General features: G+C 43.1%; 52 protein-coding genes and 1 riboswitch (2 of these 53 only partly in view). Of the genes, 18 read left to right on the forward strand and 34 right to left on the reverse strand.

Translation table 11 applies throughout. The features are described from left to right. From ABDW02_RS07625 to ABDW02_RS07645, 5 genes are all read left to right on the forward strand, one after another. Positions 1-1,775 carry the 3' portion of a carboxypeptidase-like regulatory domain-containing protein gene (locus tag ABDW02_RS07625; protein ID WP_343633749.1) on the forward strand. It extends 619 nt beyond the left edge of the window, so the window shows 1,775 of its 2,394 coding nt (coding positions 620-2,394); the start codon falls outside the window, past its left edge; it ends in the stop codon at positions 1,773-1,775. Beyond that, positions 1,757-2,710, forward strand: a complete 954-nt coding sequence (locus tag ABDW02_RS07630; protein WP_343633751.1) for a DUF4249 domain-containing protein — start codon at positions 1,757-1,759, stop codon at positions 2,708-2,710. The genes ABDW02_RS07625 and ABDW02_RS07630 overlap by 19 nt, the downstream gene beginning before the upstream one ends. 135 nt (positions 2,711-2,845) lie before the next feature. After that, a complete protein-coding gene (locus tag ABDW02_RS07635; RefSeq protein ID WP_343633753.1) occupies positions 2,846-3,658 on the forward strand; it encodes a 1-acyl-sn-glycerol-3-phosphate acyltransferase in 813 nt (270 codons plus the stop codon). A 5-nt stretch (positions 3,659-3,663) separates the two neighbouring features. Continuing rightward, complete coding sequence (locus ABDW02_RS07640) at positions 3,664-4,578, forward strand: GNAT family N-acetyltransferase (RefSeq protein ID WP_343633755.1); 915 nt, start codon at positions 3,664-3,666, stop codon at positions 4,576-4,578. A 3-nt stretch (positions 4,579-4,581) separates the two neighbouring features. Then, positions 4,582-5,031, forward strand: a complete 450-nt coding sequence (locus ABDW02_RS07645; protein WP_343633757.1) for a DUF1572 family protein — start codon at positions 4,582-4,584, stop codon at positions 5,029-5,031. Between the two features lie 105 nt (positions 5,032-5,136). On the opposite strand, the gene ABDW02_RS07650 is transcribed toward ABDW02_RS07645, so the two are convergent. From ABDW02_RS07650 to ABDW02_RS07700, 11 genes are all read right to left on the reverse strand, one after another. Then, positions 5,137-6,048, reverse strand: coding sequence for a ribonuclease Z (locus ABDW02_RS07650; RefSeq protein WP_343633759.1), 912 nt, complete (start codon positions 6,046-6,048; stop codon positions 5,137-5,139). A gap of 4 nt (positions 6,049-6,052) precedes the next feature. Continuing rightward, entirely contained in the window at positions 6,053-6,391 is a 339-nt protein-coding gene (locus tag ABDW02_RS07655; RefSeq protein WP_343633761.1) for an STAS domain-containing protein, read from the reverse strand. 64 nt (positions 6,392-6,455) lie between these two features. After that, complete coding sequence (locus ABDW02_RS07660; protein ID WP_300354567.1) at positions 6,456-7,385, reverse strand: aspartate carbamoyltransferase catalytic subunit; 930 nt, start codon at positions 7,383-7,385, stop codon at positions 6,456-6,458. Beyond that, positions 7,385-7,924 (reverse strand): bifunctional pyr operon transcriptional regulator/uracil phosphoribosyltransferase PyrR, encoded by a 540-nt coding sequence (gene pyrR, locus ABDW02_RS07665; protein ID WP_343633766.1) that lies wholly within the window; start codon positions 7,922-7,924, stop codon positions 7,385-7,387. Before pyrR ends, ABDW02_RS07660 begins: the two co-directional genes overlap by 1 nt. A gap of 331 nt (positions 7,925-8,255) precedes the next feature. Continuing rightward, positions 8,256-8,603: a translation initiation factor gene (locus ABDW02_RS07670; RefSeq protein ID WP_343633768.1), complete on the reverse strand. Its 348-nt coding sequence runs from the start codon at positions 8,601-8,603 to the stop codon at positions 8,256-8,258. Further along, positions 8,600-9,400: a glycerophosphodiester phosphodiesterase family protein gene (locus tag ABDW02_RS07675; RefSeq protein WP_343633770.1), complete on the reverse strand. Its 801-nt coding sequence runs from the start codon at positions 9,398-9,400 to the stop codon at positions 8,600-8,602. The genes ABDW02_RS07670 and ABDW02_RS07675 overlap by 4 nt, the downstream gene beginning before the upstream one ends. Then, positions 9,390-9,902 carry a hypothetical protein gene (locus ABDW02_RS07680; RefSeq protein WP_343633772.1) on the reverse strand — a complete coding sequence of 171 codons (513 nt, stop codon included), beginning with the start codon at positions 9,900-9,902 and terminating at the stop codon, positions 9,390-9,392. Before ABDW02_RS07680 ends, ABDW02_RS07675 begins: the two co-directional genes overlap by 11 nt. Positions 9,903-10,277: 375 nt before the next feature. After that, positions 10,278-11,186, reverse strand: coding sequence for a histone deacetylase (locus tag ABDW02_RS07685; protein WP_343633774.1), 909 nt, complete (start codon positions 11,184-11,186; stop codon positions 10,278-10,280). Position 11,187: 1 nt separating this feature from the next. Continuing rightward, on the reverse strand, positions 11,188-11,724 hold the full coding sequence (locus ABDW02_RS07690; protein WP_343633776.1) for a DUF6272 family protein: 537 nt from the start codon (positions 11,722-11,724) through the stop codon (positions 11,188-11,190). Positions 11,725-11,810: 86 nt separating this feature from the next. Next, positions 11,811-16,832, reverse strand: coding sequence for a gliding motility-associated C-terminal domain-containing protein (locus ABDW02_RS07695; protein WP_343633778.1), 5,022 nt, complete (start codon positions 16,830-16,832; stop codon positions 11,811-11,813). Positions 16,833-16,899: 67 nt separating this feature from the next. Beyond that, positions 16,900-17,382, reverse strand: coding sequence for a YkgJ family cysteine cluster protein (locus ABDW02_RS07700; protein WP_343633780.1), 483 nt, complete (start codon positions 17,380-17,382; stop codon positions 16,900-16,902). A gap of 66 nt (positions 17,383-17,448) precedes the next feature. On the opposite strand from ABDW02_RS07700, the gene ABDW02_RS07705 reads away from it, so the two are divergent. Next, entirely contained in the window at positions 17,449-18,942 is a 1,494-nt protein-coding gene (locus ABDW02_RS07705; RefSeq protein ID WP_343633782.1) for an NAD(P)/FAD-dependent oxidoreductase, read from the forward strand. 50 nt (positions 18,943-18,992) lie between these two features. On the opposite strand, the gene ABDW02_RS07710 is transcribed toward ABDW02_RS07705, so the two are convergent. Further along, positions 18,993-19,871: a tetrahydrofolate dehydrogenase/cyclohydrolase catalytic domain-containing protein gene (locus ABDW02_RS07710; RefSeq protein ID WP_343633784.1), complete on the reverse strand. Its 879-nt coding sequence runs from the start codon at positions 19,869-19,871 to the stop codon at positions 18,993-18,995. A 239-nt stretch (positions 19,872-20,110) separates the two neighbouring features. Between ABDW02_RS07710 and ABDW02_RS07715 the strand changes: the two genes are divergently transcribed. Beyond that, positions 20,111-20,497: a hypothetical protein gene (locus tag ABDW02_RS07715; protein ID WP_343633786.1), complete on the forward strand. Its 387-nt coding sequence runs from the start codon at positions 20,111-20,113 to the stop codon at positions 20,495-20,497. 44 nt (positions 20,498-20,541) lie between these two features. Here the strand turns inward: ABDW02_RS07715 and ABDW02_RS07720 are convergent, their stop codons facing one another. Both ABDW02_RS07720 and ABDW02_RS07725 read right to left on the reverse strand, forming a co-directional pair. After that, positions 20,542-21,402 (reverse strand): hypothetical protein, encoded by an 861-nt coding sequence (locus tag ABDW02_RS07720; protein ID WP_343633788.1) that lies wholly within the window; start codon positions 21,400-21,402, stop codon positions 20,542-20,544. Between the two features lie 80 nt (positions 21,403-21,482). Beyond that, positions 21,483-24,002, reverse strand: a complete 2,520-nt coding sequence (locus tag ABDW02_RS07725; RefSeq protein WP_343633790.1) for an ATP-dependent Clp protease ATP-binding subunit — start codon at positions 24,000-24,002, stop codon at positions 21,483-21,485. 211 nt (positions 24,003-24,213) lie between these two features. Between ABDW02_RS07725 and gyrA the strand changes: the two genes are divergently transcribed. The 3 genes from gyrA (at position 24,214) to ABDW02_RS07740 (ending at position 29,029) form a co-directional block, all read left to right on the forward strand. Continuing rightward, a complete protein-coding gene (gyrA, locus tag ABDW02_RS07730) occupies positions 24,214-26,775 on the forward strand; it encodes a DNA gyrase subunit A (RefSeq protein ID WP_343633792.1) in 2,562 nt (853 codons plus the stop codon). A 59-nt stretch (positions 26,776-26,834) separates the two neighbouring features. Then, positions 26,835-27,968 carry a tetratricopeptide repeat protein gene (locus ABDW02_RS07735; protein ID WP_343633794.1) on the forward strand — a complete coding sequence of 378 codons (1,134 nt, stop codon included), beginning with the start codon at positions 26,835-26,837 and terminating at the stop codon, positions 27,966-27,968. 281 nt (positions 27,969-28,249) lie between these two features. Next, on the forward strand, positions 28,250-29,029 hold the full coding sequence (locus ABDW02_RS07740) for a prolyl oligopeptidase family serine peptidase (RefSeq protein ID WP_343633796.1): 780 nt from the start codon (positions 28,250-28,252) through the stop codon (positions 29,027-29,029). A 77-nt stretch (positions 29,030-29,106) separates the two neighbouring features. Here ABDW02_RS07740 and ABDW02_RS07745 read toward each other — a convergent pair whose 3' ends face one another. From ABDW02_RS07745 to ABDW02_RS07765, 5 genes are all read right to left on the reverse strand, one after another. Further along, entirely contained in the window at positions 29,107-30,420 is a 1,314-nt protein-coding gene (locus tag ABDW02_RS07745) for a retropepsin-like aspartic protease (protein ID WP_343633798.1), read from the reverse strand. A 124-nt stretch (positions 30,421-30,544) separates the two neighbouring features. Next, the gene (locus ABDW02_RS07750) at positions 30,545-31,714 is read right to left on the reverse strand and encodes a DoxX family protein (RefSeq protein WP_343633802.1); all 1,170 of its coding nucleotides are present in this window, start codon (positions 31,712-31,714) and stop codon (positions 30,545-30,547) included. Between the two features lie 197 nt (positions 31,715-31,911). Next, the gene (gene egtD, locus ABDW02_RS07755; protein ID WP_343633804.1) at positions 31,912-32,862 is read right to left on the reverse strand and encodes an L-histidine N(alpha)-methyltransferase; all 951 of its coding nucleotides are present in this window, start codon (positions 32,860-32,862) and stop codon (positions 31,912-31,914) included. A gap of 1 nt (position 32,863) precedes the next feature. Further along, on the reverse strand, positions 32,864-34,012 hold the full coding sequence (gene egtB, locus ABDW02_RS07760) for an ergothioneine biosynthesis protein EgtB (RefSeq protein WP_343633806.1): 1,149 nt from the start codon (positions 34,010-34,012) through the stop codon (positions 32,864-32,866). 9 nt (positions 34,013-34,021) lie between these two features. Further along, a complete protein-coding gene (locus ABDW02_RS07765) occupies positions 34,022-34,309 on the reverse strand; it encodes a DUF427 domain-containing protein (protein ID WP_343633808.1) in 288 nt (95 codons plus the stop codon). 247 nt (positions 34,310-34,556) lie between these two features. Between ABDW02_RS07765 and ABDW02_RS07770 the strand changes: the two genes are divergently transcribed. Next, positions 34,557-35,435 (forward strand): pirin family protein, encoded by an 879-nt coding sequence (locus ABDW02_RS07770; protein WP_343633810.1) that lies wholly within the window; start codon positions 34,557-34,559, stop codon positions 35,433-35,435. 68 nt (positions 35,436-35,503) lie between these two features. Beyond that, positions 35,504-35,785 carry a GNAT family N-acetyltransferase gene (locus ABDW02_RS07775; RefSeq protein WP_343633812.1) on the forward strand — a complete coding sequence of 94 codons (282 nt, stop codon included), beginning with the start codon at positions 35,504-35,506 and terminating at the stop codon, positions 35,783-35,785. A 71-nt stretch (positions 35,786-35,856) separates the two neighbouring features. Here the strand turns inward: ABDW02_RS07775 and ABDW02_RS07780 are convergent, their stop codons facing one another. The 4 genes from ABDW02_RS07780 to ABDW02_RS07795 all read right to left on the reverse strand — a co-directional run bounded on the left by ABDW02_RS07780 (position 35,857) and on the right by ABDW02_RS07795 (position 43,334). Continuing rightward, on the reverse strand, positions 35,857-36,423 hold the full coding sequence (locus tag ABDW02_RS07780; RefSeq protein ID WP_343633814.1) for a PhnA domain-containing protein: 567 nt from the start codon (positions 36,421-36,423) through the stop codon (positions 35,857-35,859). Positions 36,424-36,505: 82 nt separating this feature from the next. Beyond that, complete coding sequence (locus ABDW02_RS07785) at positions 36,506-40,063, reverse strand: GEVED domain-containing protein (RefSeq protein WP_343633816.1); 3,558 nt, start codon at positions 40,061-40,063, stop codon at positions 36,506-36,508. 355 nt (positions 40,064-40,418) lie between these two features. Then, positions 40,419-42,512, reverse strand: coding sequence for a T9SS type A sorting domain-containing protein (locus ABDW02_RS07790; RefSeq protein ID WP_343633818.1), 2,094 nt, complete (start codon positions 42,510-42,512; stop codon positions 40,419-40,421). A gap of 177 nt (positions 42,513-42,689) precedes the next feature. Next, on the reverse strand, positions 42,690-43,334 hold the full coding sequence (locus ABDW02_RS07795) for a hypothetical protein (protein WP_343633820.1): 645 nt from the start codon (positions 43,332-43,334) through the stop codon (positions 42,690-42,692). Positions 43,335-43,463: 129 nt separating this feature from the next. Here ABDW02_RS07795 and ABDW02_RS07800 point away from each other — a divergent pair, with 129 nt between their 5' ends. Further along, positions 43,464-44,921, forward strand: a complete 1,458-nt coding sequence (locus tag ABDW02_RS07800; protein WP_343633822.1) for a cellulase family glycosylhydrolase — start codon at positions 43,464-43,466, stop codon at positions 44,919-44,921. Here the strand turns inward: ABDW02_RS07800 and ABDW02_RS07805 are convergent. Beyond that, entirely contained in the window at positions 44,918-45,307 is a 390-nt protein-coding gene (locus tag ABDW02_RS07805) for an acyl-CoA thioesterase (protein ID WP_343633824.1), read from the reverse strand. The genes ABDW02_RS07800 and ABDW02_RS07805 overlap by 4 nt on opposite strands. A gap of 48 nt (positions 45,308-45,355) precedes the next feature. Then, a complete protein-coding gene (locus tag ABDW02_RS07810) occupies positions 45,356-45,604 on the reverse strand; it encodes a cysteine-rich CWC family protein (RefSeq protein ID WP_343633826.1) in 249 nt (82 codons plus the stop codon). Positions 45,605-45,738: 134 nt separating this feature from the next. Continuing rightward, positions 45,739-45,883, reverse strand: a riboswitch (cobalamin riboswitch). 152 nt (positions 45,884-46,035) lie between these two features. Between ABDW02_RS07810 and ABDW02_RS07815 the strand changes: the two genes are divergently transcribed. Both ABDW02_RS07815 and ABDW02_RS07820 read left to right on the forward strand, forming a co-directional pair. Next, positions 46,036-46,377: a hypothetical protein gene (locus tag ABDW02_RS07815; protein WP_343633828.1), complete on the forward strand. Its 342-nt coding sequence runs from the start codon at positions 46,036-46,038 to the stop codon at positions 46,375-46,377. 190 nt (positions 46,378-46,567) lie between these two features. After that, on the forward strand, positions 46,568-48,952 hold the full coding sequence (locus ABDW02_RS07820; protein ID WP_343633830.1) for a T9SS type A sorting domain-containing protein: 2,385 nt from the start codon (positions 46,568-46,570) through the stop codon (positions 48,950-48,952). Positions 48,953-49,011: 59 nt separating this feature from the next. Here the strand turns inward: ABDW02_RS07820 and ABDW02_RS07825 are convergent, their stop codons facing one another. The 7 genes from ABDW02_RS07825 to ABDW02_RS07855 form a co-directional block, all read right to left on the reverse strand. After that, entirely contained in the window at positions 49,012-50,055 is a 1,044-nt protein-coding gene (locus tag ABDW02_RS07825) for a hypothetical protein (protein ID WP_343633832.1), read from the reverse strand. A gap of 64 nt (positions 50,056-50,119) precedes the next feature. Beyond that, on the reverse strand, positions 50,120-51,256 hold the full coding sequence (locus ABDW02_RS07830) for a hypothetical protein (RefSeq protein ID WP_343633834.1): 1,137 nt from the start codon (positions 51,254-51,256) through the stop codon (positions 50,120-50,122). A 118-nt stretch (positions 51,257-51,374) separates the two neighbouring features. After that, positions 51,375-51,794 (reverse strand): SRPBCC family protein, encoded by a 420-nt coding sequence (locus ABDW02_RS07835; RefSeq protein ID WP_343633836.1) that lies wholly within the window; start codon positions 51,792-51,794, stop codon positions 51,375-51,377. A 120-nt stretch (positions 51,795-51,914) separates the two neighbouring features. Beyond that, entirely contained in the window at positions 51,915-52,292 is a 378-nt protein-coding gene (locus tag ABDW02_RS07840; protein WP_343633838.1) for a DoxX family protein, read from the reverse strand. A 4-nt stretch (positions 52,293-52,296) separates the two neighbouring features. Continuing rightward, complete coding sequence (locus ABDW02_RS07845; RefSeq protein ID WP_343633840.1) at positions 52,297-52,800, reverse strand: SRPBCC domain-containing protein; 504 nt, start codon at positions 52,798-52,800, stop codon at positions 52,297-52,299. Positions 52,801-52,937: 137 nt separating this feature from the next. After that, positions 52,938-53,903 (reverse strand): SRPBCC domain-containing protein, encoded by a 966-nt coding sequence (locus tag ABDW02_RS07850; RefSeq protein WP_343633842.1) that lies wholly within the window; start codon positions 53,901-53,903, stop codon positions 52,938-52,940. Beyond that, complete coding sequence (locus ABDW02_RS07855; RefSeq protein ID WP_343633844.1) at positions 53,900-54,217, reverse strand: metalloregulator ArsR/SmtB family transcription factor; 318 nt, start codon at positions 54,215-54,217, stop codon at positions 53,900-53,902. Before ABDW02_RS07855 ends, ABDW02_RS07850 begins: the two co-directional genes overlap by 4 nt. Positions 54,218-54,364: 147 nt before the next feature. Here ABDW02_RS07855 and ABDW02_RS07860 point away from each other — a divergent pair, with 147 nt between their 5' ends. Beyond that, positions 54,365-54,508 (forward strand): LPXTG cell wall anchor domain-containing protein, encoded by a 144-nt coding sequence (locus tag ABDW02_RS07860; protein WP_343633846.1) that lies wholly within the window; start codon positions 54,365-54,367, stop codon positions 54,506-54,508. A 17-nt stretch (positions 54,509-54,525) separates the two neighbouring features. Next, positions 54,526-54,711, forward strand: a complete 186-nt coding sequence (locus tag ABDW02_RS07865) for a hypothetical protein (RefSeq protein WP_343633848.1) — start codon at positions 54,526-54,528, stop codon at positions 54,709-54,711. A 78-nt stretch (positions 54,712-54,789) separates the two neighbouring features. On the opposite strand, the gene ABDW02_RS07870 is transcribed toward ABDW02_RS07865, so the two are convergent. Beyond that, positions 54,790-55,521, reverse strand: coding sequence for a hypothetical protein (locus ABDW02_RS07870; protein WP_343633849.1), 732 nt, complete (start codon positions 55,519-55,521; stop codon positions 54,790-54,792). Positions 55,522-55,677: 156 nt separating this feature from the next. Here ABDW02_RS07870 and ABDW02_RS07875 point away from each other — a divergent pair, with 156 nt between their 5' ends. Then, positions 55,678-56,994 carry a T9SS type A sorting domain-containing protein gene (locus ABDW02_RS07875; protein ID WP_343633851.1) on the forward strand — a complete coding sequence of 439 codons (1,317 nt, stop codon included), beginning with the start codon at positions 55,678-55,680 and terminating at the stop codon, positions 56,992-56,994. A 66-nt stretch (positions 56,995-57,060) separates the two neighbouring features. On the opposite strand, the gene ABDW02_RS07880 is transcribed toward ABDW02_RS07875, so the two are convergent. Further along, a protein-coding gene (locus tag ABDW02_RS07880) for an SDR family oxidoreductase (RefSeq protein ID WP_343633853.1) crosses the window boundary here: on the reverse strand, positions 57,061-57,671 show its 3' portion. It continues 151 nt past the right edge of the window; the window shows 611 of its 762 coding nt (coding positions 152-762); its start codon lies off the right edge, out of view; the stop codon is at positions 57,061-57,063.

Below are 57,671 nucleotides of genomic sequence, written 5' to 3' on the forward strand. Positions count from 1 at the left end.
AAGGAAGTATGCCCGCCAATTTCGGAGGAAGGCTTTCGTCTGTATTGGAGGTTAATATGAACGAAGGAAACAACAAGAAATTCAAGGTAACCGGTGGTTTGGGATTAATTTCTTCCCGCCTGACACTGGAAGGTCCGATTGTAAAAAACAAAGGTTCGTTCATTGTTTCTGCAAGAAGAACGTATGTCGATCTGTTCATGAAGGCATTCATCAAAAAATCCAGCGCATTTTACGGATCAAGCTACTTTTTCTACGATTTGAATGCCAAGCTGAACTACCGCCTCGGGCCAAAGGATAAAATTTACCTGAGCGGGTATTACGGAAAAGACCTCTTTAATTTCGGGAATAAAAAAGAAGATTTCAGCGTCAAAATGCCCTGGGGGAACGGAATTGCCGCTTTGAGATGGAACCACCAGTTCAGCAGTAAATTGTTCATGAACACCACGGCAACACTGACGGATTACCTTTTCAGTTTCGGTTCCGAACAGGACCAGTTCAAATTTGAATTAAAGTCCGGAATCCGCGATTATGGCGGCAAAGTGGAATTATCCTATTTCCCGAACACCCGTCATTCCATCAAAACGGGTGTCGATTATTTATACCACACTTTTACACCGACCAGTGTTTCTGCTTCCCAGGATGAAGTGGTTTTCGATACCGGGTTGGCGCAGAAATTATACAGCCACGAATCCGGAATTTATTTCCTGGACGAAGTGGACATTGCTTCCTGGCTGCGTGTAAATGCAGGAGTTCGCGTGAGCATGTACCAATTCACCGGTCCGTTTACGCGCTATTACAAAGGCGTGACCGGGCATACGGATTCCACCAAAACGTATGAAAAAGGAGATATTATCAAATCCTATTCCGGGTTCGAGCCTCGGATTTCTGCACGTTTCCTGCTGAAAGACAAAAGTTCGATCAAGGCAGGTTTCACATACAACAATCAATATGTGCATCTGGCAAGTCTGAGTGCGGTTTCGCTTCCTACCGATATTTGGTACCCGAGTACTGACAAGGCGCACCCTCAAAAAGGCTGGCAGGCAAGTTTGGGTTATTTCCGGAATTTCAACGACAACAAATGGGAAACTTCCGTAGAGGTTTACTACAAAAAAATGGAGAATGTCATCGAATTCAAACAAGGAGCTTTACCTTCAGACAACGTCAATGACAACACGGATAACTTATTGGTTTACGGAACCGGATGGAGTTACGGAGCCGAATTCTTCATCAAACGCACATTCGGAAAATTAACCGGATGGATCGGTTACACGCTGGCAAAATCAGACCGCTACTTCCCGGATATCCAGGCTGCGAAATATCCTGCAAAATACGACAGAAGACACGATTTGACTTTGGTAGGAACCTACGAATTGAACAAGCGCTGGACTTTCGGGTTTTCGTTCATTTATGCATCCGGAAATACTTTAACATTGCCAAACAGCTGGTATTTCAACAACCAGGATTTGTTGTTCAATTACGGCCCGAGAAACTCCACACGAATGGCACCGTACCATCGTCTGGACATTTCAGCAACCTGGTACGACAAACCGACCAAGACGAAGATCGACCGCAAAACCGGTGAAAAAATTGAAGTCGTGAAAAAGTTCAGGCAGAACGTCGCTTTCTCTGTCTACAATGTCTACAACCGTGCGAATCCTTATTTTTTGTATATTGATAACGATGGAAATATTCAATCGAACGATTTTAAAATATCGGTCAAACAAGTATCCTTATTTCCAATTTTACCGAGTGTCACATGGAATTTCGAGTTTTAATTGCCTTACTTAGCCTGATTGTATTTCTTGGCAGCTGTACCAAGGAAGTAAAGATCGATATCCCCGGTTTCGAAGAAAAAGTAGTCATCGACGGACGCATCGAAACAGGAATGCCCCCGATCGTTTTGATTTCCAAAACGCAGGACATTTATTCACCTACCACTTTGGAGGCTTTTCTGAATAGTTTCCAGTCAGGAGCAACTGTTACGGTTTCAGACGGAACGAACACGGTTGTCCTGGATGAGATCTGTTCGGATAATCTTCCTCCGGGAACTGAAACCATGGCAGCGGCATTATTCGGAATTCCGGAAGATGAGTTGGCCAATTATCATTTATGCGCTTATTCTACGTTCAATACTGCTATCTGGGGACAAGTCGGGAAAACCTATTCCCTGAAAGTAGAGCTGAATGGCGAAGTATTTACTTCCAGTACTCAAATCGTTACTCCCACACCGCTGGATTCCGTTTACTGGAAACAGGATCCGGGAGCCAATGCGGGATACGGTTATTCCTGGGCAAAACTAAGCGATCCGCCGGGATTTGACGCTTACATGTGGGAAGTAAAACGCATCAATATGGTCAATGGAAACACCAAAGATCCGGCGTTTAAAGCGACATTCAGCCCGGTAATCGATGACGAGTTCTTCAACGGGCAAACCTTCGACTTCTTCTATGAGAATCCGTTTACCTGGGACGATGAAACCGTTGCTGGCCCTGATAAAGGTTATTACAAACAGGGAGATTCCGTGGTGATCAAATTCTCCAAGATCGATGCAGCGGTTTATGAGTTTTTGGAAAAGAAATACATGCAACTGGGCACGGCCGGAAATCCGTTTGCTTCACCCACGACTATTCCTACCAATATACAGGGAGGAGCAATCGGTTTGTGGGGCGGCTATTCTCCTTCGTTTGATACGTTGTATTGCGTTCCTTAAAAGTTCAAAAGTTTAAGAAGTTGAAATGTTTAAAGCATTGAACCTTTTGAACCCTGTCGGGTTTTGAACCATCCGATGTTATTTCATTTTAACAATTTTAACGCTCAGCTAGCAGATACCTATTAACTTTGTGCCATGGAAGAACAGGAAGATTTCATTAACGTACGGAAATTGATCCAAAGCAAGAATCCACGACTGATCAAATGGATTCCCGGGTTTATTATCCGTTATTTGGAGCGGATTCTTCACCAAAAACGGATCAATCATTTTTTGCGTACACACCAAACTAAAAACCAGGATTTTTGTAAGGATGTTTTGGCAGAGATCGGGGTTTCCTACTCTATTAAAGGCATAGAGAACATTCCGAAAACCGGGAAATGTGTGATTGTTATGAATCACCCACTCGGCGGAATGGATGCAATGGCCCTGGTAGACGGATTGCGTCATCACCGCACGGATATCAAATTCATCGTAAATGATTTGCTGCTGAACCTGGAACCTTTAAGGGATATTTTCGTCGGAATCAACAAGCATGGAAAAACAAAAAGCAGTTCTTTGCTCCAGGTAAATACCCTTTTTTCGTCGGATCAATTGGTTTGCGTATTCCCGGCCGGTTTGGTGAGCCGCAAAAAAAACGGTGTTGTAAAAGACCTGGAATGGAAAAAAGCATTCGTGAAGCAGGCCCGGATCAATGATCAACTCATTGTTCCCGTTCATATTGACGGAGAATTGTCGAACTTTTTCTACCGTTTGGCAAATTTTCGTAAATTTCTCGGAATAAAGGCAAATATTGAAATGCTTTACCTGGCTGATGAAATGTTTCGTCAAAATGGAAAACACATCCAATTTACCGTGGGGAAACCCGTGGAAGCAAAAACGTTAGATACAAAGACATCAGACGTTGAATGGGCTGAATGGTTCCGCAATTACGTCTACACATTGAACTAAAACACATGAAACCAATTATACCTCCTGTTGATAAGGAAATTATCAAGAAAGAACTTGCTGAAGTCGGATTGGTAAGAACAACCCGAAAAGGTGATAACGAGATTTATTTCGTAAACTGCCACACTGCTCCCAACATCGTCCGGGAAATCGGTCGTTTGCGGGAAGTAACTTTCCGTTTTGCGGGAGGTGGAACCGGTGAAGAACTGGACCTGGATGAATACGATACGGACGAAATCTGCTACAACCAGCTGATTGTCTGGGATCCGGAAGACGAAGTGATCATCGGCGGATACCGTTTCATTTTGTGTAAAGACGCTATTGATGAGCACGGGGAAATCCATCTGTCGACCACACATTATTTCGATTTTTCGGAGCATTTCGTAAAAGATTACCTCCCAACGACCTGTGAATTAGGCCGAAGCTGGGTACAACCCGATTATCAGCCGGCTCAAAATCCGCGCAAAGGCTTGTTTGCACTGGATAATATCTGGGACGGGCTCGGTGCATTGGCAATCAATTATCCGTTCATCAAATACTTCTTCGGAAAAGTGACCATGTACCCGAATTACAACCGGGAAGCACGCGATTTCCTGTTGCATTTCATGCATCATTATTTCCCGGATACGGAAAACCTGATGGTCCCTTATCATCCGTTGAAAACAGAATACGACACGACTTTCGTGGAAGAGCAATTAAAAGGACTGGATTTCAAAGACGGTTTCAAGGTATTGAATTCCTTCGTGCGCAAACATGGAGAAAATGTTCCGCCCCTGGTGAATATTTACATGCACCTTTCACCGACCATGAAAACATTCGGAACAGCCGTAAACCCCGATTTCGGGAATGTGGAAGAAACCGGTATTTTGGTAACGATTGCTGATGTTTACCCGGATAAAAAGGAACGTCATTTAACTTATTAAGGCATGGATCACGAATTTGCAAGCTGTTTTACCAAAGACCTGGATTCTTTAGCAAAAGAAATAGCGCTTTGCGAGGAAGAAACTTTGTGGAAAGTCCTTCAGGGAGTTACAAACTCCATCGGAAACCTGACACAACACCTGATCGGGAACCTGAACCATTTCATCGGGGCAATTTTGGGAGAAACCGGATATGTGCGAAACCGGGATGCGGAGTTTTCGGAACGTTACCTGACTAAAGCAGAAATGATCACCCAATTGAATGCAACCGCTCAAATGCTTGAAAAAGTATTGGATGCATTGACAGAAGAAGATTTTAAAAAGAAATACCCGTTGGAGCCATACCATTACCCGATGACAACCCGTCACATGATCCTGAAGCTGGCAAGTCATTTGGGATATCATTTAGGGCAAGTGAATTATTTGCGCAGGATTGCGCAAGGTTCAGAAAGTTAAAAAAGGTTCAAAGGGTTCAACTAATTATCAAGTTATAGGCAAACTATTCAAATAGGATTTAAATTCAATTTGACTTTTGAACTTTTGAACTTTTGAACTTTTGAATTAAATCAAATACGTTTCCCCGTCTTCCACCACGCTCACATTTTCAAAAACCGCCGTTGCTTCTTCTAAATGCTTCAAGCCATTTTCATAACGCGCACTGAGATGTCCCAGCAATAACTTTCCGACTTCTGCTTGTCTGGCGATTGTAGCAGCTTGTTGAGCCGTTGTGTGGAATGTTTGCTGGGCGCGGTCCAGTTTATCCTGTAGAAAGGTTGCTTCGTGGTAAAGCACATTTACGTTTTTGACATATTCTACAATGCGTTCATCAAAAATCGTATCCGAACAATAAGCGTATGATTTACTCGGTTTTGCAGTATAAGTGTATTCTTCCGCATAAATCATTTCTCCTGATTCCAGCTGCACATCCAAGCCTTGTTTCAGTTTTGGAATGAGGGTCAGGGAAAGTCCGGCTTCTTCAAACCGTTCTGCATTCAGCTTTCGCTCTTTCGGCTTTTCTTTGATCAGGAAACCATTTGTTGGAATGCGGTGTTTCAAAGGAAAAGTCCAGATCTCGATGAGTTTATCCTCAAAGAGCAAGCGGTGTTCCTTTCCGTTTAAAGGCACAAAATGAAGATCAAAGCCCAGTTTTGCGCCTCCTACTTCCAGTTGCAGGCGGATAATCTGTTCCAATTCTTCCGGTCCGTAAATAGTCAATCCCTTATCTCTTCCCAATAAATGCAGAGAACTTAAAAGCCCGACCAACCCGAAGAAATGATCTCCGTGCAGGTGAGAAATTAGAATGTGATTGATTTTCTGAATGTGGATGTGGTACTTTCGCAACTGTACCTGTGTACCTTCGCCGCAATCGATCAGGATGTGGCGGTCGTTACAATAGACGTATTGAGAAGTCGGATTTCTGTATGAAGTGGGCAAAGCAGCACCTGAACCTAATATGGTTACTTCAAAATTCATGAGCTTAGATCAATACTGATTTAGCTTCAGTCAGTGTTTCGGAAATACTCAGCACTTTATCCAATTGGGCAATACGGATCATTTTTGCAACATTTTCCTGCAATCCGCAAAGTATGAATTGGCCGTTCGTGTCTTTACACAGGCGATTTGCCGTCAAAACAGCCGACAAGCCGGAAGAGTCACAATATCTGGTTTTGGAAAGATCCAGGATAATGGAATTCACCCCGTTCTTACTTAAAACAAGCAATTCACTTTTCAGATCAGGAGCATTGGAAGCATCCAGTTTTTCTACGGAAGACTGAATGACTGTATAATTGGTATCTTGTGCAATAATAAAATTCATGTTGCCACAGTGTTTATCAAATGTAACAAAATATTCTTTCTTAGCCTCTGAAAATGAAAAGACTTTAGCGCCCGATCTTTGCAGCCAACAAATAAATCACTGCCATTCGCACCGCTACCCCATTCTCAACTTGCTGAAGGATAATGGATTGCTTTGAATCCGCTACATCGGAAGTAATTTCCACTCCGCGGTTAATTGGTCCCGGGTGCATCACGATAATTTCCTTGTCCAGGCTATCGAGTATTTCTTTGTTCAACCCGTATTGCATGGAATATTCGCGCAAACTCGGGAAGTACTGAATATCCTGTCTTTCCAATTGAATGCGCAGCATATTTGCTACATCGCACCATTCCAAAGCTCTTCTCAGGTTGTGTTCCACCTTGATTCCAAGGGTATCGATGTATTTCGGGATCAGGGTCGTTGGTCCGCAAACCATGACCTCTGCACCTAATTTCTGAAGGGTGTAAATATTGGACAAAGCCACGCGTGAATGCAGGATATCTCCAACAATCACCACTTTTTTTCCTTCTACGGAACCCAATCGCTCACGGATCGAAAAAGCATCCAGTAATCCCTGGGTAGGATGTTCGTGCGTACCGTCGCCGGCATTGATCACACAGGTATTGGTTCTTTCCGAAAGGAATTTTGCTGCTCCCGGATTCGGATGGCGCATCACCACCATATCCACTTTCATGGAAAGAATGTTGTTTACGGTATCGATGAGTGTTTCTCCCTTTTTTACCGAACTGGAGCTTGCAGAAAAGTTGACAACATCTGCTGAAAGACGTTTTTCCGCCAACTCAAAGGAAAGGCGTGTACGTGTTGAATTCTCAAAAAAGAGATTGGCAATCGTAATATCACGAAGGGAAGGAACTTTTTTGATCGGTCGATTAATAACTTCCTTAAAACTATCGGCAGTTTTAAAGATCAATTCGATATCCTGACGAGTCAAGTCTCGAATTCCAACTAAATGATCAACACTTAAATGCTCCATTATTCGGGTGTATACAATACAATTTTATCTTTTCCTTCGCTGCTTTTCCACTCCACGGTTACGCGCTCTGAATCCAGCGTATCGACTGCTTTTCCCACGTAATCCGCCTGAATTGGCAGATCGCGCTGAAATCTCCGGTCGATCAGCACCATCAATTCCACACGAAGCGGCCGGCCGAAAGCCATCAGGGCATCCAATCCGGAACGGATCGTTCTTCCGGTGTAAAGTACGTCGTCTATCAATACCACGTTCTTTCCTTCGATCGTAAAATCAATGTTGGTCACGTTCGGGATCAGCGGTTTTTCCCGTCTGCGGAAATCATCCCGGTAAAAAGTGATATCCAGCTGACCGCAGGTTACTTTTTCTCCGCGCACATTTTCCAGGATTTCTTTCAGCCTTTCGAGCACAAAAATTCCTCTCGGCTGCAGGCCGATCAATACGGTATTTGAGAAGTCGTCGTGATTTTCGATTAATTGATAAGCAAGACGGTTCATGGTTAACTGAACCTGCTGTTCATCTAAAATGACTTGCTTTTCCATCGGAACAAATGTAACAAAAGGATTCGATTAATGCATCATTTTTTCGATTTTCTATCCTCAAACTAAACCGTTTTAACGCCCGATCTTCGCATTTGAAATTATTAAGAATCAATTTTTTACCGTTCAATCAATAAAGTAAATATTTTACTCTTTTTTCATTGATTTAAAAAAAACTTAATGTACTTTTGGAACAGGATCGAAAGAATTTTCACAATTTTCTATTTTGATATTTTTAATTTGGAAATTTGGATGTCGGAAGATATTTACTTTTTCATAGGGTTGGTTATTGGTTATAAATTTTGAAACGTAAATCCGGCATCTAAATTCCATTTTATCCTCCTTTTCGCTTGGTTTTATAACCTTCTTTTGTCAATAATTCAATGACTTTATCGCGAAAAGATCCCTGAATAATAATTTCCCCGTCTTTAGCAGTTCCTCCTACTCCGCATTTGGATTTGAGCATTTTTCCCAATTCTTTCAGATCTTCGTCAGTTCCTACAAATCCCTCAACCAAAGTCACTTCCTTTCCCGCACGTTGTTTTTTATCCAAAGAAACATACAGCAATTGTTTGGCAGGTTCCAACGTTTCGGCCTCTTCATTTTCTTCAAAATCGTACGAGAAATCCGGGTTCGTGGAATACACTACATTTACCCGTCCTTTATTGTTTTTCTTACTCATTTGTATTTTTCTATTAGTGTCGCTTTAATGTCATCGGTCAGTAAATAGGTTGGATTTTTATCCAACGCCGACCGGATTCCGTTCGGAGAACGAACATCGTATAATATTACGTCTTTTCCAAGTGATTTAACCGCATTTACGTCGGAAATATCAATATCCGAATTCCGGAAAACCGCGCCTGCTGATAAGTTGTTGTCGGAATAGCTTAAAAACTGATCCGCATCTACCGAATTGTAATACACCTCAAAGCCCAATCCTTTGATCGTAGGGACAAACCTCCTGGAATTGGTCACGATTGCCAGATTTCCGTTGTAAAAATACTGTTTTGCCTGTTTTAAGGCATCTATAACACGGGTAGAATCTACCACACCGATTTCTGTTCCGTCCGACTCTTTCAAATCGATCAGTAAACGAATTCCTTTCAGATCGGCAGGGAGATCTGTTAAGCGGATTAATTGTTCTTTTTCCAGCGATTTGTATTTCAGCCCGGATAAATATCCGTCTTCTTTTTGCGGAATGTACCCCGATCCTGTGGATTCTTCACTTAATTCCGGATCGTGGAACAGCCACAAAGTACCGTTAAGCGATAACTGCGCATCTACTTCGACCATCTGTACTTTTTCGAAACTCCGTGCATATTTGTAGGCTTCCAGGCTGTTATCGTGGTAATTACTGCTGGAAATATGAAGTCCCGCACAGGCATGGCCACCGATCACGACATCCGGATACAAGTCTTTGTGTTTCTTGCAGGAAAGAAGCACCAAAACCGAAAGTGCTATGCCGAATTTAGAATTCATGGTAATATCCGATTTCAAAAAAGTAATTCCACATCAAAAAATGGTTTCTTCTTTCGTTGTATGCATCGTATTTCCATTCAACCGCCGGACCAATTCCACCCGTGACTGCAACCCGGTTATAGATACCAACATCTAACCTGCAGCCAAGAAAACTTTCTGTGAGGTGAATCAAGGGATGCTTTTCAGGAATTTTGGTGTTTAAGACCGAATAAGAAAGCCTGATTACGGGAGAAATGGCGATCCAGTCAATGAGTTTGGAACGGTAGGAAATGTCATAACCGATAGCCGGTTTGAATTGTCCCTGGAAAATGGTGTTGTTTATACCGAATCCGATGAATACTTCGTGGGAAAGCTTTTTTTTGATGAGTTGGCCGCGTACATGGAAAAAGAAATCCTGCGGATGGTATTGAATATCAGCCCCGATAGAATAAATTGCGGAATCCTGTGTTTTTCCCAAAAAAGGAATGAATAGAAACACCAAAAAAGCAAGCTTTCGAAACATGCTTCAAAAATAACCCAATGCTTTAGCTAAAACTAAAGTTTCGGGCACTTTTTACAGTGATATCCTTTTCTTTTGTATTTCTTGCAACAATCTTTCTTCTTGTCGCAAGAACAATTATTGCATGTGAACAGAGGTAAAATCGTTTGCTGGGAGGAAACTTCTTTTTTAACCATCTTTATTTAGACTAATTCTACACAAAGGTAATCGTTGAAACTAAATTAGCAAGGATTGTTCACTATTTATTTTGTTAAAAACAGGTTCAAGACCGATGGCTCAATGGTTCAAAGAGATAAAAGGGTTCAGACCGTTAGATAGTTGAACTTTTCAACCTTTGAACATTTGAACATTTGAACTTTTGAACTTTTGAACTTTTAACTATTTGGAAAATAACTGATGCGCCAATCGGAACACATGCATGTGGGCATTTACAATATCGCGTATATCCTTGCTGTATCCACCTCCCATACTGCATACAACCGGAATATTCCGTTCCCTGGCAGCATGCAATACAAATTCATCCCTCAGCCGAATACCGTTCTGTGTCACCTTCAATTTTCCCAATTTATCAGATTCCAGGATATCGACACCGCATTGATAGAAGATAAAATCCGGATTGAATGCTTCCAGTACCGGGGTGAGTTCTTTCTTCAAAATACTCAGGTAGCTTTTATCGTCCAGGAAAGTTTCCAGGTGAATGTCTTTATCCGATTGTTCTTTGTGGATCGGGTAATTGGCTCCTCCGTGCATACTGAAGGTAAATACTTCCGGAACATTCCGGAATATTTCTGCGGTACCGTTTCCCTGGTGAACATCCAAATCTACAATCAGGATGCTTTTAAACAGTTTTTGATCCAACAGCCATTGTGCCGCTATTGCCTGGTCGTTCAACAGGCAAAAACCTTCTCCTCTATCTGTAAATGCGTGATGTGTTCCTCCCGCGATGTTCAGGGCTGCTCCCCCGTTCTTCACCATTTCGGCACACAAGCGCGTTCCTTCCATGATCCTCAATTCGCGGTTGATCAACTCTTCCGTGTGAACAAATCCACTCACACGTTGTTCTCTCGGTGAACAATTCAGGTTCAGCAATTTTTGCAGGTATTCTTCCGTGTGCACTTTACGCACGACGTCCAGGTTAATTAAATCGGGCTGCAAAAAATCGGGTTCTTCCAAAATTCCCTCGTACTGCAATTGTTGGTGCAATAAGCCGTATTTTTCCATCGGAAAGCGGTGATTTTCGGGAACGGAATGAATGTAAGAAGGGTGATACGCAACAAAAAAAGACATCTTAAGCTTGTACTCTGTCTACATCCGTGGAAATGGTGAAAAGCATCAATTCGTCATTTACAGGGATGAATTGGTAGTTCAGTAAACTTTTGGATTTCATTCTCATCGTAATGAAACCCAGCCCTGCTCCTCCTTTATCGGAAATCAATCCGTTGTTGAGTGTTTCCAGGTAAAAAGCTTTTACTTCTTCTTCAGACATTGCATTCAGGCGATCCAGGTACGAAGCCAGTTTTTCCTTTTCGGAGATTTCCGTAAGGTTTCCCAAAGCAATGCGGTAAGCTTTATCATTGAAAGCAACGATAATCAGAGCTTGTTGTTCGTTATCCCATTTTCTGCCGTGAATCAGGATGTTTTGCAATCCTTCGATCAGGATAGAAAAAACACGTTTTACCAATGTTTTTTTGTCGCCTGCAGAAATCATGAAATCTTCGGTCGTCAATGTGAAACTATTGACTAAATCCTGGTTCAACGGACCAAAGTGAGCAACCTGAACGGAATTGAAATGCGCGTCCTTAACGTCTTGAATCCAAGAGGCCAATATTGTTTTGGGTTCTATGTGAAGCGTACCAGGTTGCATCAACTGTAAACAGTCAGTAAATATAGCAAAGCAAAAAAGAACTTCTTTTAATCAATGAGCAAATGAACATTTCCCTGCCACATTTTACCGTCCGCAGTTATTAATTGGTAGAAATAAACCCCGTCATCCACTTTTTCTCCGCTCATATCAACACCTCCCCAATTATTTTTATAGTTGTCCGATTCAAACACCACATTCCCCCAACGATTCTGGATCACCAGTCTGGAGTTCGGTTTCAAATTCGTGATGTAGAACTCATCGTTGGTATGATCTCCGTTAGCCGTTACGATGTTCGGAATTTTGATCTCTCCGAAGATATCAAACGGTTTCGTAATGGAATCGATACATCCGTCAACGGTTTCTATAACCAAAGTCATGTTGTAAGTTGCCTCGACCATTGAATTGTAAGTGGCAGAAGATCCTGTTCCTACCAAACCTACTCCTGAAACGGTCCAGCTGTAATTCTGGAAAGGCCCGCCTGTACTTGTACTGGTAAAAGTAATCACTTCGCCCGGAGATGCACTCGGATTAGAGATCGAGAAATTGGCATTCGGAGATGGATCCGAACCAACAACTACCAGAGCTCCGCTTGTTACACATCCGTTCACATCCGTTACTGACAAAGTGTACATTCCCGCAGTCAAATTCGAAATATTCAAAGAAGTCAATGAAGATCCGTCCCAGGTATAAGTAAACGGCCCGCTTCCGGAAACCTGGATACCGTTGATCGCCCCGTTATTTCCCTGGCAGCTTTCATTCGTTACAATCATTCCCGACATATCTATTACCGGCGGCGGAACAACTCCTACAAAAAAGCTTGCATTCACCTGGCAACCGGCATTATCCGTAACTGTCAGGGTGTAATTTCCGGTCGTCAGATTTATAGCATTGATCGTATTCTGAACCGGTGTAGTGTTCCAGGAATAGGAATATGGAATCGTTCCACCTGAAACAGTTACTCCAAAAATGGATCCCGATCCCGAAGCACAATTATCATTGGAAATGACTGCACTATTCGTATTTAAAGCAAGAGTCGATGTATTTGAAACCGTAAACGTTTGCTGCACGGAGCAGTTTTGATCATCTGTCACGCTGATTGTGTAGTTTCCGGGTGTCAGATTCGAAATATCCAGCGTTGTAGCACTGATATTTGTCCAGGAAAATGTCGGATTAATTCCTCCGGTGATCTGCAATCCACTGATAGCACCTGTGTTGGTACAAGTATTTGTGATCGACAAAGAACTTTGATCGAGGATCAATGGAACCACCGGATCAATTGTAAACGGCCCGCCGCTTACACTGCATCCGAATGCGTCTGAAACGACTACGTTGTAAGTTCCCGGAGATAAATTCGTTTGATTTAAAGTAGGACTCGCTACTCCGTTCCAGGTATATGTCAAAGTTCCTGTACCCGTAGCAGTAAGGCCGGAAATTGTTCCGTCATTCATCGCACAGGTTTCATCCGTTGCAACACCATTGGTGGTGTTCAGTGTAGGCCCCGCGATGTTGTTAACCGTAAAAGGACCTGCGTTGGCAGTACATCCTAAGTTGTCAGTAACCAGCAAATTGTAAGTACCGGAAGGAATATTTGAAGGATTCAAAGTATTGTAAGCTCCGGAATTCCAGTTGTAGGTATATCCTGCTTGCCCGCCTGTAACGGTCAATCCTGAAATCGCTCCGTTTGATTGGTTACAATGTGCGTCCGTAATGGAAACAGCTGCCGAATTGATCACCGGATTGCTTGAAGCTCCGATAGAAACCGGTCCTGCAGAAGCCGTACAGCCCATATTATCAGTTACGACCAGGTTATAGGTCCCACTGCTCAAACCGGTAATATCCAACGTTGAATAAGCACCCGAATTCCAGTTGTAGGTTAGTCCTGTTCCCGTTGCAGTAATTCCGGTGATGCTTCCATTATTCAATCCGCAGGTTGTACCGGTAACCACCATGTTTGAAGTACTGATGGATGGTCCAGGAGATTGGCCTACATTAAATGGCCCTGCTATGGCATTACATCCGAAAGCATCGGAAACCAGCAAACCGTAAGTTCCACCCGGAATATTCGTGTGATCCAGAGTAGGACTTGCCACCAAATTCCAACTGTAAGTCAGAGTTCCTGTACCCGTTGCAGTAATCCCGGTGATTGATCCGTCATTTCCGGCACAGGTTTCATTCGTGATTACCACTCCGGAAGTATTGATCACCGGTCCTGCAATGTTGTTAACTGTGAAAGGCCCTGCATTTGCGGTACAACCCAGGTTATCCGTAACCTGCAAAGTATAATTTCCTGCCTGAATACCGGAAAGGTTCAGCGTGCTATAAGCACCCGAATTCCAGTTGTAAGTGTATCCCGGTTGCCCGCCTGAAACAGTTAATCCCGAAATTGCCCCGTTTGATTGGTTACAATGTGCATCCGTAATAGAAACTGCTCCTGCATTAATAACCGGAGCGCTGGAAGTTCCGATGGCAACCGGCCCTACAGAAGCTGTACACCCGATATTGTCCGTAACAACCAGGTTGTAATTTCCACTGCTCAAACCGGTAATATCCAAAGTGGAATAAGCTCCGGTGTTCCAGTTATAGGTCAAACCTGTTCCGGTAGCGGTGATTCCGGTGATACTTCCGTTGTTTGCTCCACAGGTCGTTGCTGTAACAAGCATGTTGGTCGTACTGACTACCGGTCCGGAGTTTTGTCCTACGTTAACCGGTCCCAAAGAAGCTGTACATCCGTTGTTATCCGTAACCACCAGGTTATAAGTTCCTGCGTTCAGTCCTGAGATATTTAAAGTGGAGTAAGCACCGCTATTCCAGTTATAAGTCAATCCGGTTCCAGTGGCAGTAATTCCTGAAATAGATCCACCACCTCCCATACAGGACGCATTGGTTACCACCATGTTGGTAGAATTGATTACCGGGCCTCCGGAAGTACCGATCGTGTATGGACCCGAAGTTGCCGTACAACCAATACCGTCAGTGACCAAAACAGTGTAAGAACCCGCCGCAGCGTTGCTTAAATTCATACCGGGAGTTGTAACCCCGTTCCAGGTGATGGTCACTGTTGGTGCACCACCGGAAGTTGTCAGTCCCGTAATAGATCCGCCTGCCGAACAGGTTGCATTTGTTACTACAGCCGTTCCGGAAATAGTCGGACCTCCGACGGTAACCGTTACCGGAATCCGGAATGTTCCATTCGGGCAAAAGCCTACATAATAGGTTGTTGTTGCCGTAGCTGATGGAATATTCAGCGTTAATCCTGTTCCCACAGAAGTATTTCCGGTGTAAGTTGTGTACCATGTAATGTTTGCATTGGTAATCGGTGAAGGTAAAGTACCCTGAACAGTTACCGACAAAGTAGCAGGACTTCCGCTACATACCGCTGCGTTGTTTGCTATTAAATTGTAATAAGGTTGTGTCGCTAAACTGGAACCAGTGGAACCATTTGTAGCACCATTCGGAGGAAAATTCGCTACGATATTGGTAGTTAAACTCCCAGCGATAGTAACTATACCGCTATTTCCGCCATTTGTAGATACCGCAGGGGTTCCGGAAGTGTAATTCACAAATCCACCGGCTCCTCCACCTCCGGGGCCATCTGCCTCCACTCCGGATGCAAACGAACCAAAGTTTAACGCGTTATCTCCACCGTTTCCTCCATTCGCACTTAAAGTCACCGTAGCAGGAATTGCCGTACCATTCGAAATAATAACGGCACCTCCTCCCCCAGCACCACCGGCTCCATCCACTCCTCTTTTCACTCCGATACCGGCTGTTTGGTTTAGAGGATTCGAATTTTGTCCGTTAGCACCGTTTGCTTCTATAGTACCGGTCCCGGTAATAGATCCGTATGATTGAATAAAAACGATCCCGCCCCCGGCACCACCGCTTCCACCCTGGCTGTTGTCCATTTCACCGGCACCACCGCCACCACCCATAAAAATACGGGTTGCATCGTAGGTCAAAGGATGTCCTCCTAATCCACCTTCTTTTCTTCTGCTGTCGGCTTGCCATGCAGAATTATTGGGGCCTACTGTTGCTTCATTCTGATCGTTTTGTGCACCGGAATATCCTCCGCGTCCACCTCCCGAACTATTTGCTGATAGTGGCTCCAACCCATAAAAAGCGGAATAAGCCGGATTTAGAACACCGGTTCCGGTATAAGCTCCTGCTCCGAAGTTTGAACCACCACCACCGCCGGCATTTTTGTAATTCCCGCCGCCGCCGCCGTTGGCCGCAGCACCCATTCCGTAACGGGAATAATAAGTAATTGTCAAATCTCCGGTAGCAGTTGCTGCTCCACCGATTCCTTCTCCTTTTTCGCCACCTTCAGAAGCAGCTGAATACCCAGGTTTTCCTACATCCGTGGCATTTCCCGGACCGTTTGAAGTATTGTCTGTCACCCCTCCTCTGAAACCATAACCGGAAGCAAGGATTTTAGAGTTTGTTCCGAAATTCACTGTTCCGTTTACTTCCAAAGCTACAATACCTCCGGTAGCTCCGTTCCAGGCTACAGGAACTACAGTAGCACTTGGATTTAAAGTCAAATTTCCAAGTCTGGGTACACGAACTACCTGTACGTGTCCTGTTGCGGTGTATGAATTTTTCAAAGCACATCTGACGGTAATACCCGTTGATCCGGAAACAGAAAGGACTTCTGCATATTCGTATTTCCCGGAATTATTGTAATTCGTAACCGTTCCCCAGTCTTTGCGGTAATTATTCATATTCCCCAAATCTCCCATTGCACTGTTGGAAAGCGTATAGTTACCACCCCATCCGGCAGGAGCCGGTTCAGCAGGTGTTGTAACAATATCCAGCGATGCTCCCTGCATTTGAATAATCAGGATCAAATCTCCCGGGGCCAACGCTGTTGTTAGAACAGGTCCATTTGTAAGTGTATTTGAAGTAACGGTTAAAGAGGTTGCACCGACAGCAATGTTTGCGGTGACATCCGTGTATGCGTTCAGTACAATCCCTGTTCCGCTAACGGTATAATCACCATTCTTGGCTTTCTGACTGAATAAAAAGTTGTTGATTAACAGTAGTAATATGGAAAGAAGGATAGACTTCATGGTATCAATTTGGATAAAACTAGTTCTTTAAAGAGACGCCAAATTATACAAAAGGTTGTAATTTCTGTTATATTTTTTTGGATATTTCCTTCATGATATAACTCACTGCCGGACACACTTCCATGTTCTTTCTGGTTAGTTGTAAAATCTGGTACATATTCTTCCGGTCCGTGTGCGGATATTCCCTGCATGCCAAAGGCCTGTCTTCGTATACGGAACAATAATTATCGGCCCCTAAAAAAGGACACGGAGCGGTTCGCAGCACGTAATCCTGATCTTCGTCAATTCTTAAGTAAGTATCGATGAATTTGCTTTCCGGCATGCGCAAACGTTTGGATAAGCGCTTGATATCCACATCCCGGAAAATTGGGCTGGTAGTTTTACAGCAATTTGCACAGGCCAGACAATCGATTTTGCGAAATGCTTCGTTGTGTAAGGAATGGAATTGTTCATCCAGTGTCCGGTTATTCACCTTTTTGGCCTTTTTGATCCACTTGGTGAAAAATTCCTTCTCCGCCTTTCCATAATCGGTCAGTTCTTTCAAATTCATGCCACAAAATTAATAGAAACCCATGCTGAATGTTAAAGTATTGCTTAATTTTAGTCCGATAGACTTATGGAAAAATTTGATTTAGTTATTATCGGTGGCGGGCCTGCAGGTTATGCAGCAGCCATGCGAGGAATTGACTACGGTAAACGTGTCTGCCTGATCGAGAAAGACCGCGTGGGAGGCGCAGGTGTTTACAACGGCGCTTTGTCATCCAAAACATTGTGGGAAATTTCCCAGAAAGTTGCATCGGTAAATGACACGATCGGTGGTAAGGGACGGGAGAAATTTTACCTTTCCTGGCAAGATGTGGATGCTACCGTTGACGAAGCCGTTTTTGAGCGCAAATTCCAGTATTCCTGCCACTTAAAGCTACTTCAAACGGAAACGATGGACAAACTGCTGAAATACGAACGCGGAACAGCCAGTTTCCTTTCCCCGCATGAAGTAGAGATTGTTCAGCACGATGGTGACCGCACGGTTGTCTACGGAGAAAACATCATTATTGCCAGCGGAAGCCGTCCCCGCAAAATGAAGGACGTGAATGTGGACGAACAAACAATTCTGACCAGTGACGGTATTGAAAACCTGACGGATTATCCCAAAAGTCTCGTAATCGTCGGAGCCGGAGTCATTGGTTGTGAATATGCCACGATCTTTTCAAACTTCGGAAAAACCAAAGTATACCTGATTGACCGGGCAGACCGCATTCTTCCTTTTGAAGACCCGGATATTTCGGCGATTGTGAGTGAGAACCTGGAAGAAAAAGGAGTTACTATCCATCACAATGCCCAGTTGGAACGCCTGGAAAACCTCGGAAATGAAGTAGAATATGAATTGAGCTATCCGGATGGATCAAGAGAAGTGATCCGCGTGGAAAAAGCGCTGCTTTCCATTGGACGTGTTCCGAATATTGAAAGCCTTAAAATGGAAAATGCCGGTGTTTTGATGTCCAAACGCGGACAACACATCGGTGATGACGATACGGTAACGAATGTTCCGCATATTTATGCGGTCGGAGACGTTTCAGGACGGATTGCTTTGGTGAATATGGGAGAAATTGAAGCCCGGCATGCCGTTGAAAGAGCATTCGGGACCATCCGTGAACGCCTGAGCTATGACAACGTTTGTACGATCATGTTCCTGCAGCCGGAAGTTGCTGCTGTGGGGATCAATGAAATGCAGTGCATTGAAAAAAATATCCCGGTAAAAATCGTAAAGATTGATTATTCGGTGATTGCCCGCGCCATTGCCATGCGCAAAACTGAAGGATTTTTCAAGATTATCGTAACCAACGACAGCGATATGAAAGTACTAGGAATGCGCGCTGTGGGAGAACATGCTTCTACTGCTATCCAAACCATCGGGCTGATCATGAAATTAGGGCTTCCTATTCATGTGATTGCAGAACTCGTTCATCCCCACCCTTCTATTGCCGAAGGAATCCAGGAATGTGTGAGAATGCTGTTAAACCGTTCGTTATTCAAATCGTCTGTATTCAAAGACAAACTGGCTTGTTATTCGCTGGTTGACGGTGTGAAAACACCGTTGGAACGTCTATAAACACGTGGGCACGCGATTAATCGCGTGCCCACGGTTATACACCAATACTATTATTTTCCTTTCAAGTCCATTGCTTTCAGCGTATTGATCATCAACGACGCGATTGTCATTGGTCCTACTCCACCAGGAACCGGCGTAATCGCTGACGTTTTCGGAGCTACTTCCTTGAAGTCGACGTCACCGGCCAATCTCCAGCCTCTTTCTCTGGTCGGATCTTCGATACGTGTAGTTCCGACATCGATCACAACAGCACCTTCTTTCACCATGTCAGCCGTGATGAATCCCGGGATTCCGACTGCCGCAACCAAAATATCGGCCTGAGAACAAATTTCTTTGATATTTTCCGATTTGGAATGCACGAGTGTTACCGTGCAATTTCCGGGATCTGTATTTTTCCCTAAAAGCAAGCTCAAAGGTGTTCCTACGATATTACTTCTTCCTACAACCACACAATTCTTACCGGCAGTCTGAACTTTGTAGCGACGCATCAATTCCACGATTCCCGCAGGTGTTGCAGGAACAAATCCCGGAATGTTCAGCATCATGTTTCCTACGTTGATCGGGTGAAAACCATCCACGTCTTTCTTCGGGTCAATGGACAACGTCACTTTCATTTCATCGATATGGGCCGGAAGCGGAAGCTGTACAATGTATCCGTCGATACTTTTATCTTCGTTCAGGGATTGAATCTTCTTTAAAAGTGTTTCCTCCGAAATCGAATCGTCGTAACGGATCAACGTACTTTCAAAACCGATTTCCTCACATGCTTTCAACTTGTTATTGACGTAAGTAACAGAACCACCGTCCTTTCCAACCAAAATTGCTGCCAAATGAGGAATTTTCTTTCCTGCAGCTTTGCGCTCGGCAACCTGAATAGCTAATTCTTTTTTGATTACTTCGGAAGCGTCCTTACCACTTAATATCTGCATGTTGTGATTTTTTTGTTGCAAAGATAAGGTTTACATCGATTTAGTACTTCATTTAATGGGATACAAATTTGGACTAGTTGTGAAATTTTATAAACAATCATTGATTTAGCAATAAAATAATCACACAAAAACCCATTTTACTCAACGAAACCAAGGGTTTAATCAAAGAATGATTTTTAAATCCAACCATTTAAAACACCGGTCGTCTTTAAGATAGAAACGACAAAAAACAAAATGTCATGGAAAACAAACTTGCTAAGAAACGCTTTATTCAGACCTCTGCAATTCAGCAAATTAATGAAGCTACTATTGTTTTGAAGCATTTTATTGAACTGAGTGCAAAATTATTGCCTTTCTTCAATGAATTGTCTAAAAAGAGCGTCCTGCTTCCACAAGAACTAAGTGATCGCAATAAGATTATCGAAGTTTACCAAAGTTATGGTTTCGATACGAGTACTTCGGAAATATTGATGGAATCGGATATTTTGGAGGTCATTCAACAAACATTCAAATCGATTGAAAAACGTCGTCCGGGAAAAGACTCCGATTCGGATAAACTGATGACCATTTTCCAGAACAAACACCACCAACTGGTTCAAAACTGGAGATTAACGGACATGAATTGAATTATCAATTTTGACCTCTTGATAATTGATAATTAAATCATTGATCATTCCTCTTTGATCCATCCGTAAATCCAGGTATCGGCAAAATTTGCGGGATTAATCACGCGGTTTTCTTCTGCCACAGGAGCTCCGTGCATAATCACGAAACGCCATTTTCCTTTTTCAGCTAAAACGGAATAAACCGTTGAATCCGGGTAACCGGCAATGATATTCTTTTGGGACCTTCCGGGCCAGGCCGCTTCGGTAATTTCTTCGGGAGACCAGTAAAGGATTTCTTTGGATTTTGCGAAATAGAACTTCCCGTTGAAAGTTGACTTATCGGGAAAAAACTTACCGAGCATTCCTGTATCACGGCCTAAAAAATAGCGCTTTATCAAAGTCATTTTAGTATCAACCAATCGCAGGCGATTCAGATTGTGTGAAGCATTTCCACAACAGGGATATTGATGGTGATAAAATAAAATTTCTTTCGTGTTCGGATGAATTTTATAAGCCAGCAAATGTCCCATTTCATTATAAACGGAAACCGGTTCACCCTTGATGGTCATAAAAATTTCGAGCCGTTCCTTATCTTTCTCTTCTGTCGGGTATCCGTTGAAAACAAGTTCCGGGATTTTGTCATTATTCAGGTCGATCAATTGATACAGGGAAGCAAACTGTTTGTAGTAATTCACAAACAGCGCCGAGGGATCGTAGGCTTTCGTCCCGATGTGATCAATCAGATCATTGTTAAACAGAAATTCCACCATTTTGGCTTTCAAGGCTTCATTCCTCACCTGGATTTTGGAAAAATCAGTTTCCGGGTTTGCGATAAAGATCTTTGGATCCACACGTGTCATTTCTACATAACAGAATGCAGACAGGGAAAAACCAAAAAGCAATAAGGCTGTTAATTTCAATTTCATCATTCAAAGATAAAAAATGTGGCTGAAAACCAGTAGGGGCGCGATTAATCGCGCCCCTACATTATTTAAACTAATCTGAATTATTTCTTAGCTGCCTTTGTCTTTCCTTTTTCAATGGAAATTTTCAAGCTTGCATTTGCTTCATCGATATCCAGTACGATTGTATCTCCTTCGTGCAGATTTGCTTTGATAATCTCTTCTGCCAACGGATCTTCAATGTATTTCTGGATCGCTCTTTTCAACGGTCTTGCTCCGAATTTCTCATCGTATCCTTTGTCTACAATGAAATCCTTCGCTTTTTCCGTCATGGAAGCATGGTAACCCAATACTGCAATACGCTCAAACAATTTCACCAACTCCAGGTCGATGATCTTGTGAATACTTTCTCTCGTTAACGAGTGGAAAATGATCATATCATCAATACGGTTCAGGAATTCCGGCGCAAACGCTTTTCTCAATGCGTTCTGGATAACTGTCTTCGCATTTTCGTCGCGCTGATCATTCTGGGATTTCGTTCCGAAACCAACTCCTGTTCCGAAGTCTGCCAACTGGCGTGCTCCGATGTTCGAAGTCATAATCAGGATCGTGTTCTTAAAGTCGATCTTACGACCTAAACCGTCTGTCATGTGTCCGTCATCCAATACCTGCAACAACAGATTGAATACATCCGGATGTGCTTTCTCGATCTCATCCAGCAAGATGATGGAATAAGGTTTACGTCTTACTTTCTCCGTCAATTGTCCACCTTCTTCGTATCCCACATATCCCGGAGGCGCTCCGACCAATCGGGAAATAGAGAATTTCTCCATGTATTCCGACATATCGATACGGATCAGTGAATCTTCCGAATCAAACAGATATTTCGCCAGTACTTTTGCCAATTGTGTCTTACCGACACCTGTTGGCCCCAGGAAGAAGAACGAACCGATCGGCTTGTTCGGATCTTTCAATCCTGCTCTGTTTCGCTGAATGGCTTTCACCACTTTTTCAACTGCTTCATCCTGTCCGATTACTTTCCCCTGAAGCTCATCAGCCATAGTAGCCAATTTACCCATTTCAGTTTGAGCAACACGTGTTACAGGAATTCCACACATCATGGAAACCACTTCTGCAACGTCTTCTTCCGTTACCACAACACGTTTCGCTTTGGAATCTTCTTCCCAGCGTTTTTTCGCTTCTTCCAGGCGATCCTGTAACTTACGCTCAGAATCACGCAGTTCAGCCGCTTTTTCGTATTGCTGCGATTTGATTACTTCGTTCTTTTGATCTTTCAAAGCCTCAATTTCCTGCTCGATATCGATAATATCCTGCGGAACATTGATGTTTGTGATGTGTACACGGGAACCAACTTCGTCCAAAGCATCGATTGCTTTATCCGGTAAGTGCCTGTCTGTGATATAACGCTCGGTCAATTTCACACAGGCAGCCAATGCTTCGTCCGTGTAAGTCACCATGTGGTGATCTTCGTAACGCTCCTTGATGTTGTTCAGGATCTGGATCGTTTCTTCGATGCTTGTAGGCTCGATCAATACTTTCTGGAAACGACGTTCCAAAGCACCGTCTTTCTCGATGTACTGTCTGTACTCGTCCAAGGTTGTAGCACCGATTGCCTGCATTTCTCCACGTGCCAAAGCCGGTTTGAACATGTTGGAAGCATCCAGTGAACCACTTGCACCACCCGCACCGATGATGGTGTGGATCTCATCAATAAACAAAATAATATCCGGGTTCTTTTCGATTTCAGACATCACTGCCTTCATTCTTTCTTCGAACTGACCGCGGTATTTTGTACCTGCGACCATCGAAGCCAGATCCAACGAAATGATTCGTTTATTAAATAATACGCGTGAAACTTTTCGCTGCACGATTCTCAGTGCCAATCCTTCTGCGATAGCACTTTTCCCTACTCCGGGCTCTCCGATCAAAATCGGGTTATTCTTTTTTCTGCGTGATAAGATCTGAGACACCCGCTCAATTTCTTTCTCACGTCCAACAATTGGATCCAGTTTTCCGGCTTCTGCCATTTTCGTAAGGTCACGCCCGAAATTATCCAAAACCGGAGTTTTAGACTTAGGGTCACTCGCTTTGCGCTGGCTTGCTCCAAATGTTTGATCATCATCTTCGGAAGAAGACGACATTTCTGCTCTTGGTAATTTATTTTCGTCGACCATATTCTCTAATTCCTCGTGAACTGTATTATAATTAACTCCGTAGCGGTTCAGTACCCTGCAAACTACGGAATCTTCATCCTTTAACATCGAAAGTAACAAATGTTCAGTACCGATCATAGGGCTCTTGAACAATTTCGCTTCCAAATATGTAATTTTTAACAAACGTTCTGCTTGTTTTACCAGAGGGATATTCGCACCGACAGGCGAATTCGATTTTGATGCCTCCAGCAATGGTTTTTCTAATTCTGCTTTTAACTTTTGTAGATCCAGGTTGAATCCGGTCAGGATCCGCACAGCGTTCCCCTCTCCTTCACGCAAGATTCCAAGCAAGAAATGTTCTACCCCAATAAAGTCATTCCCCAAACGCAAAGCTTCTTCTCGACTGAAGCTGAGTACGTCTTTTACCCGGGGTGAAAATTTCGCTTCCATAACTCACTTAATTTAAGATTCAGGTACAACAAGTGCACCTTACAAATATACAAACGGATTAAATGTTAATAAGTACATCGAAATAGCATTTTTTCACCATTTTTTGTTAGTAAAAATCCTTTTACCCTTCTTTTTTGTTGCTATAAATAAACTAATTTCGAAACTTGCTTTTAGCACGCAAATTTCGTGCATAATTTAAAACTATGACAAGATGGCAGATGGAGAAAAGATAATCCAGATTAACATCGAAGATGAAATGAAATCGGCGTACATCGATTATTCGATGTCCGTAATCGTATCCCGCGCACTTCCTGATGTGCGTGACGGATTTAAACCGGTACACCGCCGTGTATTATATGGTATGCAAGATTTGGGGGTTTACTCCAATCGACCGTACAAAAAGTCAGCTCGTATTGTAGGAGAGGTATTGGGTAAGTATCACCCACATGGTGACAGTTCGGTTTACGACACCATGGTGCGTATGGCGCAGGATTGGTCTTTGCGTTATCCATTGGTTGACGGGCAGGGAAACTTCGGATCTGTTGATGGTGACAGTCCGGCAGCTATGCGTTATACCGAGGCACGTTTACGCAAGATCGCGGAAGAAATGCTGGATGACCTGGATAAGGAAACCGTAGATTTCGCTCCGAACTTTGACGACTCTTTACAGGAGCCGACCGTATTACCGTCTAAAATCCCGAACCTGCTGGTAAACGGAGCAAGTGGTATCGCCGTAGGTATGGCAACCAATATGGCGCCGCACAATTTAGGTGAAGTTGTTGACAGTATCATTGCTTACGTTGACAATAAAGATATCGAGGACGAAGAATTATTGCAGTACGTGAAAGCACCTGACTTTCCGACAGGCGGTATTATTTACGGTGTTGACGGAGCACGCGAAGCCTTATTGACAGGCCGCGGGCGCGTAGTTATTCGTGGAAAAGCAGAGATCGAAGAATCCGGAGGCCGTGAACAGATCATCGTTACGGAAATTCCATACCAGGTGAACAAAGCAGAAATGATCAAAAAAACTGCTGAACTGGTAAATGACAAAAAGATCGAAGGTATTTCTGACATTCGTGACGAATCTGACAGAAATGGTATGCGTATCGTGTTTGAATTGAAGCGCGAAGCCATTCCAAACGTTGTTCTGAACAAACTATATAAGTATACGGCTCTTCAAAGTTCTTTCTCTATCAACAACATTTGTTTGGTAGACGGAAGACCGCGTTTGCTGAACCTGAAAGAAATGATCTCTGAATTCGTAAAATTCAGACATGAAGTAGTTGTTCGCAGAACCAAATACGAATTGCGCAAAGCAGAGGAGCGTGCTCATATCTTAGAAGGTTTGATCATTGCTTCCGACAATATCGACGAAGTGATCGCTATGATCCGTTCTTCGAAAAGCCCGGAAGAAGCACGTGAGCGTTTGATGGAGCGTTTTTCGCTGTCAGATATTCAATCCCGTGCGATCGTTGAGATGCGTTTGCGTCAATTGACCGGACTGGAGCAGGATAAATTGCGTGCAGAATATGCTGACTTGATGGCCCTGATCGCAGACCTGAAAGATATTTTGGAGCGTGAAGAACGCAGAATGCAGATCATCAAAGACGAATTAACGGATGTCCGTGCAAAATACGGTGATGCGCGTCGTTCAACGATCGAGTACTCTGCTTCTGAAATGAAGATCGAGGATTTGATCCCGGATGAAGAAGTAGTTATTACCATTTCTCACGCAGGATACATCAAACGTACGAACCTGGATGAATTCAAGGTTCAGAGCCGCGGTGGTATGGGATCGAAAGGTTCTACTACCCGCGACAAAGATTTCTTAGAGCATTTGTTCGTTGCTACGAACCACAATTACCTGTTGATCTTTACCGAAAAAGGACGTTGTTTCTGGATGCGTGTGTTTGAAATTCCGGAAGGAAACAAAACCGCAAAAGGAAGAGCGATCCAAAACTTGTTGAACATCGAACAGGACGATAAGATCAAAGCGTATGTGAAAGTCAAAGATCTGACTGACAAAGAATACGTGGAGAACAACTTCATCGTGATGTGTACGAAACAAGGTATCATCAAGAAAACATCGCTGGAGGCTTATTCCCGACCGAGAGCAAACGGTATCAACGCGATCACGATCCGTGAAAACGACGAGCTATTGGAAGCACGATTGACTGACGGAACAAATGAAATGGTCCTTGCTACCAAAGCGGGACGTGCTATCCGTTTCAACGAGGAGAAAGTTCGCCCGATGGGACGAAATGCTTCCGGTGTTAAAGCGGTAACGCTTCAGAATGAAAAAGACGAAGTGGTAGGAATGATCTGCGTAAAAGATAAGGCAGAGACCATCATGGTTGTTTCTGAAAAAGGTTATGGAAAACGTTCCTTCCTGGATGATCCGGAAGACGGCGAACCAGTTTACCGTATTACCAACCGCGGAGGAAAAGGTGTGAAAACAATTTCGATCACGGATAAAACAGGACCGCTTTTAGCAATCAAGACTGTTGCCGACGAAGACGATTTGATGATCATTACCAAAGCCGGAGTTACGATCCGTATGCACATTGACAGCATTCGTGTGATGGGACGTGCCGCTCAGGGTGTTCGTCTGATCAACTTAAAAGGAAATGCCGAGATTGCTGCAGTAGCACGCGTACCGCGTTCCGATGAAGAAGATGAAGAATTTGACGGCGAAGGAGGAACAATCACCGACGGGCCTGTTGAATCTGCGGGGTCAGAGGAAACAACGGAAACAAATTCGGAAGAATAATTATGGAAAATAGTTTTGTTTGCATCTTTAAGGTCGATAATGGCATAAAAGTTGGAAACATGACACAGCAAATAATTAAAATTATGAACTATTTGAATATGACTAAAGGTGCATTGATGGTAGGGATCGTAATGATCTCGTCGCTTTCTTTTGCTCAAAAAAAGGTTGAAACGGACGCTGCTTTGGCATTCCAAAACTATGAGAAGGCTCAAATGACCGGAGACATGGTGGAAATGAAAAAGCAGTTGATCAAAGCAAAAGAATCCATTGATTTGGCATCTACCAACGCGGAAACGGAAAAAAGCCCAAAAACATTGTTCCTGAAAGGAGAAATCTACACATCCCTGCTTTTGGTAAAAATGCTCGGAGATGCAGAATTCAACAAAAATGTTCCTGAAAATGCGAAGGAAATTTCCGTGAAGGCTTATAAAGAAGCTTATGACATTTCCAACAAGTATGATTCAGACATTCAAAACAGTGTGAATACCATCAAACAAATGCTTTACACAACCGGTTCTGCGGCATTCGATGCTAAGAAATATAAGGAAGCAATGATGGCGTTCGGTACTGTAAATGATTATACGGCAGTTTTGAATCAGTTGGATACAACTGCAATTTATTACGCTGGTATCGCTGCTGAAAATGATTCCAATTACGTTCAGGCTGCGGAATACTATAAAAAAGCTGCTGAATCAAACTACAAACCGGATCTGATCTACCGTTCTACGGCAATGGCATATATCAAGGCTGGTCAAAACGATAAAGCAGTTGAATTCCTGAAGCAAGCTATTGCAAAATCTCCGAAAGACAAACACTTGTATTTCGCATTGGGAACTATTGCCATGGAAATGAACGACGACAAAACGGTACTTGAAAATCTGAACAAGGCAGTTGAAATTGATCCGAATTATGCGGATGCTTACTACAACTTAGGAAGTTATTTCTCCAGTAAAGGATTTGATTTACGTCAAAAAGCAGGAAGCCTTCCTCCGAACGCTAAAAAAGAATCGGATGAATTGCTTGCTAAAAGTTTGGAATTCTACGGTTTTGCTATGGAACCACTTGAAAAATACGTTACTATTTCCCCGAAAGATGTAGATGTATTGAACAGTTTGGTGAAAATCGCAAGAGCGTTGAAGAATACGGAAAAAGAAGCAAAATACAAGCAAATGCTTGATGCTGCCAGAAAGTAATAACTCATTGAATTATCAAGAAGGCTTTCATCAGATGAAAGCCTTTTTTATTTTACCACCCGGAAACTTCACAAATTTGCCAATTTGCCTGTTTGCCAAATGGCAAACAAATAGGCGTCAGAGTGTTATTCTTACTACGAAGCATGTAACCAAACTAAAATACCCACGTTTAAAAAAGGCATCTCCTCTCTTTTAAATTCAGAAACAAACAGGAATTAACGGAAAATTAAAACCCCGTTTCCTGTGAAATTCCTATCTTAGCCGTCCCAAATAAAAACAAAATGAAAAACATTCTTGTCGTAATTTGTTTAGTTGTCGGTTTTCAATCCTTTGCTCAATTGAGCGCTGTAAGAGGAAAGACATTTTACAACTTCTGGCTAAATCTGCCGGATTCCAGTACCCTGAATAACAATCCCCCGGTTTTGATTTTCCTTCACGGAAAGAGTTTGAGCGGAACCGATTTGAACCGTGTCAAGAAATACGGCGTTATCCACGAAATTGAAAAAGGCCGGAAAGTTCCTGCTATTGTGATAGCACCGCAAGTTGCATCCGGTTCCTGGAACCCGGACAAAGTACTGGAAGTATTGGAATACGTCCAAAAGCACTATAAGACAGACACAAACCGCGTGTATGTTTGCGGAATGAGCCTTGGCGGTTACGGAACTATGCATTTTGTGGGGAAACATGCTGACAAAATTACAGCTGCCGTTGCATTATGCGGTGGCGGAAATCCGAAAGATGCCTGCAACCTGGCAAGTATTCCTATGTGGATCCAGCATGGAAACCGGGATGAGGCTGTTCCGGTTCGTTATTCGCGTGAAATGGTTACAGCTATTAAAAATTGCAACGACGGAAAAAACCTGATTTATACAGAAATTGCGGGCGCGAACCACGGAGCTTTGGAACGCATTTTCCGCGCGGATGAAATGTATGACTGGTTATTTGCACAAGTCAGAACAGCGGCCGGTGAAGTAGTGATGGTTGCTGCGCCAAAGAAAACGGAAACGTTGACTCAGGAAAAACCTGCTGAAAGTAAAGGCGTTAGCGGGGCAGCGAAATAATTGAGATTGTAAAATTGAGAATTGAAAAGATTTTAACCAACCTTTACTTTTCAATTTTTACATTATCCATTTTCAATTCATCTAAACTGTATCGCGGAATATTTAAAGCTGATGATCATCTCATCGAATTGCTTGATGAAATCCTGCCCGAGGTTTCCGTCAAAATCGGCATCTACTTCGCCTACATGATCTTTTCGTACCTGTACATCGTGCAGGGTTACTTCCGAATTTCCGACAGCAAGATTTACTTTCGGCAGGACGTATCCTTCGTATTCGACCATTCCTCCTGCTCCGCCGGATTTCAGGGTTTGCTTCTTCCCTTTCTTCTCCACTTTCTTTTTATACTTCGTATAATATGCGCTGTTCAAAGAAGTTTCAACCGCTCCGGTATCAAACGAAAATTGCAGCGTGTCCGAATCCTGTGTCACCTGGACAACCGGGACGAAGCCGTTCAGGATCATGTTGCTTTTCGCGTAAACCTCTGAAGTTTTAGGGATAATCAACTCATCAGCCTTTGTCATATGGATTTCTTCCAAATTACGGATCACCGGAAACCCGATAATTCCCTGGATCGAATAATTGACTTCTGAAAAAGTCAGGTCTTTATCATCAAACACCAGGAAAACCACATTTTCGCAAATTACCGTTCCCCCTGTTCCTGAAGGATCTCCCATTTTCAATTCTTTCACAACTGCCAGGTCACTTTTCACCTTTGCACCGGTAATTGCCGAAACATTGAATTGGATCGGGATAATCTCACAGCCCATTTCAAGAGCTACAGATCTTTGGATGACCGAAAAATTTGCGCCGGTATCAAATACAAAATTCCGGGTCTTGCCGGAGATCGTTACCGGAACATTCGCCAGTCTGGCATGATCACGTGTCAGTTGGATCCTCACATCCGCCGGACGATGAACGAACTGCTTACCCGAATTTTCCAATCCTTTCCAAATAGTTGCGGTATTGGACAAATCGGCAATTTCGTCTTCTGTACATACATGGCTGAAATTATCCAGGATGTACTGATTTGTAAAATAAGCGTCTTTGTATTCGAACAGGTTCACGAGATTCAACTGTTTGACCAGCAAAATTTCCTTGAACAGTGAATCATTATTCATTTTCCCTGCTCCTTCCAGGAAATCTTCAATGGCTTCGTTCGATTCCCTGAAATGGGAAAACGCATTTTCTACCAAACTCCAGTAATAGAAATAAACTTCCTTGTCGATCCGCGATTTATTGGCGATGAGCAATTCTTTTACTTCAAAGAAATCTTTCTTTTGCGCCAGTATTCCAAGTTCCAAATAGAACTTGTCTTCGTCAAAAGGTTTATTCTTTTGAGCATGAGAGAATAAACCGGATAAGCAAATGAGAATAGTAAACAGGTTTTTCATACATATTTTCGCTGAAGGATGAAGATAACCAAATCCTCCAAATAACTTTCATTTTCCCTCAATGGTTTACTAAAGCTAAGCTTTTTCTTCTTTGCGGTTAACTTGTATTGATTGCAGCTTTTTCTCATTTCAATTCAGACCACTTCTTTTGAACGATTTTTTTGAATTCGTCTTTCTTGAAAGCACGTTCATTGATACCATCGTATTCTTTTACGATATTCCCGTTCCACAAGTAGAATACTCCGGGAGTATCTTTTGTTCCGCCCAGAACTGTCCAGAATGCAGCCACATCCAAAATCTTAAACGGATACTTTCTCCCTGCAAAGGCAAAAAAGTCAGGGATCAGTTCTGCTTCTTCGTCCATAAAAACGATCTTCATTTCCGGGAAATCCGGATCTTTTGAAGCCAGATCCGTCAGGGCTTTTGCGGTTTCCTTGCAATGGTCACAACCCGGAGCAAAGAAGCACAGGATTTTACGTCCTTTATCGATATCCGCATATTGAGAAGCAAACCCGGATTTTTTTTGCTTTGGTGCATCTACTACTTTTTCTTCTTCCGTTTTCTCAACATTGTGATCTTTTTCCAATTCCTTCAGATCAACAGGAGCTATGGATTTTTTATCTTCCTGTTTAGTGGAGTTAGCCGCATCTTTCACTTTCGGATCGGTTTCTTCCGCATTTTTTGTCTGCTCAGCTTCCTCATCCATGTTCATTTCCTGCATCATTTCAGCTACCAGTTCATCACTGGATTTACGCTGGATCGGTCCTACCATGAACACCGCAAGGATTGAAGCGAAAGTAATTGCGGCAAGGAACGAGAAATTCAAACGATCATCCTGCTTAGACGTTTTTTGGTACAAGATCACCAGCAATCCCATGCCGATAATGTTCTTGATCAAAGCCTGAACAGGAGTCATCGGCAATAAAGATCCGAAACATCCGCAATTCCCGCTATTTCCGCTTGAAGCAATTTCGTAGCTCAAATGAATGCTGAAGATCAACAACATCAGGAACGACATCGGTACTACTAACCGCTTGAAATAATTCTTTTGAAGCAGCAAAATTCCCAAAGCCAGCTCGCACCCGATCAAAATCCGTGAAAAATAAGCCGCAGCCGTTTCACTGAATCCCATCGGGATCAATTGTTTCACCTCAAATGTCGGCAAAGCCAAATTCGGAGAAGGATACAATTTTGCCACTGCCGAAAGCAGGAACATAAATGCCATTAACCCTTTGATGATCATCGGGAGTTGTTTGTTCACAAATCCCTGTTTTTCTAAGCCGGTAGTTGTCATAATGCGATTTTATGCCTCTAAAATAATAGAAACAGGCGTGCTTGCTTTCCTTTTTAGGAAAAGCTTAACAAAATTCCGGTGGAGGAACGCGGAAGAACACAACGTTAAATAAAGTACCTATTCCACCAAGCCTCTATGAACTGGCCCTCCAATTCAGCAAGAAAATTAATAAAATCCCTATTTTAAGTTCGTAAGAACTACACCCTGTTAATAATGTAATCCCCGAACCAGGATTTTTGATCCGTAAAGCGCTGTTGTACCGACAAAGGAGACTGATCAATGATCTTTTTCAGGATGTCATCGTTGTATTTCCGGGAAATTTCCGTGTGGATGCGTTCGTTTTCATCGAAAGCAAATTGTGCATTGATGGATTTAATATCCACCACCTGTTTTTTCGTGCTCTTTAAGAAACTCTTCGCAATTCCTTCGGATTCGTGGTATTCAGGATCGTGCACAAAAGCGTTCAGATCGAAATTCGCTTGCAACTCGCGGTTCATCCGTTCCAGTAAGTTCAGGTTAAAATCGCGGGTGATACCTGCAGAATCATCATAAGCAGGAAGAACAACTTCCTTTTCCTTGATCAGATCCACCCCTAAAACGATCTTATCTCCCTGATTCAGGTTTGCACTCAAAGAGGCCACGAAAGACTTCGCCTGTTCATCCGACATGTTCCCGATGTTCGAGCCCAGGAACAGAATGATTTTTCTGTTCGGTGACTTTTTCAGATCGTTCAGCATTTGAAAATAATCCCCGTGAAGACTGTTAATCGAAAGTTCCGGAATTTCTTCCTTCATCCGGTGCTCCAACCCTGTCAAGGCATTGGAAGAAATGTCTATCGGTACGTATTTGAAAGTTACCCGGGCGCGGATCAGTTCAAACAGCAAGTGAATGGTTTTTGTTCCGTCGCCGGCACCCAATTCCACCACTTCGATCTCTTCTCCTTTTTGAATGTCGAAACTGGAGACGATATCTGCCGCCTGCTGCTGAAAGATTTCCATTTCCGAACGTGTCAGGTAATACTCCGGCATGTTCATAATCTGTACGAATAATTCATCTCCCCGTTTATCGTAGAAATACTTGGAAGGAATTTGTTTCGGAGTTTGAGAAAGTCCAAACTTGACGTCTTGTTTAAATTGTTCTAATATCATCTTACTTTGCTAATCTGATTCCTGAATATTGCCATTGAAAATGTGGGTGGAAAAAGTTTCGGTAGGTCCTTCTGCTATGATTGAGAGATGTTGCAACGGAAGCTCCGCGCAATACCATTTGATTGATCATGAATTTTCCGTTGTATTCGCCAACTGCTCCTGCTGCGGTTTTGAACCCGGGATACGGCAAGTAGGCACTGTTTGTCCATTCCCAGCGTTTTCCCCAGCCAAAGAAAGCACAGCTGGCTTCCCATTCAAACTCGGTGGGTAAACGCATTCCTTTCCAGCTGGCAAAAGCCTGTGCTTCGTAATAGGAAACATGACTGAGAATCGCATCCGGATCGACTTCCTTCAGGCCCGCAAGCGTGAAATAATGCCATTTCCCGTTGATTTTATGCCAATACAAGGGATTTGTAATCTTATTTTCATTTAGCCACGACCAGCCTTCGTCCAGCCAGCAATCAAACCGGGAATAGCCGTCTGCATCTATAAATTCGATGTATTCTCCGTTGGTGACCAATGATTTTGAAATATCAAAAGGCTGTAAATAGACTTTGTGTTTATTCAGTTCATTGTCAAAACAAAAACTTCCGCCGTCGTGACCGATCTCGTATATGCCTTCTTCCATGCTAACCCAGCCGGATTCCGTGTTGTGATCAGCCAACAGATTGAAAGATTCGTCGTAAACCGGGAAAATCGGGTTGTGACCAAGCGTATATTTCAAATCAGTGATCAGCAATTCCTGGTGCTGCTGTTCGTGGTTCAACCCCAGTTCGATCAATTCACTTAACTCCTGAGAAATCTCATGAGACAATAATTCGTTCATTCCCTGGTCCACATAAGCGCGGTACTGGTACACTTCAGAAACTCCCGGCCTTGTTATGTTTCCCCTGTCAGCCCGGAAAGTGCGTTCACCGATCGTATTGTAATACGAATTGAACAGGAAACCGAAATCCGGGTGAAATTCTTTGTAGCCATTGAGGTTTTTCTTCAGGATCATTTCTTCAAAAAACCAGGTCGTATGTGCCAAATGCCATTTCGGGGGACTTGCAAACGGAACCGGTTGCGGAACGTAATCTTCCACCTGCAAAGGCCTGCACAATTGTTCTGTTCTATTACGTACTTCTAAGTATTTTTCTCTCAAATGCATAAAATCCAATTAATCCTCAACAACCTGAACACCTTTCCAAAAAGCCACTTTTCCTTCAATGCTTTTCGCCAACTCTGAGGTTTTCGGGTAATACCAGGCAGCATCTTTATTGGTTTCACCGTTTACTTCCAGGGAATAATAGGAAGCTACTCCTTTCCAGGGACAAGTTGTATGTGTATCAGAATCTTTAAAATATTCCTTCTTGATTGCTTCTTCGGGGAAGTAATGATTTCCCTCTATGATAACCGTTTTTTCACTTTCAGCAATAACGGTATCGTTCCAAATTGCTCTTTTCATCATTCAGTATTTAGTAATTCAATTGGGGGTTCGGGTCTTAGTCAAAAACTTCATCCAAATCAAGGTACGAAAAGAAAGTGAAAAGAGATTTCAGTTTCCCGAAATTTAATTGCTAATTAATCCAAATTTCTCCTGAACCCGGGAACCCCGAAGGAATAGCAATCCGAGGGAAAATGCATGTTTGTCATTACAATCAACCGATAAGTTCTTACATTTAGAATTCCATTTGATTTAAAAACAACCATTCATGTCAAACATTCAACTCATTATTGAAGAACGCGCCGCAGACATCGGGAATTTCCTGGTTGGCCGGCTATTGCCTTTCCGCCAGAAACGCGCAGTTGGCCCGTTTGTATTCATTGATCACATGGGACCTGCGAAGCTGAGCGATCATGAAAACCTGGATATCGGGCCGCACCCGCATATCGGATTATCGACATTGACTTATTTGTTTGAGGGAGCTATTATGCACCGTGACAGTGTCGGTTCGGCGGTTGAAATCCAGCCGGGAGCAGTCAATTGGATGACTTCCGGGAAAGGCGTGGTTCATTCCGAGAGAACACCGGAATACCTGCGTCATTCGGAAAAACACTTGCACGGATTACAAATCTGGGTAGCTCTTCCCAAGGAACTGGAAGAAATGGAGCCTTCGTTTACGCATATCGAAGCCGCTGAAATTCCGGAATGGACAGAAAACGGCGTTTATTACAAAATGGTTGCAGGTGAAGCTTTCGGAAGAAAATCTCCTGTTCCGGTTTACAGTCCGCTTTATTTCCTGGAAATTAAAACCACGGAAGCAGCAACTATCAACATCGGCGATCAATTATTCGGGGAAAGTGCTTTATATATCCTGGAAGGAAGTATCAAAGACGGTGACGAAGCCTTTGGCCCGAAACAGATTTTGATTGCCAAGAATGCCGAATTGTGCACATTCGAAATGTCGTCCAACACAACGGTTTATATTTTCGGAGGAGAAGCATTTCCGGAAGAACGTTTCATATTCTGGAACTTTGTTTCTTCCCGGAAAGAACGCATTGAAGAGGCCAAACAAGCATGGATTGCGCAGACCTTTCCTAAAATTGAAGGAGAAACGGGCTTTGTTCCTTTACCGGAACCTAAATTTTAATTAAAAATTATGAATGTAAAATTCAAAAGATTTTGGATTCTGAATTTTGCATTTTGAATTCATAGAAGATGATAGAAGTAAAACAATTTGACAAAGAAAACAAAGGTTTTTTCAAAGCAACGGAAGACGGCAAAGAAGCCGGAAGAATGACTTATGCGTGGGTGAATGACGACCGCATCATTATTGATCACACAGAGGTGAGCGGTGAATTCAGGGGAAGAAGTGTCGGGAATTTAATGGTGCAGGCGGCAGTAGAATTTGCCCGGAAAGCCGGTATCAAAATCATTCCTTTGTGTCCGTTTGCCAAAAGCGTATTTGATAAAACTCCGGAGTACAAAGATGTACTTTGAAAGTTCAACATATTTAATAAGTTCAAAAAGTCCAAAGTTTTTGAACTCATTGAACCCTCTATTGAACTATTCTACTTCTTAACGAATTGTGTCAGGATATAGATCGTTTGTCCATCTACTTTCCCTTCGATTAATGTAGGATCGTTGTGAACCAGGCGGATATTTCTGACAGCTGTACCGCGTTTCGCAGTAATGGTAGAGCCTTTCACATCCAGGTCCTTGATCAGGACAACCGTGTCTCCTGCTTTCAGTTCCGCCCCGTTGGAATCGATGTGTTTCACCGCGTCTTCATCTTCCATTCCGGATTTTGCCCAGGAAAGTTCCTCATCACTTAAATAGATCATTTCGAGTAAATCATTCGGCCAACCTTCCTGTTTCAATTGGTCGAGCATGCGGTAAGACACCACTTTAACAGCCGGGACTTCACTCCACATAGCATCGTTCAGGCATCTCCAGTCGTTCGGAACAATTGCTTTTTTCCCTTCCAACTGATCTTTCAGGTTTTGGCAGATCAGGATAAAGTCATCCGCAGAATTTCCATCGGATGGTTGTACCTGGTAAACCTGCAAATCATCTGTTGATCCGCTCAACTCACATTTTTCGCCGCTGCGAAGATTCAATTGTTTTTCGAAATTCATGAGGCAAAGGTATAAAACAAAAGCCCCGACGATGAATGTCGGGGCTTATTTAGTATGCTTCTAATTAAAAGCGGTACTAGTACTATTGAATCACTACACGGTATACTTTTTCAGCATTCGCATTGGATAGTTTAAAGAAGTAAGTTCCTCTTTCAACGTTTCCAAGATTCACTGCATTCACACCGTTTGTAATCGTATTGTTTCCTGTTTCAACTACCCGTCCGTTAACGTCTGTTACTACCAGGTTCAATGATTCCGTGCTCAAACCGGATTCGATGTACACCAATCCTGTAGAAGGGTTCGGATACAAATTCACTGACTCAAGTGTATTCTCATCCACTGACAACCAATCACAAGTTGTAACTACCGTAATCACCACGTTTGCAGTATCATTCGGACAAACCCCGTTACCGGTAATGTATTTGTAATTAAAGCTTCCTGCGAATGTTCCTGTCATTATCTGTGAGTTCGGCATAATGTTGTTTGTAGGGTTGTACCAATCACCCCCCATATCAACAGTTCCGCTTAATCCGGAATACAAATCGATCGGTTCATTCTTACATGCTGTAATGGAACCGTCAGTACCTGCACTTGAAGGAGGATAGATCATCACTACTGCAGATACCGTATCAACCAAACATCCGTATGTGATGTAATCAACATTAACTGTTCCTGCAGGTACGAATTGAGGATTGAACATGGTGTCATTTACAATCGTTGCCGGGTTAGGAGAGAAAGTCCATGTTCCCTGAGTATCAGTGATTGTAACGATATCGTTCAAGTCAACCAACCCTGTTGTTTGACAAATATCCATTGTTCCGCCTGTTCCTGCAGAAGTTCCACGCTCAATCAGGCTATAATCATCCACTGATAAAACATCATTGAAGAAGAATGCGGATACTTCCGTTCCGAATACGTAAACACCAGAAGTTGCAGGTGTGAAACAGAATGTTGCTTTTTTGTACGTTTCGTCCGTTACATCAGAAGAAGTTACGAAATCACCCAATGATGTTGCTCCTGAAGAAGACTGGGTTGTATTTACGTAAACTGTTCCGTTCCACCCGCTTTCACCGTCTCCGGCCCACATGAAGCTGAACTCATAGTTTCTGCCTGCAACCAATTGGAATTCAGGTGTCCATAATACGTCATTTGATCCACCATATACTCCTACAAAGTTAGATCCTGAATTAGCCGGATTTCCAGTCATCCCGGAGTCATCTGAGAACCAATCCCCGAAGTTGGCTGCCCAACAGATCGGGTATACTCCGTAATCCACTGCTGGCATAGATTCAAAATCTTCACTCCATGGAATAGCCGTAATAGGTGCACAAAGTGTTGTTCCACTTACCAATGTCCAGTAAGATGAATCTGTAGAACTACAAACCGCTTGCACATAAATGTCATAAACTGTAGAAGCATTCAATCCTCCCACTGTGAATGATGCGGAAGAAGTTTGCTGAGCAGAATCTAATCCTGTTCCTGTTCCCGGTACAAATCCAGGAACTCCCCATTCGATGTTCCAGGTAGTTTCACTGTCACCCGGAGTCCATGAAATATCAATAGAATTCGTAGTTTCATTAGCTGTTTGCAAATCAGATACCGGTAGACAAGTTGGGATAGGAACTACCACAAACGTATAATCTTCTGCTTCTCCTTCTCCCGGACCGTTATTCGTATTCAATGTACAAGCGTCTGTCGGAGAACTGTTGTAGTAATCAGCCAAAACACGCATTCTGTAAGACCCAACAGCTGTTCCTAAAGGAACATTAAAAGAACCTGAGAAGAAATCCTGGTATCCGAACGATTGGAATACTTGTTCGCTTGATTCGAAAACCATGTTATCATTCCAGTCTACCCAGATTCCCAATCCGAAGGTATATCCGCTTTGAGAACCGAATTCTGCTGTAAAGTTTACATTTGGTCCGCCCTCAAACTGAGAAACAGTCATAGCTGTTGCATCTGTGTAGCCGTTTGGCCCGATTCCTGAATTCAAATTGGAAATATTGGAAGTTGCTCCCCCGGTAGTTGAGAAATTGTTCAAATAGTATTCCTGATCAGAAGTTCCGAACTCACAATATCCGGTGTATCCTGAAATAGGACCGGTCCATGTACTTTCATCACCACCTCCGCAATCTGCCTGCACATAGAAGTCATACAACGTATTCGGAGTTAAAGGAGAGGCCGTAAAGTTTGGAGTTCCGGAAGCTGTTGCCGGTGTTCCTGTACCAGGCGTAAATCCAGCCGGTCCGTATTCGATGTTCCAATCCGTTTCAGTACCTTCCGCTGTCCATGAAATATCAATAGAAGTTGTAGTCGCACCATCAAATGTCAAACCTGAAATTGGCAAACAGCTTGGGATCGGTGTTACTTCAAAAGTATAGTCTTCCACTTCTCCGTAACCGAAATCCGAAACACAAGCACTTGAAGGTGCACCGTTGTCCGGATCTGTCAAAATACGCATTCTGTATGTTCCGACTGCGGTACCGGCAGGCACGTCAAAAGAACCTGAGAATGACTCATCATAATATCCCGGGCTAAACATTTGTTCTCCCGATTCGAAAATCATATTATTATTCCAGTCTACCCAAATACTAAATCCAAAATAATCGTTCAGATCTACCTGGAAGTTAATAGAAGGACCTCCGTCAAAGCTGGAAACAGTCATTGCAGTTGCATCTTCGTATCCGTTAGGACCAAACCCAGAACCTATGTTCGAAATATTGGAAGTGGTTCCTCCTGTTGTAGAAAAGTTATTGATTCTATAATACGGATCAGCTCCTTCGAATTCACAGAAACCTGTGTATCCCGTAATCGGGCCAATCCACACACTTTCATCTCCGCCCCCGCAATCTGCCTGAACATAAAAATCATAGCTCACGCTGTCGGTTAAAAGGTTTGCTGTAAAACCGGTTGTTCCGCTGGCAGTTGCCGGTGTTCCGGAACCAGGCATAAATCCTGACGGACCGTATTCAATATTCCAATTGGTTTCTGTCCCACCTGCTGTCCAGTCAATCGTTAATGAATTTGGCGAAGCTGATGTCACGTAAATATCTGATACCTGAGCACAACTCACTTCTTCCACTACTATGTTGTCAACTATCCACCAGTATCCCCAGTCTCCGGTCCATCGAAAGCGTACCTGAGCATTCGAAGCCCCATTGGCTGCATTGGTAATATTAATCGTAGTATGCTCCGGATCATCCGTGTCTACACCTCCACTCAGAACTTCTACCCAAGTGGTTCCGTCCCATACTTCCACATAGTAAACAGCACCCGTACCTCCGAAGTCGCTTGCATCGTAAAAAGTCTGATCAAATGTCAACATGATGTAACCTGTTACTGCACTAGCATCAAATGCAGGGGATTCAAGAGCTGCATTTTCCGGTCCGGAACCAGATTGATTAAAATCGCTGTCAAAAATGGCAGCCGGGTCTGTAATCGGTGCATTTAGAGTCTGGCCTCCGGGATTATCGAAGTACCAAACTTCCCCTCCGCCCTGGATGTCATTATTCGTCCATCCGGTGGGAGGCGTAGTACCTGTGGCAGAAGCAAAATCTTCGCTAAAGATCACTTGCGCCGATAGGTTGTTTGAAAGCTGTAAAAACAGCATACAACCTAACAAAGTGTAAATTTTCCTCATAATTTTTAGTGTATTGTATAGATTATTGAAGCATAATATTACTTAATAATATGCCAGCTTAAAGACTCGTTTGTCCTGATTTTTGTTGCTTTAAAGGGCTGAAAAATGTTTTTTTTCGTTTCAACTAATTATTATTTATCAATAATTGATCAAGCAATTTGCGCGTAATCTATTGATTTATCAGTATAAAGCCAAAACAATCCTGAAAATCAATTTAGTAGCGATTACATGCCGGAAGATTACCTGATAGTTATCCACAATGTTCAATTATTAACAAACTTGTGTTCTCCTTATAAGAAACAAAACCCCGATTTCCTTAAATAAAGAAAATCGGGGCTTGTTAGTGTTCATATAGTTATTGAATAACTACACGGTATACTTTTTCTGCCTGCTCATCGAAAACCTTAAAGAAGTAAACTCCTTTCTGTACATGGCTCAAATCTACAGCGTTTGTTCCTGCAGAAACTGTGTTCTTCCCGGCATCGATTATTCTTCCGTTCACATCTGTAATTTCAAGGCTGAACGTTCCCTGTGCAAATGTTGACTCTATAAATACCACTCCGGTTGATGGATTCGGGTAAAGGCTCATTTCCTCCAAAGCGTTTTCAGCTACTGACAACCAATTACAGTTCGTAACTGAAACAACAATTCCTGATGTATCGTCCGGACACACACCGTTTCCTGTCACATATTCATAATTATACTGTCCCGGGAAATTTCCTGTCATTACTTGTGAACCAGGTAATACATTGTGCATCGGGTCATACCAGTTTCCTCCGAAGTTTACTGTTCCTCCCAATCCGGAATACAAATCGATCGGTTCATTTTTACATGCCGTAATAATCCCGTCAAGTCCTGCTGTTGAAGGAGGATAAATCGTAATAACCGCTGAAGCTGTATCCTGCAAACAGCCTTCTGTAATGTAATTTACAGTAACAATTCCTGCAGGTACATATTGAGGATTGAACATCGAATCGTTCACGATAGCAGACGGATTCGGTGAGAATGTCCAGGATCCTATTTCGTCATTTTTCACAATGATGTCATTCAGATCAACTAGACCTTCTGTCTGACAAACATCAAGAGATCCGTTTGTTCCGGCACTCGATGCTCTTTCAATCAGGCTGAAATCATCTACCTGAAGGTAATAAGGATTACCATCTGAATCAGCACTTACGCCAAACTTATAAATACCGGAAGTTGTCGGTGTGAAACAAGTAATATGGCTAGTAAAATTGTCAGCCGGAACTTCCGAAGGAGTAATAAATGTTCCGGTAGGCAATGTTGCTACCATACCTGTTTGTGTATTCAGGGAAACTACCTCCGCATTCCATCCGTCATAATCTCCTTCAGTAGCAAAGAAGAACTTGAATTCGTAATTTCTTCCTGCCGTTAATTGAAACTCAGGAGTCCATAACGTATCCGCCCCGGTCCAGGAGAATCTGGCCATATAATTTTGTCCGGAATAAGCCGGTACTCCGACATTGAAGGATCCGTCATAATCAGAGAACCAGTTATCTACCGAAGCTGACCAGCAATTCTGGAAGTATCCGTAACCAAGTTCGGGCATGGATTCAAAATCTTCAAACCATGGAAGATTTGTAACCGGAGCACAATCTGTAGCTCCTGAAACTAGTGTCCAGTAAGATTCTTCGCTTCCGCAATTTGCACGAACATAGATATCATAAGACATTCCCGGATCTAGTCCGCTGAGTGTGTATGGATTTGTAGTTGCTGATACGGAACCGATTTCAGTTCCTGTTCCCGGTACAAAACCAGGCGCACCGTATTCGATATCCCAGGCAGTTTCAGAACCATTGATTGTCCATGAAAGGTCGAATGAATTTGTTCCTGCATCATCAATCATTAAATCGGAAACAGGAATACAGGATACTTCTTCAATCATTATGTTATCCACGATCCAAAACCAAGACCAGCTTCCAACCCATTTGAAACGCACCTGTGCATCTGATGCCCCGTTCAAATCAGCTGTAATATCCAAAAGGATGTGTTGCGGATCTGTAGGGGAATCGGTAAAAATAGAGTAAACCTCTACCCATGCACTTCCGTTCCAAACCTCCACGTGTGCTTCTCCATTGGCACCGCCATCAAAATATTGGTCAAAAGACAGGAAAATAGCATTCGTGATAACACTCGCATCAAATAACGGAGATTCCAGTGCTGCCACCTCGGGAATACCATCGTTTCCATAATGATCACTATCAAAAATAGCTGCCGGATCAGAAATCGGGGCATTGAATGTTCTTCCTCCGGGATTGTTAAACTCCCAAACCTGTCCCCCACCTGCAATGTCATGATTGGTCCAGTTAGTAGGTGGTGTAGTTCCGGTTGCGGAACTGAAGTCCTCCGAAATGATAACTTGAGCTGAAAGGCTGTTCGATAGCTGTAATAAAAACGAACAACCTAACAAAAGGTAAATTTTCTTCATATGTTTTTGGCATGTTTAAATACAAACACAATGATAATTGATTTAACATCCAATCACAATAATTGTCAACTCAATTTTAGTGGAAACGTGGAATCCAATATTGAACGAAAACTTAACTGTTTTTTATGAAAAAGTTAAGTTTCTACTTCTTGATTTATCAATAATTGAAAACACAATTCACCTGGAATAGTCGGTGTGCTGCCACTGAATCCAATATTCCTGTAAACCTTCCTTTGTCCGGAATAACCGACTGACCCACAACCTTTTATTCTTCACAATCTTGCTCGGACTGGAAAGCAAATCATGTTTTCTCTTTTTCAGCTCTGGCTTATGCCCCCAGCCACCGGAATGGTCAAAGGCCGTCATCGCCTGATTTTTAGGCACGCGCTTGAAAGGAATGTAGATTTTATATTCTACATAATTGGAGTCTCCGTTCATTCCTTTGGTGGATAACCGGATGCGATTAAAGTCTACTTTACTGTACAAACTGTCGCGGTATAATTGTTTGAGTTTTTTACCCACATATTCACACATTTTGTTGGAATATTGGTGTGCCACATCCGTGCCGTTCAGATCCAATTGATTGATATAACGTTCCGAAACAAACTCTACTCCGCGATACATTCCGCTACAGGCTGAATCGGTACAAAAAGGAGTGTCAATGATACAGGTAAAAGGCAAATTGTGAGAAGAGTCCAGGATCATTTCATCCTGGTTTTCTCCTGCATAGATCTGTTTATTACCGTTGCTTTCACAGGAAAAAGCAAGCACCACCAAAAAAATAGCTGTAAATCCCGAAATAATGCGCAATCCTTTATTCATCCCTTTAAAAATAATTGAAATTGGCAATTCAAAATTGATCGGTGCCAATTTTTCAGAGGAAGAAGCGATGATGCTGTCTTTTAATTTCCAATTCTCAATTTCCTTATATTCGCTTCAAACTACGACTCTATGCGAAAACTGCTTCTTACTTATTTGATCTGTTTTTCAGGAATACCTGCATTTACTCAGGCAAACTGGAACAATACTTCTTTTGTACATCGTTCGGGAAGGCAGATACTGGATGGAAACAATACACCGATCCGATTGGAAGGAGTAAATCTTGGTGGCTGGCTTTTGTGGGAAGGATGGATCTGGGGATCCGGTTACACGCAGGAAAAAACCATCTATAACCGGATTAAAAACAAAGTAGGGCAAGCCAGTGCAGATGCTTTTCGCGATTCGGTTTATCATCATTTTATCACCCGGAAAGATATAGAGGCTATTTCCGGCGAATGTTTTAACCTCGTCCGGCTTCCTTTCAATCATACGATCCTGGAAGATGATGCTAATCCTTATGTATACAAGCAATCCGGATGGGACTTACTTGACAGTGTACTTGATTGGTGTGAAGACAATGATTTGTATGTACTTTTCGATATGCACAGTGCTCCCGGCGGGCAATCGACGTATTTTGTAACCGACCCTGATTCTCCCAATATGTGGGCGGATCCTGTTTATCAAACACGCACGGCTGAACTCTGGAAAGCCATTGCAAATCGCTATAAAAACCGTGGAATTGTTGCCGGATATGATCTGTTGAACGAACCGGTAGCTCCTGCCGACAGCACACTTGTACAGTTTTACGAATTATTGGTGGATTCCATCCGGACCGTTGATACCAACCACATGCTTTTTATCGAAGGAAAAGATGCCTCAACCGATTTCAGTATCTTCACTTCCCTACCCGACCCGAACATGGTTTTTGCCTTCCACTTTTACAGTTGGTTTGTATGGAATATCCCGGACGCACTGGACGAATATGTGGCATTATCACAAAACATGAATGTTCCGGTGATGTGTGGTGAATGGGGTGAAAACAATTATGCTCCTTTGAGTACCACGCTTGATTATTTCAAGGATCCGGCCAAACAGATCAGCGGAGAAACTTTCTGGACCTGGAAAAAAATGTTTAGCGGTGGTAACTATCCCTGCTATGTCGGAGTGGATACCAGTTCACTCTGGAACAAATCCATCAAATGGATCTCAAACGGGTTTAATCCCAATCCGACAGTGGCTGAAATGCAGCAGGGAATGAACGAGTTTGTCCAGAACATGAAATTCCAGCATTGTTTCTTCAATGATTCGATGAGTGATCTTTTGAAAGCTTGTTCGGGTACTGCTTCACTTCCGGAGAACGGGGAAGAATTCTTTCAACTCATACCGAATCCGGCAAATAAGCAAGTGCTTATCCATGCGTCATTCGAACCCGGAACGATCCGCATCTATAACCCTCGCGGACAATTGATCGAGTCCATCACTATTTCAGGGACAAGTTACATACTCGATCTTTCCGGATATACGAACGGTATTTACTTTATCTGCCCGGAACGAACTGCACACGCACAAAAGCTCGTTGTTCACCATTAATCTCTCAGGATCTTAACAGGCTGCTTGTTTTCGTCGATTGCCACAAACGTAAATTCTCCGGTTACCGCTTTTTCGCGCACGTCCGAATACATTTGCTCGGTAAAAATCTCTACCCGTATTTTCAAACTGGTGCTCCCCAGGTAAGTTACTTTTCCGATTAATTCCACGATTGTTCCCGCCGGAATCGGTTTTTTGAAATCGATCTTATCACTACTCACCGTAACCATGCGCTGCCGGCTGAAACGGGTTGCTGCGATAAAAGCCACTTCGTCCATCAGCTGCATTGCCGTTCCTCCGAAAAGTGTATCGTAATGATTGGTCGTATTGGGGAAAACCGCTTTAAAAATGCGTGTTTCCGATTGTTGGATTCTTTGTTCCAGTGTCATATTTTATGTTTAATATAGGCTCTTCCGAAGCTTCGGGCAAGTGCCTTTTCAATAATCTTTCTTCTTAAAAAGTGTCGAAATCTGGTTAAACCGCTCTTCCAGTTTCTTTGCATTGTATTCTTTCTTCATTTCCAGCATACAGCCTGCACACAAACATTCTTCGTAATGGTCGCAGATATACTGGCTTTCATCTACCGATAAATTCACGGCCGTGCACTGGCAAAGCGAAATGGAACCTGCTTTACACTGAAAACCGGAATTACAACGCGGACAAATTACCTGTTCATGATCACTCATAAGCTATTCATTTTTATATTCTGCGCTTTCGAAAAAAAGAGACGTACTGGAAGTTTAATTCTTGAAAAAGAATAACAAAACAACCTTGACATCAGCTTCAAATCGCGAAAGCATGGCCAATTCCACCAGCCGGGGCCAGCAGATCAGAAAACGGCAGGTATCTGACTTTTCCATTCATTACGATTGGAATTACAGTTGCGCGACAGTTCGTGATTCTCACACGATTCCCCTCTTCATTCATCCGCCACGGCGGATGAAACCTTTTTCCGGATATTGATTCAATAAAGAACGTGAAGTAAATGTACTTACTAATTCCGAATCGAATGACGAATCCAAATTATTTGTGTGCTGAAATTTCCTGACATAAAATCTCCTTTTTGTATCTTTGCGCTGTGAGAAAGGCAGTTATATTCATTCTGTTACCGATTTTTATGTTTAACAGTTCACTGGGAGAGTTCTTCCAGTTGCCCCAATTTCTCACGCATTTTACGGAACACCGCACGCAGGACCAACGCATCGGGATCGGTGATTTTATCTGGATGCACTATATCGGTCACGATCAGAATACGCAGGACCAGGACCGCGACATGGAGCTTCCGTTCAAAAAAATCGACGATCATTTCTCCTTTGAGGTAGCCTCTTTTCCAGGTTCGAAATTTATTTCGGAAAACCGCTTCGAGGTAATAGACACCTGTCTACCTGCACTTTTCAAAACCAACCGGCCCAAAGATCCGGCGCTGGCTTCCTTGTTCAGACCGCCTTGTCAGGCATAATTTCTGAAACACTCACATCGTCCGAAATACGGAGGATTATTTCTTGAAATCCTATTTATACGTTAAGAAATCATGGGCTTTCCCGACAGGACAAAGTTCCTGAAGATTCTTCCTTTCCCGGATTTCGCGGGGAATTTTTGAAAGTAGTCATTCCTGACCTCACACCTGATGTTTTTTTTAAATAAACACCATGAAACAAACACTTATAATAATCAGCATCTGTTGCTCAATCAGTTCTTTGTTCGCACAGAACTGGACAGGTGCTCTGAATTCGGATTGGAACAACGCTTCCAATTGGTCTTCCGCTCCTTCAAACGGAGATAATATTACGATCGATCCGGCGAATTATACCGGGGCTATGGCACAACCGGTCATTTCAGGCAATTCAAATTTCACACCGGCAGAAATGCTTGTCCAAAACGGGGCGCAGCTAACTATTTCTGCTGCACTGAACACAAGCGATCGCGTAGAGATTATCGGGAACGGAACGGTTGTTACGATTACTAATTCCGGGGCTTTTTCCCTGATCGGAGGCGGAAATAATGCCCGCTTGATCTTTGTAGATGATGCTCATTTGCAAATGAACGGCGGTAGTTTATCCAGCGGACAGCGCCTGCTGTTTGAATTGGGAGCTACCGGAACCATTAACGCAGGAACAGTAACGGTTGGAGAAACCATCGCATTGGTAGACGGAAGCGCATTAGGTTCCAGCAAACTGGTACAAAACGGGGGAACCATTACCACCAATGCCGAATTTGGCTTTGAGAATGAGGCCGGAGTTTACTATCCGACCTTTGAACAAAACGGTGGAATCTTGAATATCAACGGCGCATTGGTTTGGCTGGGCGCAGCTCCCGGAGCAGGAACCGGTTATTTCCGTTCAACCGGCGGAACGGTGAAAGTGACCGGAACAATCGGGAATGATCCCACAAGTACCATGAACATGCATTTGGAATTAACCGGAAACAGTGCATTATTGGAAAATTCAGGAACTGCTGTTCAATTGCTTAACGGTGATTCGGTTATTTTGAATAACCATGCAACCTGGAAAGACTTGAATGCAGCTGTCTGGACCAATAACGGAAGTGTGTATGCTGCCGATTCTTCCTTATTCCTGACAGGGAATACTGTTTTCAACGGAAACGGAAGTTATCAACTTGATTTTCTAACCATTCCTACCGGGAAAAGCCTTACCCACATTTCTCCGCTAGTATTGAGTGTAAGCGGGGATTTATCCGTATCGGGTTCCTTCAATCACCATTCAAATATCCTGAATTTGAACGGGTCGAAAAACCAGGTGGTTGATCATGCTTCGAACAACCTGATGCTTTACGGGCTTCGCATTGAAAATAACGCAAACGGCCCTGCAGATGGCGGATACGGGATTTCCCTGAATACTTCGGTAAATATTTCTTCCGAACTTCAACTAAACAACGGAATCGTTGTATGCGATCCGCTTTCACTGGTGAAACTAGCCGATAATACAACGCTTTCGGGAGAATCCGACACCACGTTTATCGTCGGTTACGTGGAAAAAACCGGAAATGATGCGTTTGTTTTTCCTGTAGGAACGCTTCCTGACAGATACCGCCCTTTGTCAATCACAGCACCGGCATCTCCAGGTACAGTGATTAAAGCCGGCTATGTAAACAATTCCTACAGCAACTTAACTCCTGTTGAAGCTCCGATGCAAAGTGTCAGTTCGTTGGAATACTGGGACTTTACCAATTCAAGCACTGCAGACCCGGTTGGTGTAACTGTTGGCTGGAACAACGCGATGCAAAGCGGTTTGAGCGATTGTGCGGATATCACATTAACGGTTTGGAACGGTTCCCAATGGGCTTTTGTCCCTTCCGGCACTTCCGGGTTATGTAACGGAACGAATGAAGGAACACTTTTTTCGACTAATAATTTACCGGTACACGGCCCTGTTACGATTGGCTTTACCAGTAATGTTACACAGCAACACATCACGTTGTGCAGCGGAGATTCGGTAATTGTAGGGTCAAATAGCTATTCTGCCGACGGAACTTATTTTGATGTATTGCAGGACATCAACGGAGACGACAGTACAGTAGTAACCGTTGTCAGCGTTTTAGCCCCGGTCATTCAATCCATTACGGATAATATTACTTCCATAACGGTTGTTGCGCCAACAGCAAGCAATTTGGTTTGGATCAATTGCGCGGACGAAAGCCCGGCAAACGGTACCGGATCATTTACATTCACACCGTCAGCAAACGGAACGTACGCCGTGATAGCATCAAACACTAACGGATGTAGCGATACCAGTGATTGTATTGTAATCGATCAGCTGAGTCTTCCGGAGTTCAGTAACAATCAACTGGAAATTTACCCGAACCCAGTTACAGGAAATGGTTTTCTGACCATTCTAGCCGAAGCTTCTGAGTTTACGATCCAAAGCCTGGACGGTAAGATCATTCAACCGAAATCAGTGACACTCGTAAATGAAAAAGCTGTAATTGAATTACCGGATTTGAGACACGGAGTTTACCTCATCACAGAAAAAGCGAAAGGTTCAGGTTTACGCACAAGTCGTTTCAGCGTTCAGTAAGACTTCTGATAATTAACTAAAAATCCCCTGATTTATCGTCAGGGGATTTTTTAATTCGTTTATGGCCGGTCTACAAAATCGAAGAAGAAGGCAAAACCGTATTTCTCCTGTAGTTCGTGTTTTCGTCTGTCGACACTGAATTTCTGCATGTAAATTTTCGCGCGGTTGGCTTCCGCTTTTCTAATTCCCTGTTCGGTTACGTCATACACCTGGTCTGTTCGCGCAGGATCTACTCCCAGAATATTGTACGACACTATTTCAGCGGGAATTTTACAGTTTTCCTGCTTGTTGGTTGAAGTTTTTTTAAACCACAAGTAAGCTGCTTCCTCCATAATTCCGTAGTCTTTCGGGTGCAAATACCCCGCTTCTACTGCCTGGAAGAGTAATTCTTTGTTTTCCTGGAAAAAGCACTGGGAATGTAAAATGATGTTCATCGGACACTTCAAACGCAACTCGGATTCTTCGGCGTAGTCAGCACTCGTTGTTCCGGCATACAGGTCTTTCTTATTGTTTTTCTTGTAAAAGTCTTTCAGCATATCACTGGTCGTAATCCCAAGCAGGTGTTCATTCGGAAAGATGCCTTTTTTCACCAGATAATCCCGGATGTAAATGCGGGCTTTGTTCTCACTTGCATGAAATTGCGGACTGTCGGCTCCTGCTTTTAATTTCAAACTGTCTGATTCGTAGCACAACTGACAAATCGTTTGCTGCAATTCCTTATCAATATGTGGCTCCACATAATTTCGCTTAAAGTTTTGATTGATGCGTTTATACAAATTTGGCTGATACCTGTCTTTGATAAATTTACTTGCAACAACAGATTTCAAAGGCATTCCATTCTGAAAAGCAATTTTCAGGTAATGATCAAAACGCGCTGTATCATTCAAATAAAGTGCAATCTGCGCCGCAATGTAAGGATCCTTCAGAAACGGTTTGTTACCGGCAAAAGCTTTGTCGTAGTACTTGAAGCAGGAAGAGTCCATTTTCTGCACAAATTCTTCCTCCGCCTTGTTGACCATATGGTAGTAGTCCACATAAGACTTCTCTTGTGAAAACAGGTTGAAAGCGGTCAGCATGAAAAGACCGAGGATGTATTTCTTCATAACAGTTTAATTGTCCGGACCAAATGTAAACATAATCTTCGTGTCTTCAAATCCGGGACGATGCTTACCTCAAATTGCTTTTCTCTTCTATCTGCACAAACTTTCCGGCGCTCATCATGAATTTCATTCCGTTCAGCTTAAAGGTTTTCCCGTTTCCCATCTGGGCAATATTGGTCAGATCTTCTTCCATGGTGTGTACACTTCCGCCTGTAGCGTAAGCAAGGTCCAGGTAAAGTGTATTCATGCGGTCTTTGACGCCACAAACTACTATTTTCAAAGGAACTTTCTGCTGTTTGAGGAATTCTACCAATTTCATATCGCAGGGATCTTCCCAGTTGTCTGCGATCAAAACCACATTATTCTTGTTTTCCGGGTATTTTTGAATGGCATAGCAGATCGCTTCCAGGTCATTTTCGATGTGATTTCCCTTCTCCATCGCCGTAAATGCAAGGTCAATCACTTTATCAGCATTGGATGATTCAATGGTCCAGATACCGGTCGGATCGAGTACTTTTGTTTGCGTATTGCTGTTTTCCTCATCATCGTTGAAGAAGACGATCTGTTTGAAGGTTTTCAGCTTCTGGTTGGCTTTGATCCACAAGAGAATTTGCGCGGTATACGGAGCCATGCTTCCGGTAACATCTGTTACTACCAGCATGTTCTTCCAGGTTGGTTGTCTTTCAAAGACTTTCAAAATACTCGAATCCTGCGGAGATGCTTTTTGTTCCACCACATCCAGGATCAGTTTGTGTTCTTCCTGGTAGGTCGGCATTTTGCGGTAATAGATCTCGAACCCGTGAAAGTAGTTTTGCATATCTCTTTGCGATTCCACACCGGTTTGCTTCACGATATTCCAGTCGATGATGCTGCTGTTAAATGCTTCGGGAAGCAAGATGTACAATTCCAGGATGCGCCGGCGGTTCAATTCGGTGAAATCCATCCCGTAGGGATAATCGGAATAAATCAGATCGACACGGATAATGGTCTGATCTTTCAGGGCTTTTACATCTTCCGGGTTCAGGATCGTATGTTCACCGGGAGTCATGCGGATTTTTGCAACACTGAATCCGTTTTCAATGGGCCGGTACTTCGCGACTTTTAGTGTGTCGCCGAAACGAAAGTTTTCCCTGATCGAGACTTGAGCGGTAGTTGTCTTTCCTATCCAAAGAAAGAGTAACAAAAGTGGAAGTAAAGTTTTCATACTCCTATAACACAAGGAATTGAAAAAAGTAACACTCCCTTATTATGAATTGCGAATGCCGAATTTAACTCCTAAAATGATGCTATGCGTACAAAATCATTTGATTCGGCATTCGTCATTAATTGTTCTCTGTGTATTTTTTGAAATTATCCAGGATTGCCTGCCAGCCTGCTTGCTGCATTTCAACCGGATTCTGGCCTTCTGCATCAAATGTTTCCACCACTTTGGTTTCGTTGCCGCCATCGCTGGTGAAAGTAATGTGGGTCTGCCGGCCATCGTCCATGGTATAGCTGATAAACTGATGTGTAGTCACTTCGTCGTAGACACCTCCGAAATCAAATCCGAAGCTACCGTCTTTTGCTTCCATTCTTGCTGTAAAACGGCCTCCCGCGCGCAGGTCATTTTCCGATTTCGGCGTGTGCCAATCCGGTGAAGCGCTGTTCCACTGTTTGATGTGTTCGGGCTCATTCCAATAATCCCACACTTTTTCGATCGGTGCATTTACCGTAGTTTGTACCGTGATTTTTGTCTTTTCCATGTTTTTCTTTTTAAAAGAAATGTTCCAAAGAGATCAAACGGTTTAAAAAGTTCAAATGTTCAAGAAATGAACTTTGAAACTTTCAGCTAATCTCTTTTAAAATTCCTGTATTAAAATTAGTTATTTAAATAAAGCCGCATACTTCGACCGGTTATCAATCATGATCCAGGCCAGCACTGCTGCCAGAATCAATGCAATGGGTAAACCGGAAGGTGCATGAAAGATATGTGTTAAAAGAATTCCGACCATGATGGGGAAGATCATCAGCGCACCCAATGCACGGTATTTGGGAATAATCACCAAAACACCTCCGATGATTTCTACTACCGCAACCAAAGGCATCAACCAACCGATCGTTTCGAACGCCTGTACCAATTTCAACATGTTTTCCGGCATGTCCTTCGGCATTGGCATGTATTGGAAAATTTTGTTGAGCCCGGAATTGATGAACATCAAACCAAAAAGCAGGCTGATCACAAATAAGATCTTATTTTTCATCTTCTTATTTTTTAAGCTTTGGTAATAATTCGTCCAATTGCTCCATCCCGATAGACAAGCCTTCTTTGAAGCCCATTTTAATGGTTTCTTCCAATTGCGCCAGGTCATCGTAAGTGATGAGGATCGTTACTTCCGTTCTATCGCCTTTCTCCTCAAAGGAAACCTCCCATTTCGATTGCGGCATGTCTTTGTTGATTGTACCGTTGCTATCGGTAAAAGCGTCTGTGCCTGTAAAGGAACTTTCCGGGCGTATTTTGGTGTAATTGGTTACCGACCAGTGTTCTTGTCCGCCCGGGCCTACCATCGCATACAGCCAGGTTCCGCCATCTCTGAAATCCATGCTTTTTGTGCGTGCGTTCCAGGGTTTCGGGCCCCACCACTGGTCCAGGATTTCGCTTTTGGTGTATGCATCCCAAACCAGGGATCTTTCTGCCGCAAATTCTCTTTTTACGGTAATTGTTCTGTTGTCTTTATCTACAGAAAAATCAAATGCCAAATTGTGATTCATAATCTTGATTTTAAAATGTTTAATGGATTTAGATGGATCAAAAAGTTCAAAAAGGGAGTTCAAAAGAATGCCTTGAACAATGGAACTTTTAAACTTTTGATCCTTATGCGCCGGGGCAGATGAATTTGAATTATAAGTTACTCATTATTGTAATTAATCATCCAGTTAATTCCGTATTTATCTGTAAAAGAACCGTAGTATGCACCGAAGAACATGTCTTCCAGCGGCATGGTGATGGTTCCACCGGCAGAAAGTTCATCAAAAATGCGTTTCGCTTCTTCCCTGGTTTCCGGTTCTACAGAAATATGCATGTTGTTTCCGGACGTGAGGGTGAATCCCATTTCTTTGGGAGCGTCTGTTCCCATCAGCACGTGGTTCGGAGCGATCGGCAATTCGATGTGAAGGATCATATCTTTTACTGCTTCTGCTACCGGCGGGTGATTTCCATCTGCAGGAATGTCACCGAACCGCTGGATTCCTTTCCCTGAGAAGTCTGTTTTGAACACTGATTGATAGAACAGGAACGCTTCCTCTGTATTTCCCGGGAAATTCAGGTAAGTGCAAACTCTTGGCAAGCGTTTCGGCTTGAGTTCATTGCGCAATTTGAATTTCATTTCAATGTACTGATCCAGGTTTTCCATTGCCATGGAGAATCCTTCCTTAAATCCGTAGGAAATGATCTTTTCCAAATCTTCGAGTGAATCGTATTTGATGGTAATGTTTACCGTTGTATTTTCACCTTTCGCAGAGAATTCATTGTTCCAGAATGAACGCGGGAATGCCTCATTCAACGTTCCGTTCTCATCACAAAAACCATCCAGTCCGGAGTAGGATTTTTGGTTTTCAATGGATTGGTAATCCAATTTGCACCAGTGGATTTCATTTTCCGGTGAGATCATGCAGTACAGCCACATCCCTCCCACTTTGAAATCCATGGATTTCGTTTTGGTTTGAAAAGGTTTGGGTGCCCACCACAAGTCCAGTAATTCAGGTTTGGTCCAGGCATCCCACACCAGGGAAAGGTTTGCGGCAAAATCGCGCGTTACGTGAATGGTGTTGTTTTCCTTGTTTACGGAAAAATCAAAAAGCAGATTTGAATTCATTTGTCTTTCTTTAAAGTTGCTAATACGTCGTCTAATTGGTTGAAACGGCTTTCCCAGATCCTTTTGAACTGTTGCAGCCAGTGATCGATCTCTTTCATTTTATCGCCATTGAGTTGATAATAAATTTCTCTTCCCGATTGGTTCTGTTGCAGGAGTTCGCATTCGGTGAGAATCCGTAAATGTTTGGAAACTGCCTGACGGGTGGTGTCGAAATGCTCGGCCAGGGCATTCGGTGTCATGGACTGAACAGCCACCAGCAGGATAATTGCTCTGCGGGTAGGGTCTGCTATTGCTTGAAAAACATCTCTTCTCATTGTGTTGAATTTTAAATCCGAAACCAATCGGTTTCACAAATATATATGCAACTGATCGGTTTCACAAATTTTTATGCGATTTTTTTTGTAAATTCATGGAACAAACAAAATCCAGGTGGCATTTATACCTGATTTAAACCCATTTCTATGATTAACGGTTTTCTTTTAATAGCTGCAGCAGTAACGGATCCGGAAACAGACACCTCTATTCTCTGGTACATTCTGCCCACCAGTGGTTTTGCTTTATTACTTTCGCTTTACTTTATTATCAAACGAAGAAGAAAAAAGTAAAACCAACCTGTTATTGAATGAAACAATTTACCCTCCTGTTCCTCCTTTCTCTTTCGATCGGTTCATTGACCCAAACTTCTTTGCAGTGTCGGAACTCCTATGAATGGGAGTCCTCCCTGCAGGCAATCCGTATTACTCCTTCTCCGCATTCCTACGCAAGATTCCCGGCTCCAACTGACCCCGATGAAAAAAACAGTTGCTGATCATAGAAATTGTATCTGTTTCGCTGGTCGTTCTTTTGATTCTCTATTTACTTTTACGGAATACCAAATCTTAGTCAGTTAATAGGTTCTTCTCCTCAGCCAAACCTCTGAGTACTGGTTTTCAGCATGCACATTCGCCCATTTATCGGGCGTAAGCATCATATTGCCGGTTTGCAGCGAAACGTGTTTTACGCGGAATGGCCGTTTCACGCCATCCACTTCCAGGTAAAAGCGATTGTTTGCCCAATAGTGGTGCAGGTTTTTCGCCTCTACATGAACTTGTTCCTGTAATTTCCACGGATATGACACTAAGATCGCATCGTATTCAACGGAAACCTCACCGGTAGGAATTTCCCAATCGCCGTACAGGCAAACCGGGTTGATGTACCCTTTTATAAATTTGGCCAGTTCATTTACCGGCAGGCCGTCTTTGATCAAATAATACCTTTCCCCGTAAGGCAAATCACTGGTCAGGATCAGCGAATCGTTCCGGAAATCGATTGAAAATCCTTCTTCAAGCCCGCTGTTCCATTTGATCCGCAATTCTTTTCCTTTTTCACTCACACTGCTCACTTCCTGCAGGCAGCAAGGATAATCGATCTCGTACACTTTCTCCTCCTGAAAGAGCCAGTGCAGATTCGGAAAGATCCAACGGTATGGACCGGGATCCGGAAATTCCGAGCTAATCAATTTATTATCACACCTGATTGCGGTTAAAATCCAGGCTCCTTCCAGTTTGGAAGAACTACTGTCTTGTGCAAGCACTTTGAATGAACAGCAAATCAGTATCAGTATCCCAATTAATTTCATCCGGTTATTCGATTGACATTTTCATTAAAGATAGTAAAGGATCATTCCCTGAGCCAATTTCCGGCTGTTTACCGCGCAAATATTCATTCCTATAACTTCCATTTGGGAAATTTGAATTTTCATTCTACATTCGGACACACACTTTAAACTATTCACATGAAAAGAAAAATCTCAAGCATCTTGCTATTATTCTTAGCAAGCATTTCACACAGCCAGGTCGTAACTGATGATTTAAACTGGGTATCATCGACTCCAGTCAGTTCAGCAACCAGTCCCAATTTTGATTTTTGCGGCGGTTCAACTGTAAATTACCGAATTACCAGCGGAACTCACCAGTTTATGAATGTGAGCGGAGCTCCGAACGGAATTATCATTCCCGCAAACACCCTTACCGATGTTTCTACGGCTATCCCGATAAACATTGAGTTCTCCTCGGAGGTCTGTAATCTCCGGATCCATTTTGTAGACATCGACGGACTCCAGAATGAAAGTATTACCGACATTTCGCCTGCATACAGCAGTTTGACCGCACCGTTTTTCGATCCGGGTTCTTCCATGGATGCCGTGGATGCAACAACTGATAATGCTTCCGGATGGGTTACCTGGACCGGTACACTGAGCAATGTTACTTTCACCCATTCACGCCCGGGTGCCGGTTTCGGATTAATTGTGGATTCCATTTATTTTGAATGCTGTAATCCGTGCCCATGTCCTTACGAAGTAGAACTTACAGCGGTAAACTCTGTAGAGCCGGATGGATCTACCTCGTCTGAAGTAACCATTAACACAATGGGAGAAGCAGTGCGTTCCATCTGCATTGATCTTCCATTCTATGTGTCCAATGTGGATGACAATTGCCTGAAATGTGATCCGGCGAAAACGGAACAATTCGGAACCATTGTCAGCGCCGGAACTATCTCGGGTGCAACCGGTGTGCTGCACGATCCGCACAATCTGGGGTATTCCCGGAAAATTTGCTGGAACTTCCCTGTTCCTACGGTTGTTAATACCAGCGTTCAACTGGATCTGAGTTTCCCTCCGGTACTGGATTTGAGTTGCTGTAAAAATTCGGTCAGCTATTGCTACGATGTGAAATTTGTCAATAAAGACTGTTCTTCCTGCGAATTTACGGTGTGTACCAAATTCCCGCAGGCAGCCGCGCCAAAAGCAGGAAATCCGGCTCAACAAGACGAACAGGGAGCCGTACTTTCACCCTACAATGATTTTATTGCAACCAACGGGTTCCTGGTAACCCCAAATCCTTCCGACGGAAAAGTAGAGGTCCAAATAACCGATGAAACACTTATCGGCGGGAAATTAGCGGTGAGCACAAGTGCCGGTAAGACGGTTCTTACTGCTCCTGTAAACAGAACGACTGAAACATTCCATGTATCCACATTTTCCAAAGGAACCTACGTGGTTTCGATCGAGAATAACGGGCACATTTCCTCCACGATGCTGATCGTGAAATAAAAATAAGTTTTCGATGAAAGCCGGTTTACCTGAGTAGACCGGCTTTTTTGTTTACATCGTAACCTTTTACAAATTGGCTCCTCCTGAAATTTCTATGCGCTGTGCATTTACCCATTTCGCATCATCCGAACACAGGAAAGCAACTACACTTCCGATATCGTCCGGTAACCCTACACGCCCCAATGCTGTTTGGGAAGCAAGCAGGTGATTCAATTCCGGGTTGTCGCGCACGGCGCCCCCCTGGATATCTGTTTCAATTGCTCCTGGAGCAACGACATTTGCCCTGATCCGGCGATCTCCCAATTCTTTTGCCAGGTAAACCGTGTACTTTTCGATTGCTCCTTTCATAGCAGCGTAAGTTCCGTAGCCAGGCGTTGCAAAGCGCGTTAAACCGGAGGACACATTTACAATTCCGCCGTTTTCATTGAGAAAGGGAATTATTTTTTGAGTAAGCAGGAAAGGTCCTTTGAAATGCACCAGGAACAATTCATCCAATTGCTCTTCAGTGATAGCATCCAAACCGGCATAATGAATAAACCCGGCATTATTGACCAGGAAATCAATATTCGGATTTCCCTCGTGTTCCATTAAATGTGCCTGCATTTCTTTCAGAAAAGTGTCAAAGGATTTTGGATCGGTGAGGTCCAAACGGTACGCTATTGCTTTTTGACCCAGCG

The organism is Fluviicola sp., assembly GCF_039596395.1.
GTDB lineage: Bacteria > Bacteroidota > Bacteroidia > Flavobacteriales_D > Crocinitomicaceae > Fluviicola.

What these genes read in the sequence shown, in the direction of transcription:
- ABDW02_RS07630 (WP_343633751.1), top strand. Translation starts at nt 1,757, where the DNA reads ATGGAATTTCGAGTTTTAATTGCCTTACTTAGCCTGATTGTATTTCTT.
- ABDW02_RS07635 (WP_343633753.1), top strand. Translation starts at nt 2,846, where the DNA reads ATGGAAGAACAGGAAGATTTCATTAACGTACGGAAATTGATCCAAAGC.
- ABDW02_RS07640 (WP_343633755.1), top strand. Translation starts at nt 3,664, where the DNA reads ATGAAACCAATTATACCTCCTGTTGATAAGGAAATTATCAAGAAAGAA.
- ABDW02_RS07645 (WP_343633757.1), top strand. Translation starts at nt 4,582, where the DNA reads ATGGATCACGAATTTGCAAGCTGTTTTACCAAAGACCTGGATTCTTTA.
- ABDW02_RS07650 (WP_343633759.1), bottom strand. Translation starts at nt 6,048, where the DNA reads ATGAATTTTGAAGTAACCATATTAGGTTCAGGTGCTGCTTTGCCCACT.
- ABDW02_RS07655 (WP_343633761.1), bottom strand. Translation starts at nt 6,391, where the DNA reads ATGAATTTTATTATTGCACAAGATACCAATTATACAGTCATTCAGTCT.
- ABDW02_RS07660 (WP_300354567.1), bottom strand. Translation starts at nt 7,385, where the DNA reads ATGGAGCATTTAAGTGTTGATCATTTAGTTGGAATTCGAGACTTGACT.
- pyrR (WP_343633766.1), bottom strand. Translation starts at nt 7,924, where the DNA reads ATGGAAAAGCAAGTCATTTTAGATGAACAGCAGGTTCAGTTAACCATG.
- ABDW02_RS07670 (WP_343633768.1), bottom strand. Translation starts at nt 8,603, where the DNA reads ATGAGTAAGAAAAACAATAAAGGACGGGTAAATGTAGTGTATTCCACG.
- ABDW02_RS07675 (WP_343633770.1), bottom strand. Translation starts at nt 9,400, where the DNA reads ATGAATTCTAAATTCGGCATAGCACTTTCGGTTTTGGTGCTTCTTTCC.
- ABDW02_RS07680 (WP_343633772.1), bottom strand. Translation starts at nt 9,902, where the DNA reads ATGTTTCGAAAGCTTGCTTTTTTGGTGTTTCTATTCATTCCTTTTTTG.
- ABDW02_RS07685 (WP_343633774.1), bottom strand. Translation starts at nt 11,186, where the DNA reads ATGTCTTTTTTTGTTGCGTATCACCCTTCTTACATTCATTCCGTTCCC.
- ABDW02_RS07695 (WP_343633778.1), bottom strand. Translation starts at nt 16,832, where the DNA reads ATGAAGTCTATCCTTCTTTCCATATTACTACTGTTAATCAACAACTTT.
- ABDW02_RS07700 (WP_343633780.1), bottom strand. Translation starts at nt 17,382, where the DNA reads ATGAATTTGAAAGAACTGACCGATTATGGAAAGGCGGAGAAGGAATTT.
- ABDW02_RS07705 (WP_343633782.1), top strand. Translation starts at nt 17,449, where the DNA reads ATGGAAAAATTTGATTTAGTTATTATCGGTGGCGGGCCTGCAGGTTAT.
- ABDW02_RS07710 (WP_343633784.1), bottom strand. Translation starts at nt 19,871, where the DNA reads ATGCAGATATTAAGTGGTAAGGACGCTTCCGAAGTAATCAAAAAAGAA.
- ABDW02_RS07715 (WP_343633786.1), top strand. Translation starts at nt 20,111, where the DNA reads ATGGAAAACAAACTTGCTAAGAAACGCTTTATTCAGACCTCTGCAATT.
- ABDW02_RS07720 (WP_343633788.1), bottom strand. Translation starts at nt 21,402, where the DNA reads ATGAAATTGAAATTAACAGCCTTATTGCTTTTTGGTTTTTCCCTGTCT.
- ABDW02_RS07725 (WP_343633790.1), bottom strand. Translation starts at nt 24,002, where the DNA reads ATGGAAGCGAAATTTTCACCCCGGGTAAAAGACGTACTCAGCTTCAGT.
- gyrA (WP_343633792.1), top strand. Translation starts at nt 24,214, where the DNA reads ATGGCAGATGGAGAAAAGATAATCCAGATTAACATCGAAGATGAAATG.
- ABDW02_RS07735 (WP_343633794.1), top strand. Translation starts at nt 26,835, where the DNA reads ATGACACAGCAAATAATTAAAATTATGAACTATTTGAATATGACTAAA.
- ABDW02_RS07740 (WP_343633796.1), top strand. Translation starts at nt 28,250, where the DNA reads ATGAAAAACATTCTTGTCGTAATTTGTTTAGTTGTCGGTTTTCAATCC.
- ABDW02_RS07745 (WP_343633798.1), bottom strand. Translation starts at nt 30,420, where the DNA reads ATGAAAAACCTGTTTACTATTCTCATTTGCTTATCCGGTTTATTCTCT.
- ABDW02_RS07750 (WP_343633802.1), bottom strand. Translation starts at nt 31,714, where the DNA reads ATGACAACTACCGGCTTAGAAAAACAGGGATTTGTGAACAAACAACTC.
- egtD (WP_343633804.1), bottom strand. Translation starts at nt 32,862, where the DNA reads ATGATATTAGAACAATTTAAACAAGACGTCAAGTTTGGACTTTCTCAA.
- egtB (WP_343633806.1), bottom strand. Translation starts at nt 34,012, where the DNA reads ATGCATTTGAGAGAAAAATACTTAGAAGTACGTAATAGAACAGAACAA.
- ABDW02_RS07765 (WP_343633808.1), bottom strand. Translation starts at nt 34,309, where the DNA reads ATGAAAAGAGCAATTTGGAACGATACCGTTATTGCTGAAAGTGAAAAA.
- ABDW02_RS07770 (WP_343633810.1), top strand. Translation starts at nt 34,557, where the DNA reads ATGTCAAACATTCAACTCATTATTGAAGAACGCGCCGCAGACATCGGG.
- ABDW02_RS07775 (WP_343633812.1), top strand. Translation starts at nt 35,504, where the DNA reads ATGATAGAAGTAAAACAATTTGACAAAGAAAACAAAGGTTTTTTCAAA.
- ABDW02_RS07780 (WP_343633814.1), bottom strand. Translation starts at nt 36,423, where the DNA reads ATGAATTTCGAAAAACAATTGAATCTTCGCAGCGGCGAAAAATGTGAG.
- ABDW02_RS07785 (WP_343633816.1), bottom strand. Translation starts at nt 40,063, where the DNA reads ATGAGGAAAATTTACACTTTGTTAGGTTGTATGCTGTTTTTACAGCTT.
- ABDW02_RS07790 (WP_343633818.1), bottom strand. Translation starts at nt 42,512, where the DNA reads ATGAAGAAAATTTACCTTTTGTTAGGTTGTTCGTTTTTATTACAGCTA.
- ABDW02_RS07795 (WP_343633820.1), bottom strand. Translation starts at nt 43,334, where the DNA reads ATGAATAAAGGATTGCGCATTATTTCGGGATTTACAGCTATTTTTTTG.
- ABDW02_RS07800 (WP_343633822.1), top strand. Translation starts at nt 43,464, where the DNA reads ATGCGAAAACTGCTTCTTACTTATTTGATCTGTTTTTCAGGAATACCT.
- ABDW02_RS07805 (WP_343633824.1), bottom strand. Translation starts at nt 45,307, where the DNA reads ATGACACTGGAACAAAGAATCCAACAATCGGAAACACGCATTTTTAAA.
- ABDW02_RS07810 (WP_343633826.1), bottom strand. Translation starts at nt 45,604, where the DNA reads ATGAGTGATCATGAACAGGTAATTTGTCCGCGTTGTAATTCCGGTTTT.
- ABDW02_RS07815 (WP_343633828.1), top strand. Translation starts at nt 46,036, where the DNA reads ATGTTTAACAGTTCACTGGGAGAGTTCTTCCAGTTGCCCCAATTTCTC.
- ABDW02_RS07820 (WP_343633830.1), top strand. Translation starts at nt 46,568, where the DNA reads ATGAAACAAACACTTATAATAATCAGCATCTGTTGCTCAATCAGTTCT.
- ABDW02_RS07825 (WP_343633832.1), bottom strand. Translation starts at nt 50,055, where the DNA reads ATGAAGAAATACATCCTCGGTCTTTTCATGCTGACCGCTTTCAACCTG.
- ABDW02_RS07830 (WP_343633834.1), bottom strand. Translation starts at nt 51,256, where the DNA reads ATGAAAACTTTACTTCCACTTTTGTTACTCTTTCTTTGGATAGGAAAG.
- ABDW02_RS07835 (WP_343633836.1), bottom strand. Translation starts at nt 51,794, where the DNA reads ATGGAAAAGACAAAAATCACGGTACAAACTACGGTAAATGCACCGATC.
- ABDW02_RS07840 (WP_343633838.1), bottom strand. Translation starts at nt 52,292, where the DNA reads ATGAAAAATAAGATCTTATTTGTGATCAGCCTGCTTTTTGGTTTGATG.
- ABDW02_RS07845 (WP_343633840.1), bottom strand. Translation starts at nt 52,800, where the DNA reads ATGAATCACAATTTGGCATTTGATTTTTCTGTAGATAAAGACAACAGA.
- ABDW02_RS07850 (WP_343633842.1), bottom strand. Translation starts at nt 53,903, where the DNA reads ATGAATTCAAATCTGCTTTTTGATTTTTCCGTAAACAAGGAAAACAAC.
- ABDW02_RS07855 (WP_343633844.1), bottom strand. Translation starts at nt 54,217, where the DNA reads ATGAGAAGAGATGTTTTTCAAGCAATAGCAGACCCTACCCGCAGAGCA.
- ABDW02_RS07860 (WP_343633846.1), top strand. Translation starts at nt 54,365, where the DNA reads ATGATTAACGGTTTTCTTTTAATAGCTGCAGCAGTAACGGATCCGGAA.
- ABDW02_RS07865 (WP_343633848.1), top strand. Translation starts at nt 54,526, where the DNA reads ATGAAACAATTTACCCTCCTGTTCCTCCTTTCTCTTTCGATCGGTTCA.
- ABDW02_RS07870 (WP_343633849.1), bottom strand. Translation starts at nt 55,521, where the DNA reads ATGAAATTAATTGGGATACTGATACTGATTTGCTGTTCATTCAAAGTG.
- ABDW02_RS07875 (WP_343633851.1), top strand. Translation starts at nt 55,678, where the DNA reads ATGAAAAGAAAAATCTCAAGCATCTTGCTATTATTCTTAGCAAGCATT.